This is a genomic window from Paracidovorax citrulli (assembly GCF_900100305.1).
In the GTDB taxonomy this organism is placed as follows: domain Bacteria; phylum Pseudomonadota; class Gammaproteobacteria; order Burkholderiales; family Burkholderiaceae_C; genus Paracidovorax; species Paracidovorax citrulli.
Genome location: NZ_FNEY01000027.1, coordinates 1 through 56,214 on the forward strand (window position 1 = coordinate 1; position 56,214 = coordinate 56,214).

General features: G+C 66.7%; 56 protein-coding genes (1 of these 56 only partly in view). 28 read left to right on the forward strand and 28 right to left on the reverse strand.

The features are described 5' to 3' along the window. The first annotated feature begins 176 nt into the window (after window positions 1–176). Entirely contained in the window at window positions 177–2,066 is a 1,890-nt protein-coding gene (gene abc-f / locus BLR99_RS16755; protein ID WP_011797384.1) for a ribosomal protection-like ABC-F family protein, read from the forward strand. Between the two features lie 47 nt (window positions 2,067–2,113). Here abc-f and BLR99_RS16760 read toward each other — a convergent pair whose 3' ends face one another. The 7 genes from BLR99_RS16760 to BLR99_RS16790 all read right to left on the reverse strand — a co-directional run bounded on the left by BLR99_RS16760 (window position 2,114) and on the right by BLR99_RS16790 (window position 8,631). After that, window positions 2,114–3,214 (reverse strand): protein-glutamate methylesterase/protein-glutamine glutaminase, encoded by a 1,101-nt coding sequence (locus BLR99_RS16760; protein WP_011797385.1) that lies wholly within the window; start codon window positions 3,212–3,214, stop codon window positions 2,114–2,116. A gap of 19 nt (window positions 3,215–3,233) precedes the next feature. After that, window positions 3,234–3,995 carry a chemoreceptor glutamine deamidase CheD gene (cheD, locus tag BLR99_RS16765; RefSeq protein WP_011797386.1) on the reverse strand — a complete coding sequence of 254 codons (762 nt, stop codon included), beginning with the start codon at window positions 3,993–3,995 and terminating at the stop codon, window positions 3,234–3,236. Window positions 3,996–4,021: 26 nt separating this feature from the next. Continuing rightward, window positions 4,022–4,909 carry a CheR family methyltransferase gene (locus tag BLR99_RS16770; protein ID WP_011797387.1) on the reverse strand — a complete coding sequence of 296 codons (888 nt, stop codon included), beginning with the start codon at window positions 4,907–4,909 and terminating at the stop codon, window positions 4,022–4,024. Between the two features lie 115 nt (window positions 4,910–5,024). Continuing rightward, window positions 5,025–5,525, reverse strand: a complete 501-nt coding sequence (locus BLR99_RS16775) for a chemotaxis protein CheW (protein ID WP_011797388.1) — start codon at window positions 5,523–5,525, stop codon at window positions 5,025–5,027. Window positions 5,526–5,558: 33 nt separating this feature from the next. After that, window positions 5,559–7,736 (reverse strand): chemotaxis protein CheW, encoded by a 2,178-nt coding sequence (locus BLR99_RS16780; RefSeq protein WP_011797389.1) that lies wholly within the window; start codon window positions 7,734–7,736, stop codon window positions 5,559–5,561. A gap of 36 nt (window positions 7,737–7,772) precedes the next feature. After that, complete coding sequence (locus tag BLR99_RS16785) at window positions 7,773–8,135, reverse strand: response regulator (RefSeq protein ID WP_011797390.1); 363 nt, start codon at window positions 8,133–8,135, stop codon at window positions 7,773–7,775. 49 nt (window positions 8,136–8,184) lie between these two features. Continuing rightward, window positions 8,185–8,631 carry a hypothetical protein gene (locus tag BLR99_RS16790; RefSeq protein ID WP_011797391.1) on the reverse strand — a complete coding sequence of 149 codons (447 nt, stop codon included), beginning with the start codon at window positions 8,629–8,631 and terminating at the stop codon, window positions 8,185–8,187. Between the two features lie 191 nt (window positions 8,632–8,822). Between BLR99_RS16790 and BLR99_RS16795 the strand changes: the two genes are divergently transcribed. Beyond that, window positions 8,823–9,926 carry a hybrid sensor histidine kinase/response regulator gene (locus tag BLR99_RS16795; protein WP_017438728.1) on the forward strand — a complete coding sequence of 368 codons (1,104 nt, stop codon included), beginning with the start codon at window positions 8,823–8,825 and terminating at the stop codon, window positions 9,924–9,926. Then, window positions 9,923–10,552, forward strand: coding sequence for a response regulator (locus BLR99_RS16800; RefSeq protein ID WP_011797393.1), 630 nt, complete (start codon window positions 9,923–9,925; stop codon window positions 10,550–10,552). Before BLR99_RS16795 ends, BLR99_RS16800 begins: the two co-directional genes overlap by 4 nt. 15 nt (window positions 10,553–10,567) lie before the next feature. Here BLR99_RS16800 and fliR read toward each other — a convergent pair whose 3' ends face one another. The 13 genes from fliR to fliF form a co-directional block, all read right to left on the reverse strand. Then, window positions 10,568–11,338, reverse strand: coding sequence for a flagellar biosynthetic protein FliR (gene fliR / locus BLR99_RS16805; RefSeq protein WP_017438729.1), 771 nt, complete (start codon window positions 11,336–11,338; stop codon window positions 10,568–10,570). Between the two features lie 7 nt (window positions 11,339–11,345). Further along, window positions 11,346–11,615, reverse strand: coding sequence for a flagellar biosynthesis protein FliQ (fliQ, locus tag BLR99_RS16810; protein ID WP_011797395.1), 270 nt, complete (start codon window positions 11,613–11,615; stop codon window positions 11,346–11,348). Window positions 11,616–11,637: 22 nt separating this feature from the next. Next, window positions 11,638–12,378 carry a flagellar type III secretion system pore protein FliP gene (gene fliP / locus BLR99_RS16815; protein WP_017438730.1) on the reverse strand — a complete coding sequence of 247 codons (741 nt, stop codon included), beginning with the start codon at window positions 12,376–12,378 and terminating at the stop codon, window positions 11,638–11,640. Window positions 12,379–12,418: 40 nt separating this feature from the next. Next, window positions 12,419–12,784 (reverse strand): FliO/MopB family protein, encoded by a 366-nt coding sequence (locus BLR99_RS16820; RefSeq protein ID WP_046060741.1) that lies wholly within the window; start codon window positions 12,782–12,784, stop codon window positions 12,419–12,421. A gap of 19 nt (window positions 12,785–12,803) precedes the next feature. Beyond that, window positions 12,804–13,250: a flagellar motor switch protein FliN gene (fliN, locus tag BLR99_RS16825; RefSeq protein WP_011797398.1), complete on the reverse strand. Its 447-nt coding sequence runs from the start codon at window positions 13,248–13,250 to the stop codon at window positions 12,804–12,806. Further along, window positions 13,240–14,244 (reverse strand): flagellar motor switch protein FliM, encoded by a 1,005-nt coding sequence (gene fliM / locus BLR99_RS16830; RefSeq protein ID WP_011797399.1) that lies wholly within the window; start codon window positions 14,242–14,244, stop codon window positions 13,240–13,242. The genes fliN and fliM overlap by 11 nt, the downstream gene beginning before the upstream one ends. Before the next feature lie 19 nt (window positions 14,245–14,263). Beyond that, window positions 14,264–14,851, reverse strand: coding sequence for a flagellar basal body-associated FliL family protein (locus BLR99_RS16835; protein ID WP_017439430.1), 588 nt, complete (start codon window positions 14,849–14,851; stop codon window positions 14,264–14,266). 205 nt (window positions 14,852–15,056) lie between these two features. Further along, window positions 15,057–16,490 carry a flagellar hook-length control protein FliK gene (locus BLR99_RS16840; RefSeq protein ID WP_048857349.1) on the reverse strand — a complete coding sequence of 478 codons (1,434 nt, stop codon included), beginning with the start codon at window positions 16,488–16,490 and terminating at the stop codon, window positions 15,057–15,059. Then, window positions 16,487–16,969 carry a flagellar export protein FliJ gene (gene fliJ / locus BLR99_RS16845; RefSeq protein WP_017438330.1) on the reverse strand — a complete coding sequence of 161 codons (483 nt, stop codon included), beginning with the start codon at window positions 16,967–16,969 and terminating at the stop codon, window positions 16,487–16,489. Before fliJ ends, BLR99_RS16840 begins: the two co-directional genes overlap by 4 nt. A gap of 19 nt (window positions 16,970–16,988) precedes the next feature. Beyond that, on the reverse strand, window positions 16,989–18,413 hold the full coding sequence (gene fliI / locus BLR99_RS16850) for a flagellar protein export ATPase FliI (protein ID WP_017438329.1): 1,425 nt from the start codon (window positions 18,411–18,413) through the stop codon (window positions 16,989–16,991). Further along, the gene (locus BLR99_RS16855) at window positions 18,406–19,143 is read right to left on the reverse strand and encodes a FliH/SctL family protein (protein WP_011797404.1); all 738 of its coding nucleotides are present in this window, start codon (window positions 19,141–19,143) and stop codon (window positions 18,406–18,408) included. The genes fliI and BLR99_RS16855 overlap by 8 nt, the downstream gene beginning before the upstream one ends. Further along, window positions 19,127–20,122, reverse strand: a complete 996-nt coding sequence (fliG, locus tag BLR99_RS16860; protein WP_011797405.1) for a flagellar motor switch protein FliG — start codon at window positions 20,120–20,122, stop codon at window positions 19,127–19,129. The genes BLR99_RS16855 and fliG overlap by 17 nt, the downstream gene beginning before the upstream one ends. 78 nt (window positions 20,123–20,200) lie before the next feature. After that, the gene (fliF, locus tag BLR99_RS16865) at window positions 20,201–21,901 is read right to left on the reverse strand and encodes a flagellar basal-body MS-ring/collar protein FliF (protein ID WP_074687383.1); all 1,701 of its coding nucleotides are present in this window, start codon (window positions 21,899–21,901) and stop codon (window positions 20,201–20,203) included. 174 nt (window positions 21,902–22,075) lie between these two features. On the opposite strand from fliF, the gene fliE reads away from it, so the two are divergent. Continuing rightward, complete coding sequence (gene fliE / locus BLR99_RS16870; RefSeq protein ID WP_011797407.1) at window positions 22,076–22,393, forward strand: flagellar hook-basal body complex protein FliE; 318 nt, start codon at window positions 22,076–22,078, stop codon at window positions 22,391–22,393. Window positions 22,394–22,591: 198 nt separating this feature from the next. Here the strand turns inward: fliE and BLR99_RS16875 are convergent, their stop codons facing one another. From BLR99_RS16875 to BLR99_RS16890, 4 genes are all read right to left on the reverse strand, one after another. Next, entirely contained in the window at window positions 22,592–22,891 is a 300-nt protein-coding gene (locus BLR99_RS16875; RefSeq protein WP_011797408.1) for a flagellar protein FliT, read from the reverse strand. A 3-nt stretch (window positions 22,892–22,894) separates the two neighbouring features. Then, on the reverse strand, window positions 22,895–23,341 hold the full coding sequence (gene fliS, locus BLR99_RS16880; RefSeq protein ID WP_011797409.1) for a flagellar export chaperone FliS: 447 nt from the start codon (window positions 23,339–23,341) through the stop codon (window positions 22,895–22,897). Between the two features lie 64 nt (window positions 23,342–23,405). Next, entirely contained in the window at window positions 23,406–24,842 is a 1,437-nt protein-coding gene (fliD, locus tag BLR99_RS16885; RefSeq protein WP_074687384.1) for a flagellar filament capping protein FliD, read from the reverse strand. 210 nt (window positions 24,843–25,052) lie between these two features. Further along, complete coding sequence (locus BLR99_RS16890) at window positions 25,053–26,531, reverse strand: flagellin N-terminal helical domain-containing protein (RefSeq protein WP_074687385.1); 1,479 nt, start codon at window positions 26,529–26,531, stop codon at window positions 25,053–25,055. A 334-nt stretch (window positions 26,532–26,865) separates the two neighbouring features. Between BLR99_RS16890 and BLR99_RS16895 the strand changes: the two genes are divergently transcribed. From BLR99_RS16895 to BLR99_RS16975, 16 genes are all read left to right on the forward strand, one after another. Then, on the forward strand, window positions 26,866–28,344 hold the full coding sequence (locus BLR99_RS16895; protein ID WP_011797412.1) for a flagellin N-terminal helical domain-containing protein: 1,479 nt from the start codon (window positions 26,866–26,868) through the stop codon (window positions 28,342–28,344). Between the two features lie 75 nt (window positions 28,345–28,419). Beyond that, entirely contained in the window at window positions 28,420–29,133 is a 714-nt protein-coding gene (locus BLR99_RS16900; RefSeq protein ID WP_011797413.1) for a WbqC family protein, read from the forward strand. Continuing rightward, on the forward strand, window positions 29,123–29,779 hold the full coding sequence (locus tag BLR99_RS16905) for a class I SAM-dependent methyltransferase (protein WP_011797414.1): 657 nt from the start codon (window positions 29,123–29,125) through the stop codon (window positions 29,777–29,779). The genes BLR99_RS16900 and BLR99_RS16905 overlap by 11 nt, the downstream gene beginning before the upstream one ends. Window positions 29,780–29,805: 26 nt before the next feature. After that, entirely contained in the window at window positions 29,806–30,600 is a 795-nt protein-coding gene (locus tag BLR99_RS16910) for a class I SAM-dependent methyltransferase (protein WP_074687386.1), read from the forward strand. Between the two features lie 31 nt (window positions 30,601–30,631). Then, complete coding sequence (locus BLR99_RS16915; RefSeq protein WP_074687387.1) at window positions 30,632–32,086, forward strand: NAD(P)/FAD-dependent oxidoreductase; 1,455 nt, start codon at window positions 30,632–30,634, stop codon at window positions 32,084–32,086. A 33-nt stretch (window positions 32,087–32,119) separates the two neighbouring features. Beyond that, on the forward strand, window positions 32,120–33,274 hold the full coding sequence (rffA, locus tag BLR99_RS16920; protein ID WP_011797417.1) for a dTDP-4-amino-4,6-dideoxygalactose transaminase: 1,155 nt from the start codon (window positions 32,120–32,122) through the stop codon (window positions 33,272–33,274). A 15-nt stretch (window positions 33,275–33,289) separates the two neighbouring features. Beyond that, on the forward strand, window positions 33,290–37,369 hold the full coding sequence (locus BLR99_RS22290) for a glycosyltransferase (RefSeq protein ID WP_083369988.1): 4,080 nt from the start codon (window positions 33,290–33,292) through the stop codon (window positions 37,367–37,369). A 148-nt stretch (window positions 37,370–37,517) separates the two neighbouring features. After that, the gene (motA, locus tag BLR99_RS16935) at window positions 37,518–38,378 is read left to right on the forward strand and encodes a flagellar motor stator protein MotA (RefSeq protein ID WP_011797419.1); all 861 of its coding nucleotides are present in this window, start codon (window positions 37,518–37,520) and stop codon (window positions 38,376–38,378) included. 27 nt (window positions 38,379–38,405) lie between these two features. Then, entirely contained in the window at window positions 38,406–39,344 is a 939-nt protein-coding gene (motB, locus tag BLR99_RS16940; RefSeq protein ID WP_011797420.1) for a flagellar motor protein MotB, read from the forward strand. 66 nt (window positions 39,345–39,410) lie between these two features. Continuing rightward, window positions 39,411–39,797, forward strand: coding sequence for a chemotaxis response regulator CheY (gene cheY / locus BLR99_RS16945; protein WP_011797421.1), 387 nt, complete (start codon window positions 39,411–39,413; stop codon window positions 39,795–39,797). Between the two features lie 2 nt (window positions 39,798–39,799). Beyond that, window positions 39,800–40,444, forward strand: a complete 645-nt coding sequence (locus BLR99_RS16950; RefSeq protein ID WP_011797422.1) for a protein phosphatase CheZ — start codon at window positions 39,800–39,802, stop codon at window positions 40,442–40,444. Between the two features lie 160 nt (window positions 40,445–40,604). Beyond that, window positions 40,605–41,777 (forward strand): EscU/YscU/HrcU family type III secretion system export apparatus switch protein, encoded by a 1,173-nt coding sequence (locus BLR99_RS16955; protein WP_011797423.1) that lies wholly within the window; start codon window positions 40,605–40,607, stop codon window positions 41,775–41,777. Then, window positions 41,774–43,855 (forward strand): flagellar biosynthesis protein FlhA, encoded by a 2,082-nt coding sequence (gene flhA, locus BLR99_RS16960; RefSeq protein WP_017439013.1) that lies wholly within the window; start codon window positions 41,774–41,776, stop codon window positions 43,853–43,855. Before BLR99_RS16955 ends, flhA begins: the two co-directional genes overlap by 4 nt. After that, entirely contained in the window at window positions 43,852–45,426 is a 1,575-nt protein-coding gene (flhF, locus tag BLR99_RS16965) for a flagellar biosynthesis GTPase FlhF (protein WP_046059954.1), read from the forward strand. Before flhA ends, flhF begins: the two co-directional genes overlap by 4 nt. Then, window positions 45,419–46,216, forward strand: a complete 798-nt coding sequence (locus BLR99_RS16970) for a hypothetical protein (RefSeq protein ID WP_046059953.1) — start codon at window positions 45,419–45,421, stop codon at window positions 46,214–46,216. The genes flhF and BLR99_RS16970 overlap by 8 nt, the downstream gene beginning before the upstream one ends. A 4-nt stretch (window positions 46,217–46,220) precedes the next feature. Beyond that, the gene (locus tag BLR99_RS16975) at window positions 46,221–46,937 is read left to right on the forward strand and encodes an RNA polymerase sigma factor FliA (protein ID WP_011797427.1); all 717 of its coding nucleotides are present in this window, start codon (window positions 46,221–46,223) and stop codon (window positions 46,935–46,937) included. 107 nt (window positions 46,938–47,044) lie between these two features. On the opposite strand, the gene BLR99_RS16980 is transcribed toward BLR99_RS16975, so the two are convergent. The 3 genes from BLR99_RS16980 to flgA all read right to left on the reverse strand — a co-directional run bounded on the left by BLR99_RS16980 (window position 47,045) and on the right by flgA (window position 48,744). Then, window positions 47,045–47,455: a hypothetical protein gene (locus BLR99_RS16980; protein ID WP_011797428.1), complete on the reverse strand. Its 411-nt coding sequence runs from the start codon at window positions 47,453–47,455 to the stop codon at window positions 47,045–47,047. Window positions 47,456–47,531: 76 nt separating this feature from the next. Continuing rightward, entirely contained in the window at window positions 47,532–47,873 is a 342-nt protein-coding gene (flgM, locus tag BLR99_RS16985; RefSeq protein ID WP_017440029.1) for a flagellar biosynthesis anti-sigma factor FlgM, read from the reverse strand. A 91-nt stretch (window positions 47,874–47,964) separates the two neighbouring features. Next, window positions 47,965–48,744 carry a flagellar basal body P-ring formation chaperone FlgA gene (gene flgA / locus BLR99_RS16990; protein WP_011797430.1) on the reverse strand — a complete coding sequence of 260 codons (780 nt, stop codon included), beginning with the start codon at window positions 48,742–48,744 and terminating at the stop codon, window positions 47,965–47,967. 247 nt (window positions 48,745–48,991) lie between these two features. On the opposite strand from flgA, the gene flgB reads away from it, so the two are divergent. The 7 genes from flgB (at window position 48,992) to BLR99_RS17025 (ending at window position 54,296) form a co-directional block, all read left to right on the forward strand. After that, entirely contained in the window at window positions 48,992–49,435 is a 444-nt protein-coding gene (gene flgB / locus BLR99_RS16995) for a flagellar basal body rod protein FlgB (RefSeq protein ID WP_017438773.1), read from the forward strand. Between the two features lie 50 nt (window positions 49,436–49,485). Next, on the forward strand, window positions 49,486–49,890 hold the full coding sequence (flgC, locus tag BLR99_RS17000; RefSeq protein ID WP_011797432.1) for a flagellar basal body rod protein FlgC: 405 nt from the start codon (window positions 49,486–49,488) through the stop codon (window positions 49,888–49,890). Between the two features lie 22 nt (window positions 49,891–49,912). Continuing rightward, on the forward strand, window positions 49,913–50,563 hold the full coding sequence (locus BLR99_RS17005) for a flagellar hook assembly protein FlgD (protein ID WP_011797433.1): 651 nt from the start codon (window positions 49,913–49,915) through the stop codon (window positions 50,561–50,563). A 55-nt stretch (window positions 50,564–50,618) separates the two neighbouring features. After that, window positions 50,619–51,896, forward strand: coding sequence for a flagellar hook protein FlgE (gene flgE / locus BLR99_RS17010; protein WP_046059950.1), 1,278 nt, complete (start codon window positions 50,619–50,621; stop codon window positions 51,894–51,896). 61 nt (window positions 51,897–51,957) lie between these two features. Then, window positions 51,958–52,698 (forward strand): flagellar basal-body rod protein FlgF, encoded by a 741-nt coding sequence (gene flgF, locus BLR99_RS17015; protein ID WP_011797435.1) that lies wholly within the window; start codon window positions 51,958–51,960, stop codon window positions 52,696–52,698. A gap of 60 nt (window positions 52,699–52,758) precedes the next feature. After that, on the forward strand, window positions 52,759–53,541 hold the full coding sequence (gene flgG, locus BLR99_RS17020) for a flagellar basal-body rod protein FlgG (protein WP_011797436.1): 783 nt from the start codon (window positions 52,759–52,761) through the stop codon (window positions 53,539–53,541). A 41-nt stretch (window positions 53,542–53,582) separates the two neighbouring features. Continuing rightward, on the forward strand, window positions 53,583–54,296 hold the full coding sequence (locus BLR99_RS17025; RefSeq protein ID WP_011797437.1) for a flagellar basal body L-ring protein FlgH: 714 nt from the start codon (window positions 53,583–53,585) through the stop codon (window positions 54,294–54,296). Window positions 54,297–54,345: 49 nt separating this feature from the next. On the opposite strand, the gene BLR99_RS22705 is transcribed toward BLR99_RS17025, so the two are convergent. Beyond that, entirely contained in the window at window positions 54,346–55,467 is a 1,122-nt protein-coding gene (locus tag BLR99_RS22705) for a hypothetical protein (RefSeq protein WP_133246131.1), read from the reverse strand. A 279-nt stretch (window positions 55,468–55,746) separates the two neighbouring features. On the opposite strand from BLR99_RS22705, the gene BLR99_RS17035 reads away from it, so the two are divergent. After that, window positions 55,747–56,214, forward strand: partial view of a flagellar basal body P-ring protein FlgI gene (locus BLR99_RS17035; protein WP_011797439.1) — the 5' end (the start) only. 699 nt of this gene lie beyond the right edge of the window; the window shows 468 of its 1,167 coding nt (coding positions 1–468); its start codon is at window positions 55,747–55,749; its stop codon lies beyond the right edge, outside the window.

Genomic DNA, 56,214 nt, shown 5'->3' on the forward strand with positions numbered 1-56,214 from the left:
CTTTTCTCTTCTACCGCCTTCGCCACCTACCTTCATCGCAGCCCTCTCAGGAACCGCAGCAATCTCAGTAGCGAAGCCCGCTAGTATAGCAACAATTTCACGTCGCGCAGGCATTTTTGCAAACCGCCCAACCAGAGGGCGCGACTTCCCCTGGCTACGCATTCCACTATCTATCTATGGCTCTCATCTCCCTCCTAGACGCCCAGCTGGCCTTCGGACATACCGCCCTGCTGGACCATGCCGACTTTTCCCTGGAGGCGGGCGAGCGCGTGGGGCTGATCGGCCGCAACGGTGCAGGCAAGTCATCCCTGCTCAAGATTCTCGGAGGGCTGGCACATACTGATGATGGAGCCCTGCACGTTCAGCAGGGCCTGCGGATCGCCTATGTGGCGCAGGAACCGCTGCTGGACGCGGGGCATACGGTGTTCGAATCCACGGCCGCTGGGCTGGCGCACGTGGTCGCGCTGCGGCGACGCTATGAGAGCGCCACCGGAGCCGACCTGGATACGCTGCAGACCGAGATCGAGGCCGTGGACGGCTGGAACTGGGAGCGCAGGGTGGAGGAAACGATGCAGCGGTTGCACCTGGATCCGCAAGCCCGCGTGGGAGACCTTTCCGGCGGCTTGAAGAAGCGGGTCGCCCTCGCGCAGGCGCTGGTGGCCCGGCCCGACGTATTGCTCCTCGACGAGCCGACCAACCACCTCGACGTGGACTCCATCGAATGGCTGGAGGAGTTGCTGCTGGCGTTTCCAGGCAGCGTGGTCACGATCACGCACGACCGCGCGTTCCTGGACCGCATTTCCACCCGCATCGTCGAACTCGACCGGGGGCGCCTGCTGTCTTTCCCAGGCAACTTCGGGCAATACGTGCAGCAGAAGGCCGAGCAACTGGCGCAGGAGGCGGTGATCGCTGCCAAGGCCGACAAGCTGCTGGCCCAGGAAGAGATATGGATACGCAAGGGCGTGGAAGCGCGCCGTACACGGAGCCAGAGCCGCATCAGCCGGCTGGAAGCCCTGCGGACCAGCCGCGCGGCACGCCGGGACGCGCTGGGAAGCGTCCGGATGGACATCGCGTCCGGATCCGCGTCTGGCTACCAGGGAAAGATCGTGGCCGAGCTGGCACACGTGACCAAGGCGTTCGGGGACAAAACCATCGTGCAGGACTTTTCCGCCACGATCCTCCGCGGCGACAAGGTGGGACTGGTGGGCCCCAACGGCGCCGGCAAGACGACGTTGCTGAAGCTGATCCTGGGCGAACTGGCGCCGGACAGCGGCAGGATCCGCCGGGGCGCCCACCTGGAGGTCGCCTATTTCGACCAGATGCGCCACGCGCTGGATCTCGATGCGACCCTGGAAGATTTCATCAGCCCGGGCAGCGAGTGGATCGAGATAGGGAAGCAGCGCAAACACGTCAAGAGCTACCTGTCGGACTTTCTCTTTTCGCCTGCACGGGCCCAGTCTCCCGTGAGGTCCCTCTCCGGCGGGGAGCGCAACCGCCTGCTGCTGGCACGCCTTTTCGCACGCCCGGCCAATGTCCTCGTGCTGGACGAACCCACGAACGACCTGGACATCGATACGCTGGATCTGCTGGAAGAACTGCTCCAGTCCTACGACGGTACGGTTTTCCTGGTCAGCCATGACCGGATGTTCCTGGACAACGTCGTCACCAGCACGATTGCCTACGAGGGCGATGCGCGATGGCGCGAATACGAGGGCGGCGTGCAGGATTGGCTGGTGCAGTCGCGGCGCAGCCGCGCCCTGGCCGGCACCCCGGCCCGCCCTGCGGCGCAGGAGCCGGTGGGCAAGGAAGCACCCGCGCCATCCGCCAAGCGCACCGCACCGGTGAAGAAGAAGCTCAGCTACAAGGAGCAGCGGGAACTGGAGCTGCTTCCGGAGCGCATTGCGGCCCTCGAGGCGGAGCAGAACGCAATTCGTGCGGATCTGGCGGATGGCAGTCTCTATGTCCGCGACGGCGCGCAGGCCGCGGCGCTGCATACGCGGGAAGGAGAGATCGAGGACGAACTGATGGCAGCCCTCGAGCGCTGGACGGAGTTGTCCGAGCAGTGAAGCGCAGGCGGGGCAAAGCCCCTGCGCGCCGCTCCCACTGCGATGCTTCAGATGCGGTGGTGGAGGCGGTCCGTCGCGCCGCGCAGGCGTGTGATCAGCGCTGGGGCGATCTGGGTGAGCGGCAGCACCTCGTCGGCGGCGCCGTGCGCGATGGCCTCCCGGGGCATGCCGAAGACGATGCAGCTGGCCTCGTCCTGCACGTAGTTGTAGCTGCCGGCATCCTTCATTTCGCGCATGGCGGCAGCGCCGTCGTTGCCCATGCCGGTCAGCATGACGCCGAATGCGTTCTTGCCGACCACGGCGGCCGCGGACTTGAAGAGCACCTCCACCGACGGCTTGTGGCGGTTCACCGGCGGGCCATCGTCCACCACGGCCACGTAGTTGGCGCCGCTGCGGGCGACGTGGAACTGCTTGCCGCCCGGCGCGATGTAGGCATGGCCGGGCAGGATGCGCTCGCCGTTCACCGCTTCCTTGACGGTGATCTGGCACAGGCCGTTGAGGCGGGCAGCGAAGCTCGTCGTGAACCCGGGTGGCATGTGCTGCGTGATCACGATGGCGGGGGAATCCGCCGGCATCTGCACGAGCACTTCGCGGATGGCTTCCGTCCCGCCCGTGGATGCGCCGATGCAGATGAGCTTTTCGGTGGAAAGACGCCCGAGCAGCGTCGCGGCCGGTGCGATGGGCGCAGCGGCACCGGGCTGGGCGGCTTTCTCGGCAGGGCGCGGCGCCGGCGCGCGGCGCACCTGGGCGACCGCGGCAACGCGGATCTTGTCCACGATCTGCGTCGCGAGTTCGTTGAGTCCGCTGGACAGCCCCACGCGCGGCTTGGCCACGAAATCGACCGCCCCCAGCTCGAGGGCCTTCATGGTGACTTCCGCCCCGCGTTCCGTGAGAGTGGAGATCATCACGACGGGCATGGGGCGCAAGCGCATCAGCCGGCCCAGGAAGTCGATGCCGTCCATGCGCGGCATTTCCACGTCCAGGGTGATCACGTCGGGGTTCATCTCGCGGATCATTTCCCGAGCGATGAGCGGATCGTTGGCCGTCCCGATGCACTCCATGTCGTGCTGCCGATTGATGATCTCCGACAGCAGACTGCGCACCAGCGCGGAATCATCCACAACGATCACCCGGATCTTCCTGCTCATTCCCTCTTGTCCTTCTCAATCAAAACAGGTCCACCGACCCGCCGGCCGTGGCCTTGGCCACGGTAGCCGCGTTGCCCTTGACGTCCTGGGCGACCAGGGCCTCCGGATGGGCATGTGCCAGCCGCTTGACCATGGCCTTGCCCGTCACGGGGAAAAATACCACCTTCCGCGGGTAAATATCGAGCACATCTTCGGAAACGATGGGAATTCGCTCGGTCTGCAGGTAATTCATCACGAAGGTGGTGTTGCGCTCACCCACGTTCATGGTGGTGAAGTTGTGCATGACCTGCCCGCCGCCGAAGACCTTGGCCTGCATGGTTTCCCTGCGCGCGCCCAGCTTCAGCATCTCGTTGATGAGCAGTTCCATGGCGTAGGACCCGTAGCGGCCGGAGACGTCGTTGGAGTCACCGTCGGGCAGCATGAAGTGGTTCATGCCGCCGACGCGGCTGCGGCTGTCCCACAGGCAGGCGGCGATGCAGGACCCGAGCACCGTCATGATCACGAGGTTCTCGTCCGAGACGAAATACTCGCCGGGCAGCACCTTGACGGCGTTGTGCTGGAAATGATGATCGAAGAAGAAGAAGGACGCTTCGCCGGGGCGGCGTGCGCGGGCCTTCAGTTCCTGCAGCGTCGATTGCTTGGCGGGCGCAGCCGCGGACGAATAGATGTCGGCGCTCAGGGGCGCGATGCGGGGAGCGCGGCGGCGGTCGGCCCCGTCGATCGACGAGGGAGGGGACGAAGCACCAGACGCGGGGAGGGAGCCAGGGCGGTTTGGAGTCATGGAGGGCTTCTTGCGGAATGTGGCCTTTATCGGCGCTCATAGACGGTCTTGCCGCGCAAATTGAAAAGATCACGGGATTCGCTGAAGTTCTCCGCGTGCCCCACGAACAGCATGCCCCCCGGCTTCAGCACGCGATGGATCTTCTCCAGGACCCTGCGCTGCGTGGGAGCATCGAAATAGATCATCACATTGCGGCAGAAGACCACGTCGAAAGGCTCGCGGAAGGGCCAATCGTCGCGGATCAGGTTGACGCTCATGAACTCGATGGCACGCCGCAGCTCGGGCTTGACCCGCGCCAGGCCGGCGTTCGGTCCCTTGCCGCGCAGAAAGAACTTTTGGAGGCGTTCGGGGCTCAGGCCCTTCACGCTGTCGAGCCGGTAAACGCCCTCGGATGCCGTGGCCAGGACGCGCGAATCGATATCGCTCGCCGTGAGCTTGAAGGGCGCGTTGGCTCCCAGCGATTCGATCGCGGTCATCACGATGGAGTAGGGCTCTTCCCCCGTGGACGCGGCGTTGCACCAGACGCTCCAGGGGCCCGAAGGGCGGCTGCGCAGCAGTCCCGACAGAATCTCGAAGTGGTGCTGCTCACGGAAGAATGCCGTGAGGTTCGTCGTCAATGCATTGACGAATTCCTGCCATTCCGGCCCGTCGTGGTTTTCCAGCCAGCTCAGGTAATCATGGAAACTGGTGTGCCCCGTCTCTCTGAGCCGCCGGGACAGGCGGCTGTAGACCATGGCGTGCTTGCCGTCGTGCAGGCTGATGCCTGCGCGCTGGTAGATGAGTGCCTGCACGCGGGAGAAATCCGCATTGGTCCAGACGAATTCCCGTCCCTGGGCGAGGGGACCCGAGGACGGGGCGGCGCTGGACTCCGCCATGTCGCGCGGAGGAACGGAAGAAGAAGAGGTCTGGCGCATGGTTGGATTCGTTTCAGTTCCGCATCTCTGGCAACCGGCCGGTGCACCGGGAAACGCCGCTCTTGTTCCGCGTTGACTTGGAGGGGCCTGTCTGCCTCGCCCCCCTTTCGTCAGATCATTCGTGCGTGGATATGAGGCCCATGTCCGGGTTGGACATGAGCTTCTCGATGTCGAGAAGGATGAGCATGCGCTCGCCCACGGAGCCGAGCCCCACGATGCAGTTGCTGTCGATGGAGCTTTCGATTTCCGGGGCCAGCCGGATCTGGTCGGACGTGAGTTCCATGACGTCGCTCACGGAATCGACCACGATCCCCACGACCCGGTTGCGCAGGTTCAGGATGATGACCACCGTGAAACTGTTGTATTCGGCCTTGGAGCAGTCGAACTTGAGCCGCATGTCCACGATGGGCACGATGGTGCCCCGCAGGTTCGTCACGCCCTTGATGAATTCGGGCGCATTCGCGATGCGGGTCGGCGGCTCGTAGCCCCGGATTTCCTGGACCTTGAGGATGTCGATGCCGTATTCCTCCTGGTCGAGGCGGAACGTCAGGTATTCGCGGGCACCCCCCACGGAAGCGCCAGCCGCTTCGGTCGTTTTTTCCATCACAGTCGCCATGAGTGGCTCTCCTTCAGTCTGCCCAGCGGCGTATCAATGGCGGACACGGCGGACCAGGGCCCCGGTGTCGAGGATCAGTGCCACGGTGCCGTCGCCCAGAATGGTGGCGCCCGACACGTTGGGCACCTTCCGGTAATTGGTCTCGAGGTTTTTCACCACGACCTGGTGCTGCCCCAGCAGTTCGTCCACCAGGAGCGCAACACGGCTGCCGTCCGCCTCGACGACCACCATGATGTTGCTGGACTTGCTCTTGTCCACGCGCGGCACCTGGAAGGTTCTCTCCAGGGCGATGACGGGCATGTACTCGTCGCGCACCTTGACCAGTTGCGAGCCCTGAGCAACGGTGTTGACGTCGTCGGGGTTGACCTGGAAGGACTCCACGACGGACGACAGCGGCAGGATGTAGACCTCCTCGCCGACGCCGACGGACATGCCGTCCATGATGGCGAGGGTGAGCGGCAGCCGCACCGAGACACGCATGCCGTAGCCTTCGGCGGAGTCGATCTCGACCGAACCGTTGAGCGCGGCGATGTTCTTCTTGACCACGTCCATGCCCACGCCGCGGCCGGACACGTCGGTGACCTCGTCGGCGGTGGAGAAGCCGGGCGCGAAGATGAGGCCCCAGACGTCCGCATCGCTCATCTGGTCGGAAACATCGAGGCCCCGTTCGCGCGCCTTGCGCAGGATCTTTTCGCGCGACAGGCCGCGTCCGTCGTCCCGCACCTCGATGACGATGGAGCCGCCCTGGTGCGATGCGGACAGCGTGATGGTGCCGTGCTCGGACTTGCCGGCCGCGAGGCGGTCCGCCGGCATTTCGATGCCGTGGTCGCAGCTGTTGCGCACCAGGTGGGTCAGCGGGTCGGTGATCTTCTCGACGAGGCTCTTGTCGAGTTCGGTGGCTTCGCCCAGGGTGACGAGATCGACCTTCTTGCCCAGCTTGTTGGCCAGGTCGCGCAGCATGCGCGGGAAACGGCTGAACACGATGGACATCGGAATCATGCGGATGGACATCACCGATTCCTGCAGATCCCGGGTGTTGCGGTCGAGGTCCGCCAGCCCCGCGAGCAGTTGCTGGTACACCGCGCCATCGAGGCCGCGGCTGTTTTGCGCCAGCATGGCCTGGGTGATGACGAGTTCACCCACCAGGTTGATCAGCTGGTCCACCTTGTTGACGGCCACCCGGATGGTGGTGGATTCCATCTGCGCCTGGCTGACGGCCTTGGTTTCCGAGGCACGGCCACCGGAGGCCGCCTGCCTGGATGCGGGGCCCTCGGCGGCACCCGAGGGCGTGCTGGCGGCGGCATCGGGACGGTCGCCCGGCATGCCGGGGGCCCCCGGGAAGAAACCGTAGGAAACCTCCAGCGAACCGCCGGGAGCGGACGGGGCGGCCGCCACGCCGGCGGCCTCTTCGGCAGGCTCAGCCTCGGAAGCGCCGGCTGCGGTGATCCGCACCTGCTCCTTCGAGACATGGAATGCGAACAGATCGAGCAGGTCGTCGTCCGTGGAGGTGGTTTGGACGCCGAAAACGCGCACGCCCGGCTGGTCGGAGGGCAGGTCGCGGATCGTGCCCAGGCCGACGATGTCGCGGAACAGGTCCTTGATGGCATCCGCCTGCTCGTTGCGCTCGACGGGACCGATGCGGATTTCCAGCGAACGGGCCACACCGGGGCCGGACGATGCGGGCATCGACGCAGGCGCGGCCACGGGGGCCGGGGCCGGCGCGGCCTGCACGGGAGCCGGGGCGGGCGCCGGAGCCGGGGGCGGCGGCGTGGCGGGACCGGCTGCAGGCACGACGCCCGCAGCCAGTTCGCTGATGCGGCGCACCAGGTCACCGGTGGACAGGGCTTCCCCCTGGCCGCCCGCCTGGTGGCGGGCCAGCAGGCTGCGGGACGCGTCCGCGGATTCGAGCAGGACATCCACCATCTGCGGGATGGGCTGCAGCTCGTGCCTGCGCAGGCGGTCCAGCAGGGACTCCATCTGGTGAGTGAGTTCGGCGACATCGGAGAAGCCGAACGTCGCGGCGCCCCCCTTGATGGAGTGCGCGCAGCGGAAGATGCCGTTGAGCTCTTCGTCGTTGGCCGCGCTCAGGTCCAGATCCAGCAGCATGTGCTCCATCTGGTCCAGGTTCTCGCCAGCTTCCTCGAAAAAGATCTGATAGAACTGGCTGAGGTCGAAATCGCCGCCCGCGCCTTCTTGGTAGTTTTCGGCCATGAATGGCTCCCTTGTGCTTGTGTATGACGCCGAGGCTCAGCGGATCACTTTCTGGATGACCTCGATCAGGCGGTTGGGGTCGAAGGGTTTCACCAGCCAGCCCGTGGCGCCGGCATTGCGGCCGGCCTGCTTCATCTGGTCGCTGGACTCGGTGGTGAGGATCAGGATGGGGATGGTCTTGAAGCGCGGGTGCTCGCGCAGCTTGCGCGTGAGGCCGATGCCATCCAGGCGCGGCATGTTCTGGTCGGCGAGGACCAGCTGGATGTCATGGGTTTCCGCCTTTTCCAAGGCATCCTGGCCGTCGACGGCCTCCACCACGTGGTAGCCGGCACCCGTCAAAGTGAAGGACACCATCTTGCGCATGGAGGGCGAATCATCAACGGCGAGGATCGATTGCATTTAGGGCTCCAACTCACTTGAATATATAAGGTAACCAGACGGGGCAAGGTCAGAAGAGATCAATGGAACCAGCGTCCATCTCGCTTTGGGTGACCGGATTGGGGCGGTCTGGCGCCATCTCGGCGAACGGTGCGGCCTCCTCGCCCTCTTCGGAGCCCATGGCTTCGGAGGCAAGCCGGAATGCGCAGCCCTGCAGGACCTTGGTGGTGTGCCAGATCAGCTGGGAAGCCATGTCCTGGAATTGCAGTTCCGTGACGGCACTCCTCAAGGCGGTGCGCAGGGCGAGCAGTTCTGGGGAACCCTTGATCAGCTCGTCCGACAGCGCCTGGTTGGCTTCGCCGAAACGGGCGAGCAGATTGTCGGTCGCATGGCTGAGCAGGCCTTCGAGGCGGTGCAGGTCGCGCATGACGACGAGCAGGGAATCCTGAAGTTCCGCAGCCACCATGACGGGGAGCTGGACTCCTGGCTCATCAGGGCCTGTTAGCGTAGATTGCATGGTTTCTCCATGGCAGCAGGCGGCTCAAGGCACGCTAAATCCATTCCGGCAAACACGCTGGTGGCCACACCACCGGCAACGACGCGTCGCCTGGTAGGCGATGCGCTCCCGCAGGGCGCAAACAGCGCATCTTGGCACGCTGTTTGTTCCAATATGTATCCTATGATAGCGTTCATATGGCCTCAGGAGTAATGGTTAAACCCCTGCGCATCCTGCATCTCGAAGATTCCCTTGCGGACCATGCTTTGGCATGTATTACGTTGCGCCGCGCCAACGGGATGTATGAAATTCGCCACGCAGACACGATGGAATCCTTCGTGGCCTGGCTGGATGCGGAGCGATTCGATCTCGTCCTCGCCGACTACCGGCTGCCGGGCTTCACGGCGCTGGATGCATGGCGCTGGGTGAGCGAGCGCGGCGAGCCCCCGCCCTTCGTGCTGCTGTCCGGCGCCATCGGCGAGGCCGCCGCCGTGGATGCGATGCGCCTGGGCATGGCGGACTACCTCCTGAAGGACGACATGGCCCGGCTGCCGCACGTGATCGGTCGCGCCATCGAGGTGCATGAGGCACGCAGGGCGCGGGAGCAGGCGGTGCGCGACCTCGCGGCATCGGAGAGACAGCTGGCGGAACTGACCGAGCACCTGCAGATTTCCATCGAGCGGGAGCGTGCGGCGATCGCCCGCGAGATCCACGACGACATCGGCGGTGCCCTGACGGCGGTGCGCTTCGACGTGGGGTGGATCGCACGGCACTCCACGGAACCGGCGGTGCTCGGCCATGCCGGCAGCGCGACGGAGATGCTGCAGCATGCCATCGAGGCGAGCCAGCGCATCATGATGAATCTGCGCCCGCCCATCCTCGACCAGGGGTTGGTGGCCGCGGTGCAGTGGCTGGCCGAGAGCTTCGAGCGCCGCACGGGCATTCCCACCCGGCTGCATTCCAGTCGCGATGCGATCGAGGTGCCGGGCGACGTGCAGCTGGTGGCCTACCGCACGGCGCAGGAGGCCCTGACCAACGTATCGAAATACGCACAGGCCAGCCAGGTGTCGATCGACCTCTCGGACAGCGAGCGCGTGCTGACGCTGGAGGTGACGGACAATGGCTGCGGCATGGAACCTGCCATGCGGAACAAGCCGAAGTCCTTCGGGCTCAAGGGCCTGCAGGAACGGGCGAGAACGGTCGGAGGGTGGCTGGACATCAGCAGCCAGCCGGGACGCGGCACCTCGGTCATCGTGTCGATCCCGCTGGAGCCGCAGGACAGCCAGGGCGCCGAGGACCCAGGAGAATTGCCATGATCCACGTCGTGCTGTGCGACGACCATGCCGTGCTGCGGCGCGGCATCCGCGACACGCTCACCGAAGCGCCGGACATCCAGGTGACCGGGGAGGCCGGCGGCTATTCGGAGCTGCGCGAGATCCTGCGCAAGGCACCCTGCGATGTGCTGCTGCTGGACCTGAACATGCCGGGCCGCAGCGGGCTGGAGGTGTTGAGCAGCCTGAAGGAAACGGATTCGGCCATCAAGGTACTCGTGGTGTCGATGTATCCCGAGGACCAGTACGCCCTGCGCTGCCTCCGGGCGGGGGCGCAGGGCTATGCCAACAAGGCCGGCGATCCCATGGAGCTGATCGAGGCCGTCCGCACCGTGATGAAGGGCCGCAAGTACCTGACGCCCGAGGTGGCGCAGATGCTCGCGGACAGCCTGGCGCAACCCGCGCCCGAACTTCCCCACGAGGCCCTGTCCGAGCGCGAACTCCAGACGCTGGTGAAGATCGCGTCCGGCAAGCGGCTTTCGGACATCGCGGAAGAGCTCATGCTGAGTCCGAAGACCGTGAGCGTGTACCGCTCGCGCGTGCTGGAGAAGCTCAAGCTCAGCAACAACGCCGAACTGACGGTGTACGCCATCCGCAACCAGCTGGTGTGACGCCCCGCCGTCCGGTTACCGCTGCGAGGCGAAGAGGTCGATGGATTGCTGCATGAGGGTGAGCACCGGTTGCTCGAGCATGGGCAGCGTGGCGGCGATCCCCAACAGCCCGACCGTCAGGGTCACCGGAAACCCCACCGCATAGATGTTCATCTGCGGCGCCACCCGGGAGATCACGCCGAGGGCCAGGTTGACGAACATCAGCAGCGCGATCATGGGCAGGGCGATCCAGAGCGCACTGGAGAACAGCGACGCGCCGAGTTCGTGCAGGCGCATCTGGCCGATCGACTGCAGGAAATTGCCGTCCACCGGAAAGCTGTCGAAGCTCTTCACCACGGCCATGAGCACCATGAGGTGGCCGTTGATGACCACGAAGAGCAGCATGGCCATGTGGCCGAAGAAGCGGCCCACCGCGCTGACCTGCCCGCTCGTGGAGGGATCGAAGAAGGACGCGAAGTTGAGCCCCATCTGCAGGCCGACGACCTCGCCCGCCAGCTCGACCGCGGTGAATACCAGCCGTACGGCGAAGCCGACCGACATGCCGACCGCCACCTGCTGGGCGACCGCGCCGAGCGCTTCGCGGCCGTTGACGCTGACGACGGGCTGGTCGGGCAGCACGGCCTGCGCGCACACGGCCACCAGGAAGGCCAGCCCGACCTTGGCCCGGACGGGGATGCTGCGCATGGAGAACACCGGCGCGACCATGAAGACGGCCAGGACCCGCAGGAACGGCCACAGCACCGGCGAGAGCCAGGCCATGATCTGCGCCTCGGAGAAGGTGATCACGCGGCGCTCAGGTGACGACGGAGGGAATGGATTCGATGGTGCGCCGGATGTAGTCCACCAGCGAGGTGATCATCCAGGGGCCCACGACCGCGAACACGACCATGGCGGCGATGAGCTTGGGCACGAAGGCGAGCGTGGCCTCGTGGATCTGGGTGACGGCCTGGAAGATGCTGACGAGCAGTCCGACCACCATGACCACGCCCAGCACGGGCATGGACACCATGAGGAGCAGCGTGAGCGCGTCGCGCCCCACCGTCAGGACCATTTGGGAGGTCATGGAAAACTCCTTCGCGTTCGCGTCAGGTCACGAAGCTGGCGGCCAGGGAGCCGAGCAGCAGGTTCCAGCCGTCCGCCAGCACGAACAGCATCAGCTTGAAAGGCAGCGCCACCAGCACCGGGGACAGCATCATCATGCCCAGCGACATGAGGATGCTGGAGACCACCATGTCGATGACCAGGAACGGGATGAAGATCATGAACCCGATCTGGAAGGCCGACTTGAGTTCGCTGGTGACGAACGCGGGCACGAGGACGCGCATGGGCGCGGTCTCCGCCGTGGCCCCGGACGGCAGCTTGGCGAGCCGGGCGAACAGGGCGAAGTCCGACTGGCGGGTCTGCTTGAGCATGAAGGAGCGCATGGGCGCCTCCGCGCGCTCTACGGCCTGCTCGAAGGTGATCGTGTTGTTGCTGTAGGGCAGGTAGGCGTCCGCGTAGACGCGGTCGAACGTGGGGCCCATGACGAAGAACGTCAGGAACAGCGACAGGCCGATGATGACCTGGTTGGGCGGGGCGGACTGCGTGCCGATCGCCTGGCGGATCAGCGACAGCACGATGACGATGCGGGTGAAGCCCGTCATCATGAGCAGCACGGCTGGCAGGAAGGACAGCGCCGTGAAGAACAGCAGGGTCTGGATGGGCACCGAATAGCTGGTTCCGCCCGCGCCGGAGCCGATGAGGACCGGCAGGCTGCCGCCTCCGGCGGCCTGCGCCCAGGCGGAAGGGACCAGCGCCATCCAGGCGAGCGCGACCGCCACGGCCATGCCGGCGTGCCGCGGCCGGACGGCAACGGAGCGCGCAGCCTCAGCCATGCGAAGCGGGCGCATCCTGGCGCCGGGTAGCCGCAGCCATCTCGCCGGCGAAGGATGCGGGCGGTGGCACGTGGACCTGGGACGACGCCCCCGCGGCCGACGGATGGATCACGTGCAGGCACTGGACCTGCTGGGCCGTGACGCCCAGCACCAGCCAGACGCGCTGATGGTCCGGCCCGACCTCCACCGTCACGACCCGCTGCTGGGGACCGACCGGCACGGCGGAGAGCACCTTGGCCGCCGCGCCCGGGCCCGCGCCCGGGGCGCCGGCCTGGCGTTGCTGCAGGCGGCGGATGAGCCAGGGCAGCAGCGCCACCGCAGCGATGAACAGGACGACGACGACCAGGGTCTGCGCCATGCCGGCGCCCGAGGCGGCGTTATCCACGGCTCACGCGGCGCAGCCGCTCCGAAGGCGTGACCACGTCGGTCAGCCGGATGCCGAACTTGTCGTTGACCACCACGACCTCGCCCTGGGCGATCAGGTAGCCGTTGACCAGCACGTCCATGGGTTCGCCGGCCAGGGCGTCGAGCTCGACGACGGATCCCTGCGCCAGCTGCAGGATGTACTTGATGGGCACCTTGGTACGGCCCAGTTCCACGGACAACTGGACGGGGATGTCCAGCACCATGTTGATGTCGTTGACCGGCGCCTCGTTGCTCGAGGAGAACGGGCGCACGGGCTCGCCCGCGAGGGGGCCGCCCTGGTCCACGGGCTGCGACTCGTCGGAGCTCTTCTGCTCCTCCAGCGCTTCGGCCCAGCCGGCGAACGGATCGTCCGCCGCGCTCTTGCCGTCGTTGTCGTTGCTGTCGCCTTCAGTTGACATTCTTTTCTCCCAGCCAGTTCAGATCGGGGTTGCGCAGGCACTCCTCGATGCGGATGGCGTACTTGGAATTGTGCGTGCCGTACTGGCACTCGAAGATGGGCACGCCCCCGATCGACGCCTGGATGCGTGGCTCGCGGTCGAGCTCGATGAAATCGCCGGGCTTCATGGCGAGAAGTTGCTCGACGGTGGCGTCGGCCCGGGCCAGTTCGGCCACGAGGGTCACTTCCGCGGCCTGGATCTCGCGCGTCAGCACGCGCACCCAGCGGCGATCGACTTCGATCGAATCACCCTGCGTCGAAGAATAGAGCACGTCGCGGATCGGCTCCAGGGTCGCGTAGGGCATGCAGATGTGGATGGCCCCCGACAGATCGCCGATCTCGAGCTGGAAGGCGGTGGACACCACGATCTCGCTCGGGGTGGCGATATTCGCGAACTGCGGCTGCATCTCGGAGCGCTGGTATTCCAGCTCCAGCGGGTAGATGCCGTGCCAGGCCTTCTTGTATTCGGCGCAGATCACGTCCACCAGGCGGTTGATGACGCGCTGCTCGGTGGGGGAAAAATCCCGGCCCTCGATGCGGGTCTGGAACTTGCCCACGCCGCCGTAGAGCGTGTCGATGATGCCGAACACGAGGGACGGCTCGCAGACGATCAGTCCGCTGCCGCGCAGCGGCCGGATGGCCACGATGTTGAAGTTGGTGGGCACCGCCAGCTCGCGCAGGAAGGCGCTGTAGCGCTGCACGGACACTGTTCCCACCGAGATCTCGGGGCTGCGGCGGATGAAGTTGAACAGGCCGATGCGGAAATTGCGCGCGAACCGCTCGTTGACGATTTCCATCGTCGGCATGCGGCCACGGACGATGCGCTCCTGGCTGGAGATGTCGTAGTTGCGGATGGCACCGGTGTCCGCCGCTTCCTCCACGGACTTCTGGCTCTCGCCGGTGACGCCTTCCAGCAGGGCATCGACTTCTTCCTGGGAAAGGAATGACTCGCTCATGGGGAAATCTCCTGCCGGGTCACTGGATGATGAAACTGGAGAAGAGCACTTGCCGCACCGGATTGTTGTCGCCCCTGGGGCGCGGGGCCTCTTCGCCGTCCTCTTCCTCGTCGCTGGCGGGCCGCTTGCGGGGCTTGGGCACGGTGTAGCCCAGGGGTTTGGACACCTCGCGGCGGATGTCCACGGCCAGCTTTTCCTTGCCTTCGCGGCCGAGGAGTTCCTGGGCGGTGCGCTGAGACACCAGCATCAGGATCGCGCTGCGGATGCTGGGCAGATACTGCTTGACCAGTTCGGACGTCTTGGCATCCGCCAGTTCCAGCGTGATGCCGATCTGGGCGAAGCGCTCGCCACCGGGGTCGGCGAGGTTCACGACCATGTTCTCGATGGGCAGGAAAGTGGGGGCCACCTTGGGCGCGGCAGGCGCGGCGGCCTTGGCGTGGCCTCCGCCGCCGCCCTCCTCGTCCTCGTCGCCATGGCTGCGTTTGGAGAGGAAGAACCAGGCGGCGCCACCGCCGGCCAGCACCAGCACCGCGACGATGGCGATGATGAGGACCAGCTTCTTGCTTTTCGGCTTGGCGGCGGCCGCGGCAGGAGGGTTGGCAGACACGTTGGGTTTCCTTGCGCAACGGATTCGGTGGAGAGGGGCCGGCCGGGGCCGGGCACCCTGGAAGGCTTTCCCGCACTCCATCGAGCGCAGACCTTCCGCTAGGGGCCATTATTGGATACCGGCGCGGCGGATAATAGCCAGAATAGCGGCGGAAAGGCCGTCTTTCCAGCGGTTGCGCAAGCCCTCCCCGGACTCCCGCACGTGCTCAGGCGAAGACGTCCAGGGCGCGGTCCGGACGGGATGCGGGCCGGGGGATGTCGCCAGCCCCTTGCGCGCCACCTCCGGCCGCCTGCACGCGGCCGATGCGCGCACCGCCCTCGCCACGCCCGGACGGCCGCCCCGAGGCGTCGCCCCCCGCGCCCGCCCCGGACTGCCCGATGGACACGCCCGCGAGCTCCAGGCCTTCTCCGCGCAGCAGTTCGCGCAGCTGGGCCACGCTGGTGTCCAGCATGTCCCGGGTCTGGGACTGGTCGCTGCGGAATGCGACATGGGCCTCGTTGCCCGTCAGCGACACGGACACCTCGACCGGCTGGCCGTCCCGGTCGATCGTGAGTTCGGCATTCTGCGTCTTCTGGTGCACCCAGTAGGCCACCTGTTCGGCGATCTGGTCTTCCATGGGAATCTGCGAGGGGTCCGCCACGCCGGCCGCCCCGTCCCCGGCCGCATCCGCGGCGAAGGAGCCCGACGCCTGCGAGCCATCCGGAGATGCCGGCACCACGGCACGATCCATGCCCAGAGAGGCCGACACAGCCGCATCCGCCCGCCCGCCCGCCTGCGGGGTCAGGTCCTGCAGGGCACCGCCCACGGCGGAGGCCGCCATCATGGAGGATTCGCCGCCACGCGGGGCGGCCTGCAGCCCGGCGGTGAAGCCCGCATCGCGGCGGTCCGGCTGCGCGGTCGCCCCTGCCGACGCGGAGGATGCAGAGGCCACGGCCTGGGCCAGGACATGCGCGCCGGGAAGCTCCCCGTCCTTGCCGCCCAGGACTGGGACCATCAGTCCGCCGGCGCTGGCGCCGGCCGTCTCGGATGCGGAACCGGCCGTGCCGCCCATGGCGGCGTGCCCGGACCGCGCCGTCCCGCCCCGGGAAGCGGCGAAGGCCTTGCCGGCCGCATTGGCCGCCGCCCCGGAAAGATCGGCGGCGCCATCGATGAGTGCCGTCTGGCCCACCAGGCTGCTAGCGTCCATCAGCCCCGCAGGCCGGAGCGCCTGCGCCAGGGAGCCGCCTGCCCCGCCGCCCGGGGAGCCCGCCGCGGCAGGCCAGGCCCCGGCAGTGCCGCCCGGAACCAGGCCCTGCAGCGCCATGGCCAGCGGATCCATGCCGGGCAGCCCCGATGCGCCCGCGGCATTGCCCGCCGCCGCGCCGGATGCGAGTGCATCGCCAGCCATCGCATCACCGGCCAGGGCGGCGCCCAGGCCATTGTCCGCGCCCGGCAGCGCACCGGCACCGGTAGCGTCCAGCCCGGCCCCGAGCGATGCCAGCAGCAGCGAAAAACCGCCCTGCCCACCGGCGGCGTCGGTGCCGGCATCCGCGGCGGTTGCGTTGCCGGCCTTGCCGGCGCCCCGCGCGCCCCGCGATTCGTGGGTTGCGTGGGCCGAAGACGGCGCGCGGGCCGTGCGGTTCTGGATGTCGTTGGTCATGATGATGGCTCCTCTGGCCCGCCAGGGCCCTGCCCCGTGACCGGGGCCTTTCCGAAACGCAGCGCGGCGCGCTCGTCCGTCTGTTTCTGCTCCCGCCGCGCCTCGGCCTGGGCCAGGTCGTGGCGCCGCCGCTCCACCACCTTGCGCAGCGCCGCGACGCGCAGCTCGGCCTGCAGCAATGCCTGGCCCGCGGCACGTACGCGGCCTTCCTGCTCGCCGATCACGCTGCTCTGCACGCCCATGGCATGCCCGAGGCGGTCCATGAACTGGTAGTGGTGGTACATGACCTCCGGCTTGACCGTGGCGTCGGCGCGCATGCCCCAGCGCCCTTCCGTCTCGTGCGCGTACCCTTGAAGCTGCTGCAGTTGCGCTTCGGACGCGCTCCGGGCACGCTGAAGGTCCTGCAGGGCCTGGCGCGCGGCGTCCCGCTGGCGCTCCGCCATCTCGACGGCGACCAGGAAGGCATTGAGAGAGGCCATGGCAGTACCGCTCCCCGGGTCAGGCCTGCGGGCCCAGTACGGCCGCCATGGCGTGCAGGCTGTCCTGCATGGGCGCGGCCTCGAACATGTTCTGCTGCAGGAAGGCGGCCATCGCCGGCTGCAGGCGGATGGCCTCGTCCAGCGCCGGGTCGGAGCCGCTCATGTAGGCGCCGACCTGGATCAGGTCGCGGCTCTTCTGGTAGCGCGAATACACCGCGCGGAACCGCCGCGCGAGGTCGAAATGCTCGCGCGAGGCCACGTTGTGCATGACCCGCGACGCGGACTGCTCGATGTCGATCGCCGGGAAATGCCCGGTTTCCGCCAGCGCGCGGGACAGCACGATGTGGCCGTCGAGGATGGCGCGGGCCGAGTCGGCGATGGGATCCTGCTGGTCGTCCCCTTCGGAGAGGACGGTATAGAAGGCGGTGATGGAGCCCACGCCGTGCAAGCCGTTGCCGCTGCGCTCGACCAGCGCCGGCAGCTTGGCGAAGCAGCTCGGCGGATAGCCCTTGGTGGCCGGCGGCTCGCCGATGGCGAGCGCGATCTCGCGCTGGGCCATGGCATAGCGGGTGAGCGAATCCATGAGCAGCAGCACATGCTTGCCCTTGTCCCGGAAATGCTCGGCGATGGCCGTCGCATAGGCGGCGCCCTGCATGCGCAGCAGCGGCGGCGCATCGGCCGGAGCGGCGACCACCACGGCCCGCTCGCGGTCCTGCTCGCCCAGGATGTCCTCCACGAATTCCTTGACCTCGCGGCCGCGCTCGCCGATGAGGCCCACGACGATGACGTCGGCCTGGGTATAGCGGGCCATCATGCCGAGCAGCACGCTCTTGCCGACGCCGGATCCCGCGAAAAGCCCCAGGCGCTGCCCGCGGCCCACGGTCAGCAGCGCGTTGATCGCCCGCACGCCGGTGTCCAGCATCTGGCGCACGGGATCGCGGTCCATGGCGTTGATCTGGCGCCGGTCCATGGGCTCGGATGAAACGTCCTGCACGGGCCCGCCATGGTCGAGCGGCAGGCCCTGCGAGTCCACGACGCGGCCCAGCAGGCCGTCGCCCATGGGCAGGCGCAGGATGCCCGCGGCCGTTGACGGCCGGGTGGAATCGCACAGGCGCGGCACGGGTACATAGGGCGCGGCCGGTACCACGCTCGCGCCGCTGGACAGGCCGTGGATATCGCCCGCGGGCATCAGGAAGGCCCGGTCGCCCGAGAAGCCGACGACTTCCGCCAGCACGGCCTCGTGGCCCGGCATCTGCACCAGGCATTGCGATCCCACGGGGACGCGGATGCCCGCGGCCTCCAGGACGAGCCCGGTCAGCCGGGTGAGGGTGCCGCGGGTTTCCAGCGCCGTGCCCTCGGCCAGGCGCGCGCGCGCGCCGGACAGGAACGCATCCCAGGGCGAATCCTGCAGTGGCGGATCCGACACGGCGGCACTGTCAGCCATGGCCCGGCTCCTCGATCCGCCAGGCCGACGAAAGCCCCAGGGCCGCGATGGCGCGGCGCCACCGCCTGTCGAGCGAGCCGTCCACCACGGTACCGGCCGATTCGACCAGGCAGTCGCCCTCGGCCACGGAGGCATCGGGCACCCACTGGATCTTCGCCCCGGCGTACTCCGTGGTGAGCGGCTGCTCCAGGAACGACCAGTCGGACGGATGGATGCGCACCGTGGCCGGGCGCCCCTCGGCCACCAGCATGCCCAGCGCTTCGCGCACCACGGGCAGCAGGGCCTGCGGCCCGCTGGACAGTTCCTGCCGGACGACCTGGCGGGCGATATCGCAGGCCAGTTCCAGGATCTCCTGCGCCATGCGCTGCTGCAGATCGGTAAGGCCGGCATCGGCCGCGAGCACCAGCCGCTCCAGCCGCGCGGCCGCCTCCCGGCCCTGTCCGCCGATGTAGTCGTCCATGCGCTGCTGCCACGCCAGGGCGGTTTCCTCCTCGCCCTGGGCCTTGCCCTGGGCGAAGGCTTCCTCGCGCGCGGCCTCGACCGCGGCCTGGTGGGTGGCCTCGTCGATGCCTGGAGGGGGCAGTTCGGCGGCCTCGGGCTGTTGCGCCTCCACCGGCGGAAGCTGGTCGGAGCCGTCCACCGCCCCGAAACGCCATTGCGTCACGTCCGCGATCTCTTCGCTCGGGATGAAGCGCGTGTAGGCGCCGCGGGGGCTATACGAATGCGTCATCGCCACCGCCTCCGATCACGATCTGGCCTTCGTCGGAAAGCCTGCGCACGGTCTTGAGGATTTCCTTCTGCTGCGCCTCGACTTCCGACAGGCGCATGGGACCGCGCGACTCCAGGTCTTCGCGCATGGCATCCGCGGCGCGGGAGGACATGTTGGAGAGGAACTTCTCGCGCAGTTCCGGCTGGGCGCCCTTGAGCGCGACCACCAGGGTCTCCGAGGCCACTTCGCGCAGGACGGTCTGGATGGCCCGGTCGTCCAGCTTGCTGACGTCGTCGAAGACGAACATCTTGTCCATGATCTTCTGGGCCAGGTCGGGGTCGTAGCCACGGATCGACTCCAGCACCACCGCGTCCATGTTGGAGCCCAGCAGGTTGATGATTTCGGCGGCCGCCTTGACGCCCCCCAGGGAGCTCTTGCGGATCTTGTCGCCGCCGGCGAGCACCTTGAAAAGCACCTCGTTCAGGTCCTTGAGCGCCGTGGGCTGGATGCCCTCGAGCGTGGCCACGCGCAGCAGCACTTCGCCACGCTGGCGGTCCGACAGCTGCATGAGCACCGCGGCGGACTGCTCGGGATCCAGGTGGACGAGGATGGCCGCGACGATCTGCGGATGCTCGTTGCGCAGCAGTTCCGCCACGGAGAGCGGATCCATCCACTTGAGGCTTTCGATACCCGACACGTCGCCGCCCTGCAGGATCCGGTCGATCAGCAGCGCGGCCTTGTCGTCGCCCAGGGCACGCTTGAGCACGGAGCGTACGTAATTGCTGGTGTCGGACACCAGCAGGCTCTGCGCGGCAGCGTCGTTGGAGAAGCGGTTGATGACGCCGTCCACCTTGTCCTTGGAGACGGAGCGCATGCGGGCAATGGTCTCGCCGAGCTTCTGCACTTCCTTGGGAGACAGGTGCTTGAACACCTCGGCGGCTTCCTCCTCGCCGAGGGACATCAGCAGGATCGCCGCATCGTTCAGGCCTTGCTCATCCATGGAAAGTCACCGGTCGGTAGGGGAAGGGGTGGGTGGGAGTGCTCATCGGCGCCATCATCGACGGATGGCGGCCGCGTTTCAAGATTCGCCGTTTACCCACACCTTGAGAATGTTGGCGACGGCCACGGGATTTTCCTTGGCCAGGACACGCGCTTCCTCCAGGCGCATCTGTTCGGGGGTCTGGATCAGGTCTTCGGGCTTGGCGGGGGCGGCCAGGGCCGGGCGCTCGGGCTCGTCGGCCTCGATCGCATCCACCTGGCGGCCCGATGCCGGCGCCGCGGCGGGCGCGGGCGGCTGGTTCATGCCCTTGATCGCCGGACGCACCAGCCCGAGGAGGATGAGCGCGGCGAAGAGCGACATGCCCACCGGCCAGCCCAGGCTCTTGGCCAGCTCGATCATCTCGGGCTGCTTCCAGAGCGGCAGCTCGGCCGCCGGCGTGTTGTCCACCAGGAACTGGGTGTTCATGATGTTCACCGAGTCGCCGCGATCCTTGCTGTACCCGATGGTTTCGCGAACCAGGGCCGTCATCTGCTCGATCTGCTCGGGCGTGAAGGCCTTGGCCTGGGGCGCCTTCCCCGCCGCATCCGCGATGGCCTGGTAGTTCACCACCACGGCGGCGCTGACGCGCTTGATCGCGCCGCTGCCGGCCCGGGTAACGCGCACCGTCTTGTCCACCTCGTAGTTGGTGATGGATTCACGCTTGGACCCGGCCGTCTGGCCCTGCTGGCCGTTGCCTGCCGTGGGCGCGGGATTGGCGCCGTTGATGGGGGCGGTGGACGGCTGGGGCGGCTGGTTGCTGGCGGCGCCCGGAACGCCGGCCGGAGGCTGGTTGCCCTGGGTGCCGCCGGAGCTTTCCACCACCTGCTGGCTGCGCACTGCACTGCTGTCGGGCGTCTGGTTGGGGCGGTGCTGCTCGGACGTCTGCTCCGATTGCGAGAAATCCACCTCGGCCGTCACCTGGGCCTTGACGTTGTTCTTGCCGACCACGGGCTCCAGGATGTCCAGGATGCGGCGAGTGTATTGCTGCTCGATCTGCTGCACGTAGGACAGCTGCTGGGCATCGATGGCGCTGCCGGCGGCCGTATCGGGCGACTGCGACAGCAGCTTGCCGGTGTCGTCGAGCACGCTGACGGCGGAAGGCGACATCTCGGGCACGCTGGAAGCCACCAGATGCACGATGCCGGCCAGTTGGGTGCGATCGAGGAAGCGGCCGGGGTACAGGCTCAGCAGCACGGAAGCGGAAGGCTTCTGCTGTTCGCGGAAAAATCCGTTCTGGTTGGGCAGCGCCAGATGGACGCGTGCGCTCTGCACGGACGACAGCGCCTGGATGGAGCGCGTCAGTTCGCCCTCGAGCCCGCGCTGGAAGTTCAGGCGCTCCTGGAATTGCGTCACGCCGAAGCGGTTGGTCTCCATGAGCTCGAACCCGGTCACCGAGCCCTTGGGCAGGCCCTGGGTGGCCAGGCGCAGGCGGACGTCGTGCACGCGCTCGGCCGGCACCAGGATGGCGCCCCCGCCCTCCGAATACTTGTAGGGGACATTCATCGTGGACAACTGGGCCACGATGGCGCCGCCATCCTTGTCGCTCAGATTGGAGAACAGCACCTTGTAGTCCGGCTGGCGGTTGAGCACCACCGCGGCGACCACCGCGGCCACCAGCAGCGCGATGCCCGCGCCGAAGCGCAGCCGCTTGGAACGGTCCAGCGCGGAAAAACGCTGAAGCACGGACGGCGCGCTGGAGCTGGCAGGGGGAGCGACGGGGATTTCGGCGACTGCGGACATGGTGCTTTCCAAGGGGACCGCCACGGCACACGGGATCTGGCGTGCCGCGATTATTGGCCGCCGCCCCCCTGCCCGGCGGCCGGATAAGGCGCCCGTTTTCCCAGCTATTCCCCAGGATGCGCCCGGCGCGCGGCCCTAGGATTGCACCATCCCGCAACCTCTACTGTGCCCGCCATGGACCTCCGCATCTCCAGCTCCACCGCTCCCCTGACGGGCGCCGGCCTGGCGCGCCGTGCCACGGCCGCGCAGGACGCCGCAGGCGGCCAGGAAGTCGGCTTCTCCACGGCGCTCAAGGGCGCGCTGCAGTCCGTCAGCGCCGCCCAGAACCGGGCGAGCGGGCTGCAGCAGGAAGTGCAGATGGAAAACCCGGCCGTGAGCCTGGAAGAAACCATGATCGCCATCCAGAAGGCCCAGGTGGGTTTCCAGGCGACGCTGCACGTGCGCAACCGGATGGTACAGGCCTACACGGACATCATGAACATGCAGGTCTGAGCCCCCTGCCCCCTGCGCCACCGGGCGCGGCCTGCCTGTCGGTCAACGGGTCCTCGCGAAGGACCCTTTCGTCGTTCTGGCCTTCATCCTCCCCCAAAAAGAAAATGCCTCGCTTCCCTGCGCAGGGAACGAGGCATTTGCGCATCCGGCGCGGCCGGAAGGCGCCGGGCGCGGCCCGCCGCACGGCGGGTGCACCGGTCAGTGCACGATCATCGGCTGGCGCTCGAACAGATGCTCGAACTGCGCGAGCCAGGGCTCGGCCAGGCAGCGGATCTCGGCATCGTTGCGCAGGATGCGCTGCATGATGCGCGTCTTTTCGCGGCGGTGCTCCGGCAGCAGTTGCTGGTCCTGGGACTTGAAGCGCAGCTGCTCGATCAGGACGGCGCAGGCGCCTTCGCAACGCACGACCTCGTCCCAGTCCTTGAGCTTGGCGGCTTCGAGCATCCGCGCACTGCTGTCTTCGATGGCCTTGTAGTAGTCAATCAGCATGTCGTTCATATTTCAGGCCTCCGCCACCACGGGGTGGGCCACGTCGTTGGCAGCCGCCGTGGCTATGGCCACCTTCTTGATATCGTTCCACCCTTGGGCTATCGGCTCGATCAGGCGCGCGACTTCTTCCAGCATTGCGTCGTCGTTCTTGGCATTCGCCTGGATCAGGCGACGCAGGCTGTAGTCGTACACCGCCTCCAGGTTGCTCGCCAGCGCGCCGCCCTCATCGCGATCGAGGGCCGTGCTCAACCCTTCCTCCAGAATGCGCACCGCCTTGGAGATGGCTGCGCACTTGGTCGCCACGTCGCCCCGGGCCAATGCACCACGCGCCGTGGCGATGGAGTTCAGCACACCTGCATACAAAAGGCTGACCAGCTGGTGCTGGTCGATGGTGTGCATGCTCGTCTCGACGTTGATGCGCTGATAGGCATTGGCACGGGATTGGTAAGCGGTGAACATGGCGGTCGCTCCTCGGAATCTGTTGTTCAATTTATCGGCGTCCCGCCAAAAAACTGAAGCCCCTTCACAGGGTTTTATTCCAGGCCACCACCTGCTGCTGGATGTAGCTGTTGAGCGCGTTCATGTTGGACATCTTGGTGTCCAGCGCCGTGTAGCGTGCCGTGAGGTTCTTCTCCACTTCGCTGGCCCGTTCGTTGATGCGCTCGATATCGGCGGCATTGCGCTTGAGCATCTCCTTGTACGACTGGTCCTTGCCGGCGAAGAAGCCGTCGGACGCCAGCAGCCTCGAGGTGACGGCCTTGAACTTGCCGGCGAAGCCGTCCGTCACGCTGCCGCCGTCCGCGCCGCGGAAGAACGCCTTCACGTCATCGGGGTTCTGCATCGCCTTGTCGAACTTGGTGGCGTCAAGGGTCAGGCTGCCGTCGGGCGACAGGTTGCCGCTTCCGCCGGCCGACACCACGCCCACTTCGGACAGCGAGCGGAGCGCGCCGGACTGGTTGACCGACTGCAGTGCCATCCGCAGCGTGTTCTGCAGCGTCACGGCGCCCGAGTCGCCCTGCAGCAGCCCGGCCGTCTTCGTGTCCTTGTCGTATTTGGTGGACTCGTTCAGCGCGCTGTTGACGGCGTTGTAGGCCGTGACGAAGGCCTGGATGTTGGCCTTGACGGCCGAGTTGTCCTTGGTGACCGTGATGGACACGTCCGTCGTGGTGGGCTTGACGGCCGTGAACGTCACGCCCGCCACGGTATTGGCGAAGACATTGGTGCCCGACGTCACGGCCACCCCGTTGACCGTGGCGTTGGCGTTCTGCGCATATTCAGTCGAGCCGGACAGCAGGCGGGACAGGCCGGCGGCGTCGCTGTTGTTGCCGTCCGCGTCCGAGACGCTGAGCTGGTAGCCGGCGCTCTCGCCGGTGGTCTTGCTGCGCAGCATCAGGCGCTGGCCCGAGGCATCGGTCAGGACCGTGGCCGTGACGCCGGCCTTGGAGCCGTTGATCTTGCTGGCGACGTCCTCCAGCGTATCGGTCGCGGTGACGTCGATCTTCACCCCCTCGTCCGCGCCCGCGGCAAAACTCTTGGGGCTGCCGCTCCAGGTACCCGTGGTGAGGGTGAGCGTGCCGGCGCCCACGGCGCTCTTGGCAGGCGTCAGCGAATCGGAAATGGAGGACTGGGCCTTGGCCAGGTTCTGCACCTGCACGTTGAAAGACGTCGCCGCCGCACCACCCACCGCCGACACGGTCACGAAATCGGTGCTGGACGACGTCGCCGCCACACCGTTCCATCCGGTGACGCTGGTCAGCTTGTTGGCGGCATCGGATAGCGTGGACACCAGCGACTTGAGCTGGCCGAAGGCGGACACCTTCGAATTGGTCACGGCCGCCTGCTGGCTCAGGCCGTTGGTCCGGGTGATGGGCAGCTTGACGGCATCCACGGACGCCTTGATGAGGTCATTGACATTGACGCCTCCACCCAGGCCGATGCCCAAAGAAGAAAAGCTCGCCATATACCACCTCCATTCAGTCGATGCGATGCGTTGTATCGACGGAGATTATCCTGCCCCGGCAGCGTCGCATCTCGCTGATAAGCACAGGATAACCCACCCAATCCGCCGCTTGCGGCCGGCCTTCGCCACCAGCGGCAAAGCGGCAGCGGCCGAAGCCGTTGCCGCTGGAGTCCGGCGGGGCCGCGGGGCCCCGCCTTCAGCGCTGCGCGATCAACGCAGCAGGGACAGCACGCCCTGGGGCAGCTGGTTGGCCTGGGCCACCATCGCCGTGCCGGCCTGCTGCAGGATCTGCGAGCGCGACAGGTTGGCGGTTTCGGCCGCGAAGTCCGCGTCCTGGATGCGGCTGCGCGAGGCGGACATGTTCTCGGACGTGCTCTGCAGGTTGTTCACCGTGGTTTCGAACCGGGACTGGAGTGCACCGAAGCTCGCACGCTGGCCGTTGACGGCCGCGAGCGCGGCATCGATGATCTTCAGGGCCTTGGTCGAGCCGTCCACGGTGGACACATCGATGTCGCTCACCTTGGTCAGCGTGGAGGCGGTGGCCGCGGTGGTCGTCATCGTGTCGCCCGTGCCGTTGACGGTGTAGCCCTTGTCGGACTTGTATTCCACCGTGCCGCGCGAGGCGACGGTCACGCCGGTGGCTGCTGCCGTGGCGGTAGTGAACGTCAGCGTGCCCGAAGACTGCGTGGTCGTGGCGTCCTGCGAGGCCAGCGTGATGCCCGCGGCGCTGCTGGCGCCGTTGGCGAGGTTGATGTCCTTGCCCGACTCGTTGGTCAGGATCAGGCCGGACGAGTCGCTGTTGAGCTTGGCGGTGATGCCGGTCTGCGAGGACACGTCGTTGAAGGCCTTCACGGCTTCGGCCAGGCCGGCGGCCGTGCTGGTGGCCGAGACGTTGAACGTCACGTTGGCCGCGGTGCTGTTGTCGCCCTTGACCGCCAGGGTGAAGGAGCCGGTGCCGGAGAACTTCAGTTCCGAGACGTTGCGGGCAGCGGCCGTCACGCCGGTGGAGTCGGCCACCGCGTTGACGGCGGAGGCGATGTCGGCGGCCGTACCGGCAGCCGCGACGTTGACGGTCTTGGTCTGCAGGCCGGAGATCACGACCGTGCCGGCGGCCGCGCCCGCCGAGCCGGCGGTGGCGCCGGTGGTGGCCGCACCGGAGGCCGAAGCCGTCAGCTGGGCGCCATAATTGTTGGTGCGGAAGTTACCGGTGGTGGCCGTGATGGTCTGGTTGGCGTTGGCGCCGACCTGGAAGGTGGCCGAGCCGAAGGAGCCGTCCAGCAGCTTCTGGCCGTTGAATTCGGTATTGCCGGCGATGCGGTCCATTTCCGACAGCAGCTGGCCGACTTCGGCCTGGATGGCCTTGCGGTCACCTGCCGAATTGGTGGCGTTGGCCGACTGCACTGCCAGTTCACGCACGCGCTGCAGGATGTCGCCGGTGGACTTCAGGGCGCCTTCCGCCGTCTGCGCCAGCGAAATGCCGTCGTTGGCGTTGCGCACTGCCTGGTTCAGGCCGCGGATCTGCGAGGTGAAGCGCTCCGAGATGGCCAGGCCGGCGGCATCGTCCTTGGCGCTGTTGATGCGCAGGCCCGAGGACAGGCGCTGGATGGAGGTGTTGAGCGAGGATTGGCTCAGGCTCAGGTTGCGCTGGGCGGTGAGCGAGCTGACGTTGGTGTTGATGGTGGAAGCCATTGCAAATCTCCTGAAAAGAACTGACTGGATATGGCGTTGCCGCCAACTGGGCCCAGAACGCCTGGCCACAGGGTTCACAGGGCCTTTCGGGCCATCTGTTGAACGGCGGGCCGCCTCGAGTGCTGCTCATACGTCCCGTTGGAGATGTTTTCGGGTGCCCGGCGGAAAACTTTAGGCACGAACACATGGATTGAGCGGTTTTTGTGTGTCTTATCCCGCCAATGCCCCGGGGCAGGCTCCCCAACAATCCTTCCATCGTTCCCACAAAGTCCGCCGGAGGGGTAGCGCTTGAACCGGCAGTAATGTTCGTTCCCAGCCTCGCAGGAGTTCCGCCATGGCGTCCACCATCAACACCAACATCAGCTCGCTCACCGCCCAGCGCAACCTGAGCCTGAGCCAGTCGTCGCTCAACACCTCCATCCAGCGCCTGTCCTCCGGCCTGCGCATCAACAGCGCCAAGGACGATGCCGCCGGCCTGGCCATCTCGGAGCGGTTCACCTCGCAGATCCGCGGGATGAACCAGGCGGCGCGCAATGCCAACGACGGCATTTCGCTGTCCCAGGTGGCGGAAAGTGCGCTGGCGGGCGCAGGGAACATCCTGCAGCGGGTGCGCGAACTGTCGGTGCAATCGGCCAACGCCACCAATTCGGCAGGTGACCGCAAGGCCATCCAGGCCGAAGTCGGCCAGCTGCTGTCCGAACTCGACCGCATCGCCGGCACCACGGAATTCAACGGCCAGAAACTGCTGGACGGCTCCTTCGGCTCGGCCACCTTCCAGGTCGGCGCCAACGCCAACCAGACCATCACGGCCACCACGGGCAACTTCCGCACCATGAACTATGGTGCCCAGCTGACGGCCTCCGCCACCGGCGCGGCCACCACCGGCGCCACCGCCGGCTCGGCAGGCGCCGCCGCCGGCACGGTGGTCATCGGCGGGCTGCAGACCAAGACCGTCAACGTCGCGGCTGCCAGCACGGCCGCCGACATCGCCGCCGCCGTCAACGCGGTGGCCGACTCCACCGGCGTGACGGCCGCGGCCCGCAACGTCTCGGAACTCAAGCTCACCGGCAATGGTTCTTATTCTCTGGCGGTCAAGGGCGAGAACAGCACCGCGGCCAACGTGACGTTCAACGTCTCGTCGAACAGTTCGGCCGCAGGGCTGGCCGAAGCCGTGAAGGCCTTCAACGACGTGTCCTCGCAGACCGGCATCACCGCCAAGCTCAACAGCGACAACACCGGCCTGATCCTGACCAACGAGTCGGGCAAGGACATCAACATCGCCAACGGCGCCAGCAGCGCCGCGGGCATCACGCTGGCCTCGCAGGACGCCGTCCAGACGTTGTCCTCGGGCAACCTGACCTTCACGGCCGCCACGACGGCCGCCACCGGCGTCACCGTGGCTGCGCGCGGCACGGTGGAATACAACTCCGACAAGGGCTACACCGTGAGCGGCACGGGCGACACCATGACGAACGCCGCGGCCACCAGTTCCAACATGAAGTCCGTGAGCACCATCGACGTGTCGACGGTGGACGGTTCCACGCGCGCCTTGAAGATCATCGATGCCGCGCTCGCGGCCGTCAACGGCCAGCGTGCGAACTTCGGCGCGTTGCAATCACGGTTCGAAACCGCCATCGCCAACCTGAATACCTCGTCCGAGAACATGTCCGCCTCGCGCAGCCGCATCCAGGACGCGGACTTCGCGGCCGAAACCGCCAACCTGTCGCGCTCGCAGATCCTGCAGCAGGCCGGCACGGCGATGGTGGCCCAGGCCAACCAGCTGCCCCAGGGCGTGCTGTCCCTGCTGAAGTAAGCGGGTGAAGCGCAGCGCCCCATAATGCCGTGAGCGCAAGGAAGACACGCGGCCCGCACCCTTGCCGACCATTGCATGCACACCACCGCCGTCATCGTTCAGTCGAACTACCTGCCCTGGAAGGGGTACTTCGACCTGATGCGCCAGGCAGACGTCTTCGTTCTGTACGACGACGTGCAATATACGCGGCGAGACTGGCGCAATCGCAATGTCATCAAGACGCCTCAAGGGTTGCATTGGCTCACGGTGCCGGTTCAAAGCAAGGGGCAGTACCACCAGGACATCGACAAAATCACTGTTTCATCGTCCAGGTGGATCGAGAAGCACTGGAATACCATCGCGATGAGCTACGGAAAATCCCCCGGATTTTCCGAATACGGACCGGCCGTGCGGTCCATGATGCATGCGTGCGCCGACCATACGCTGTTATCGGAAATCAATGGCCGGCTAATCCGGGGCGTGGCGGAACTCCTTGGCATCCGCACGCCCATCGTCCAGTCATCCGCCTATGGGAAGGTTTCCGGAAAAACGGAAAACCTCATCCATCTTTGCAAGGCCGTCGGCGCGACCCGATATCTGTCGGGGCCTGCGGCAAGGAGTTATCTCGACGCCGGACTCTTCTCCCACGCCGGCATCGAGCTGAGCTATATGGATTACTCCGGATATCCGGAGTATGGACAGCCCCACGGTCCCTTCACCCATTTCGTGAGCATCGTCGACCTATTGATGAGCACGGGAGAGAAAGCGGCCAGCTATCTCATCCAGCAGGAATCTTCGCGTGTCTCGTGACGAAAACGCTTTGCACGAAGGGATCGCGCTCTACTATGAGCGTCGACTGCATGAGCACGGGCCGACCCCCCGAGGTGTGGACTGGAACGGAGCGGAATCCCAGCAGCTTCGCTTCGCCCAGCTGACGCAGATACTGCAAGCCGGCCCCGGTCCGGACAGTGATCGTCCGACGACCCTGAACGATCTGGGCTGCGGTTATGGAGCCCTGCTCGACTTCCTTGTGGAGACAGGCTGGAACATCGACTACGAGGGTATCGACCTGTCCGCCTCGATGGTGCAGGCAGCCCAGGCACGCCACGCAGGCGTCGCGAACGCCCGCTTCCGGGTCGGTGCAGCCTGTACCCGCATGGCCGACTACAGCGTGGCCAGCGGACTGTTCAATGTCCGTCAGGAGGTGCCTGTTCCGTTGTGGGAGAAATTCATCCATGACACGCTGGACGATCTGGACCGCAGCAGCCGCCGTGGATTTGCGTTCAATTGCCTCACCTCATACTCGGACGCAGAGAAGATGAAGCCCCATCTGCACTATTGCGTACCCGAAGAGATCTTTCGTCACTGCAAAACCCGATTCTCACGCCATGTCGCACTGCTGCACGACTATGGGCTCTACGAATTCACCATCCTGGTACGCAAGCAGGTCGGGTGATGCCGCCGCCAACCGATACACACAGCATGAACACCGCTCCATCCCCTGAAAAAAACCAGAAGCACGAGTCTTCGGTACTGACGCACTCCGCGATCGACGGCATTCAGGCCCGGGATGAACTCTTCGCCCTGATGAATGGCTACGCGAGCACACCCGAGGAAAAAGAACGGTCGCTAGGGCTGTTCCTTCGGGGCTCCCTTCTGGCCCGCATTCTTGCGGTGGCGCACATCTATCAGCAAATCGTGGATATTCCCGGCATCATTTTCGATATCGGCACCTGGCGCGGGCAGACCGCGGTGCTGTGCGAAAACTTTCGTGCCATCTACGAGCCATTGCACTTCAATCGCCGGATCGTCTGTTTCGATACTTTCGAGGGGTACGCCGGTTTTGGCGACCAAGACCGCGCGACTGCGCTGCACAAGGAGGGCACTTACTCGGTGGGTGGAACCGCCTATGCCGACTACCTGGCTCACCTGCTACAGGTCCATGAGCGCGCCAATGCCATGGGGCACAACAACGGCAAGCACCAGGTCATCGCCGGAGACTGCCGGGAAACCATTCCCGCATTTTTCGGAGACCATCCCAACGAGATCCTGAGTCTGGCGTTTTTCGACGTCAATGCGCTCGCACCCACACGCGAGGCGCTGGACCAAGTCTGGAAGCGGCTGGCCCCCGGGGGCATCGTGGCGTTCTGGCAATTGACCCGGGCAGGCATGCGCGCCGAAGGGCAGGCCTATGCCGCGGACCTCCTCAACCAGCATCGACACACATTGCATCGTGCGCCCACGTATCCCAGCCTTTGCTATGCCCGCAAGATGTGAGCGTGCTTTTCCATTTTCGTAGAGCAGCCATATGCATACCGTCGTCATAGGAAACGGCATCGTCGCCCTCTCCACGGCTTTCAGGCTCATGCAACGGCTGGGGCCCCATGACCAGATCACCTTGATAGGTCCGCGGGCCCGGCCCGGCTCCGCTACCCAGGCGGCTGCGGCAATGCTCAATTCATTCGCGGAAATCGAAGCGGGAGGTCTGGAACACCCCGTCGATCTCTTCCGCTTCGAGCTCAGCCATCTGGCCACCCGCATGTGGCCCCGGTTCGAGCGCGAGATCATCGATCAGGCGGGAGGGTGCCTGCCCGCCGACTGCGGGCACTGTACCGGCTTTGGCGGAGGCGGCTGCATCGATACGGGCACATTCGTCATCAATAACAATGCAGCAGACGATCTGGACGATGAAAATTTCGATGCCATCGCCAAGGCCCTGGACGATTTCAGCGAACCCTACGAATACGTCTCGCCTCGCAGCATTCCCAATTACCGGCCACACCAGGGGCAACGCGCCGTGCGAGCCCTATTCATACCGGGCGAAGGCTGGGTCAATCCGCGGCTGATGCTGGAAAAGCTCGACATGGTGGTCGGGCGCCATCCGCGGGTGAGATTCCTGGAGGCCAGTGCACAACGTCTCCAGCACGGCCATGGATCCATCACCGGCGTGGTCCTGAACAATGCGCAGGTGGTGGAGGCGGACAAGTTCGTGCTGGCGACAGGGGCATCTGCCTGGGACCTGCTGCAGCGCAGCGACCTGGACATCGGCATGCAGCGGGTGTTCTATGGCGTCGGCGTATCTCTGGAAATCGAGAGCCCCGACAATCCCCATACCCACTGCATTCGCACACCGAACCGAGGGCTGGCGTGCGGCGTCTACAGCGCCCCCTACTTCACAGGCCCCCGTCGGCCGACCGACCACATTCTCATAGGGGCCAGCAGTTTCACATCGGCGACCCCCGTGGAGCACGCCCGCATCGGCAGCGTGGAGTCCCTGTTGAAATCCGCCATGGAGCAGATCAACCGCGATTTCTACCGGGCCTCCCTGGTCCGTGTGAACGTGGGCTGGCGGCCCAGCAGCCAGGACGGATATCCCATGGTAGGGCCGACGGCGCTTCACAATCTCATCGTCGCCACGGGGACCAAGCGCGACGGCTTCCACATGGCACCGGTCCTCTCCCAGTATCTGGCGGGACTCGTTCATGGCGATCCCCTCCCCGACGAGCGCTGGAACTGGCTGGCCCCCGATCGCGCGCCGCTGCGGTTGCTGACACGCGAGCAGGCGATCGCCAAAGCGGTGCGGCACCAGATCAGCGCGGCCTATCAACATGGTTTCGTGCCTGCGAAGAGCCGCATGCCGGACCAACTGGCCGACACCTACCGCAGCCAGCTGGAACAATTGCATGACCAGGTGGGCGCCATCGACTGGGGGATTCCGCCCGATATGCTCGACATGTACCGGTACGGCCACGCAAAGGCCTGAACCGGGTCCCGCCCCTCACGGAAGAGCCCAGCCATGGACAACTCCAGCATCCCTTTCGGCCAGCCGTTCATCGTCGGCAAGGAGCTTTTCTACATCGCCCAGGCAGTCATGAACGGCTCCATCGCCGGCGACGGGGATTTCACGCGCAAATGCCAGGAGTGGCTAGAGGTCCATCTGTCGTGCAAGAAGGCCCTTCTGACCACGTCCTGCACCACGGCGCTCGAAATGGCGGCCATCCTGACAGATGTGCAACCGGGCGACGAAATCATCATGCCGTCGTTCACGTTCGTCTCGACGGCGAATGCCTTCGTGCTGCGCGGCGGCGTTCCGGTCTTCGTCGATATCCGCGCCGACACGCTGAATCTGGATGAGCGTCTGGTGGAGGCGCTCATCACGCCGCGCACCAAGGCGGTCGTGGCCGTGCATTACGCAGGGTTTCCCTGCGCCATGGACAAGCTCAAGGCCCTGTGCCGCCAGCACGGCCTGCGGCTCATCGAAGACGCCGCACAAGCCATCCTGACGCACGACGAAGGCCAAGCGTTGGGCACGATCGGCGACATGGGTTGCCTCAGCTTCCATGAAACCAAGAACGTCATCTGCGGCGAGGGCGGGGCCCTGCTCATCAACGACCCGGCGCTGATCGAGCGCGCCGAAATCATCTGGCAGAAAGGAACCAACCGCAAAGCCTTCTTCAGAGGCGAAGTGGACAGGTATTCCTGGGTCGACATAGGCTCGTCGTTCCTGCCGAATGAACTCACGGCCGCGTTCCTCTACGCACAACTGGAACACGCCAAGCGAATCAACACCCACAGGCGCGTGTTGTATGAGAAGTACCTCCAGTTGCTCGGACCGCTGGAGCAGGAAGGTTTTCTCCAACTGCCGAAGACCGCTGCGCAAGTGGCCAACGGCCATATCTTCTACATCCTGTGCACCTCTCTGAAGGAGCGCACCGCCTTGACCGGATTTCTGCGCGCACAGGGTATCGGCGCAGTGTTCCATTATGTTCCGCTGCATGATTCGCCGGCCGGCCTGCGTCATGGCCGTGGCGGGCACCTGCCGGTCACCACCGATATTTCACGGAGGTTGCTGCGCCTGCCCATATATTCCAGCATGACCAGCGACGATGTCCGGCGCGTCGCTGGCGCCGTGAAAAGCTTCTATCAGCCACACTCCCGCACCGGGGCGTGAAGCCCTCCCAGCCCCATGAAACCAGTGCAGTTCATCCGGGATAACCACGCCCGCTTTCTCCACCTGCTGGAACACGTCCGTCAACTCGTCCAAGCACGGCGGTGGCAAGATGCCCTGGATGCCGCCGCAGAGTGCGCCTCCCACGCCTGGCTGCAGCACAGCGGGATCTTCGCCTCTGCGGAACTCGAATCGCTGGTCGCGCAGGCTGGAGCGCATCTTTCCGAACGCGCGCCGGGCCGTCCACCCGCGTCCGGCGGCGGAGGCCGCCGCCGGCTGCTCACCATCATGACCAGCGCCCACTCGGTGGGTGGACACAGCCGCATCGCCTGGCGCTGGTGCCAACTGGACGCCGGGTCGGAGCACACGCTCGTATTGACCCGACAGGCAGGAGCGGCGATTCCCGAGCAGTTGCTCGAACTGCAGGCTGCCGGCCGGCTCACGATCGTCCTGCTGGAGCAATCTGGCTGGAACGAACGCATCCAGGCCCTGCAAGCGCTTCTGGCACAGGCCGACTACGCGATATTGCTGACCCATCCCCACGACGTGCTGCCCTGCGCGGCGGTACCGGCCATGGAAAACCCGCCGCCGGTCATCGCCGTCGATCACGCCTCGCACGTGTTCTGGCTGGGCGTTTCCATCACGCAGGTGGCCCTCAACACGGCGACCTACCTGCTGGAAGGGCGCCGCGGCATAGGCAGGCAGCACATCGGGGGCGCCTTGCTGCCGATGAATTTCGAGCACCTGGACCGCGGGCACGCGGCAGCCTCGGCGGTGAAATCCGCCTACGGGATCCCGCAGGAAGCAACGCTGCTGCTGTCCGCAGCGTCGGGCTACAAATTCTGGCCCATCGAAGGCGTCAGCCTCGCGGCCATGATCGGGCCCGTACTCGCCCGCCATCCACACGTCCATCTCCTGGCAGTGGGCGTGGGCACCACACGCCCATGGGAAGAGTTGCAGGCGCGGTTCCCGGCGCAAGTCCACCTGCAGGGCTACCTGTCGGAATCGGAACTGGTGGCCTGCTACCACGCGTGCGACATCTACGTGGATTCGCTGCCGCTGTCCTCGCCCACGACGCTGCTCGAAGCGGCCGCATGCGGCAAACCCATCGTGCGTTTCGCGCCACAGGACTGGAGGGGTACCGGTTTCTCGCTGGAGTTCGACTGCATTCCACCAGCGCTCTACCTGTGGACCACACCACCGGCCTACGAAGCCGACCTGCACCGCTTGATCACCGACCCGGATTTCCGCCAATGGCGCGGAGAATTCGGCCGCACAGCCGTCCGCCTGCACTATTCAGATGCCACCTTCCTCTACAGCATGGAGGCGATCTACGAACAGGCCGACCGACTGGAGCCCATCCAGCCCGCCCCCACGGCACTGGACTGGAGATGCGATCGCGTCGATCTGCTGCTGGCCCAGCTCGCCCACAACATGGCGCTGGACCGTCAGCCACCTGCTGTGGCGCAAGCGACGTCGAGCTACACGCTGCAAGACTGGTTGGCCCAGCGAACACCCAACGCTGCGCAGCAGCGATTGATCGATAGCCACTTGGCTGCGGATGCACCGCCCAGCCCGCAAGTAGCGATTGCAGTGCTCTGCGACGGCTTGAACACTGCAGCGCGCGAGGCCACCCTTCAAAGCCTGGCCGACCAGCCCTACCGGCACATCACGGTATCCGTCATCGCAACGCCGCCGGGCGAGCGCGTGGCGGCGCTGAATGAATGGGCTGCGCATAGCGATGCGCAGTGGCTCTGCACGGTGGAGGCGGGCGCACATTTCATGCACACCGGCCTGCAGGCACTGGCCCTGGAATTGCAGCATGCTTCCGACTGCCGGTGTGTCTATGCCGACGAAATCGTGCACGCTGGAGAAGGCCAGTGGGGAACCCTGTTCCGGCCCGACATCAACCTGGATCTGCTGCTCTCGTGTCCCGAGGGCATGGCACGGCACTGGCTGTACAGGCGGGACGTGTTCCTGGAGGCAGGAGGTTTCGATCCGGATTTTGCAGAGGCGCCGGAATTCGATCTGGCACTGCGATTGATCGCAGCCGACGGCATCGGAGCCATCGGCCACGTGAGCGAACCACTGCTCACGTCCGCCCTGCCCCGGTTGGCCAATCGCCAGCACGAGATCGCGGCCATCGAGAGACATCTGCGTTCCAGGGGCTATGGGCATGCGTCGGTGGATGCCAGCCTGCCTGGACGCTATCGCATCCATTACGGCCACGAAGCCAAGCCTCTCGTGTCGATCATCATTCCCACCAAGGATCAGTTCGCCATGGTGGAGCGATGCGTCAGTTCCCTGCTGGAGAAGACCTCCTACCAGAACTACGAAATCATCCTGGTGGACAACGGTAGCACGGATCCGTCGGCCTGCGCCTGGATCGGCGGGCTGGAAGCGATGGACGATCCGCGCATCCGTGTGCTGCGCTATCCGCATCCGTTCAACTATTCCGCGATCAACAACGCGGCGGCGCGCATGGCGCGAGGCGAGTACCTCATCCTGCTGAACAACGACACGGCCACGCTGCGCGGCGACTGGCTGGACGCCATGCTCAACCATGCGCAGCGGCCCGAGGTCGGCATCGTGGGAGCCAAGCTGCTGCACGCCGATGGCACCATCCAGCACGGCGGCGTCGTGCTGGGCCTGCGCGGCCCGGCAGACCACCCCTTCATAGGCCTGCCGGCCGATGCGCCCGGCTATATGAATCGCCTGGAAGTGGACCAGAACTACAGCGCGGTCACCGCCGCCTGCCTGATGATCCGCCGCTCGGTCTACGAAGAGGTCGGCGGGCTGGACGAAGAAGCCTTCAAGGTGTCGTACAACGATGTGGACCTGTGCCTCAAGGTACGGCAGGCCGGCTACCTCATCGTCTGGACGCCCCACGCCGTCGTGCTGCACGAAGGCAGCGTGAGCCAGAAGTCCGTGGACGCGGCCACGCAGGAGGCCAAGCGGGCACGCTTCATGGGCGAGCAGGACGCCATGTACCGGAAGTGGCTGCCCGTCGTGGCACGTGACCCGGCCTACAACCCCAACCTCTCGCTGCACGGCACCGGCTTCGACGTGGAGACCGACGCTGCCATCAACCGCCGGCCCCTGCCATGGCGTCCCCAGCCCGTCGTGCTGGCGCTGGCCGCCGACCATTCCGGCTGCGGCCACTACCGGGTGATCGAGCCGGTGCGTGCCATGCACGGCAGCGGCATCGCCGATGCACGGTTCGCCGGGCGCTACTTCACGCCCGAGGAGCTGCATCGGCTGCAACCCGACACCCTGGTGCTGCAGCGCCAGGTGAATGAAGAGCAGCTCCAGCTCATCCAGCGCATCAAGCGCCTGTGCCCGGTGTTCATGGTGGCCGAACTGGACGACTATCTGCCCAATCTGCCTCTCAAGAATACGCACCGCCAGGAGATGCCCAGGGACGTGCTGCGGCAGCTGCGCCGCTCCGTCGGCATGATGGACCGCTTCGTCGTCTCGACCGACGCCCTGGCCGAAGCCCTCAAGGGTACCCACCCGGACATGCGGGTGGTGCAGAACCGCCTGCCGCCGCGCTGGTGGCGCGGACTGCAGAGCAGCCGCCAGACGGGCGGGCGGCCGCGCGTGGGCTGGGCGGGCGGCATCAGCCACCAGGGAGACCTGGAACTGATCACCGATGTCGTGAAGGAGCTGCACCGCGAGGTGGACTGGATCTTCTTCGGGATGTGCCCGGACCGCATCAAGCCCTACGTGCGGGAATACCACGGCCCGGTGCCGATCGAGCGCTACCCGGCCATGCTCGCCAGCCTGAACCTGGACCTGGCGCTCGCCCCGCTGGAACAGAACCTCTTCAATGAATGCAAGAGCAACCTGCGGCTGCTGGAGTACGGAGCGTGCGGCTATCCCGTGATCGCCAGCGATGCGCGGCCCTACCAATGCGGGCTGCCGGTCACCTTGGTCAAGAACCGGTTCAAGGACTGGGTGGATGCCATCCGCGCCCACGTGCAGGACCCGGATGCCGCCGCGCGCTCAGGCGATGCGCTGAAGGCAGCGGTCGAGCGCGACTGGATGCTCGAGGGAGCCCATCTGGAGAATTGGCTGCGGGCCTGGATGCCGGAGTGACCGGCGACGGTGACGATTCCATTCAAGTGTGGAGAATGCTGTCCGATACCATTGACACGATGGATACGTTTCGTATCCGCCCCGCTGCCCCCACCGCTTCCAGAGGCGGTGGCCCTCTCCCACGCCCGGCTCATCCGCACGCACCAGCATGTTCGTCATCATCGGTTACCTCGTCTGCCTGGGGTGCATCTTCGGGGTCTTCATCGCGCACGGCGGCAATATCTCCGTGGTGCTGCACGCCCTGCCGTTCGAGATCGTCACGATTCTGGGCGGTGCCCTGGGCGCCTTCGTAGTGAACAACCAGCCCAAGGTGCTGAAGGCCACGCTCAAGGCGCTGCCCATGGCGTTCAAGGGCTCCAAGTACACCAAGGCGCGTTACATGGAGCTGATGGCGATGCTCTACGAGATCCTGCAGAAGGCCCGCAAGGAAGGCCTGATGGCGATCGAGAAGGACGTGGAAGCGCCCCACGAGTCGGAAATCTTCAAGAAATACCCCACGGTGGGCACGGACCACCACGTGATCGAGTTCACCACCGACTACCTGCGCATGATGGTGTCGGGCAACCTGAACGCGCACGAGATCGAATCGCTCATGGACAGCGAGATCGAAACCCACCACCAGGAAGCCCATGCCCCCGTGGCGGCCCTGGCCCGGCTGGCCGGCGCCCTGCCCGCCTTCGGCATCGTGGCCGCCGTGCTCGGGGTGGTGAACACCATGGGCTCGGTGGGCCAGCCGCCCTCGGTGCTGGGCGGGATGATCGGCTCGGCCCTGGTGGGCACGTTCCTCGGCATTCTGCTCGCCTACGGTGTGGTGGAGCCGCTGGGCGGCCTCGTGGAGCAGAAGCTCGAGGACGCCGCCAAGGAACTCCAGTGCATCAAGACCACTCTGCTGGCCAGCATGCAGGGCTACAACCCCGCCACGGCCATCGAATTCGGCCGCAAGGTGCTCTTCTCGGGCGACCGGCCCAGCTTCTCCGAACTGGAAAGCCACGTGAAGGGCAAGAAGTAACCCGGGCATCCGCCGGAGGTACACGCCATGGCCGACAAGAAGCTCCAGCCCATCATCATCAAGCGCGTCAAGAAGGGCGGCCACGCCGCCCATGGCGGCGCCTGGAAGATCGCCTATGCCGACTTCGTGACGGCCATGATGGCGTTCTTCCTGCTCATGTGGCTGCTGGGCTCGACCGCCAAGGGCGAGCTGCAGGGCATCGCCGCGTATTTCGCGTCGCCGCTCAAGGTGGCCATGCAGGGCGGCGACGGCTCGGGCAACAGCTCCAGCATCATTCCCGGCGGGGGCAACGACCTCTCCAAGGTGCACGGCCAGGTCCGGCGCTCGGACTCCGACACCGCCACCAGCCGCCGGACCAACATCGAGAACGCGCGCGCCGAGCAGGCCCGGCAGGACCAGATGCGGATCAAGGCCCTGCAGGCCAAGATCGACGCGCTGATCTCGGAAAACCCGCGCCTGAAGGAGTTCAAGTCGCAGATCCGCATCGACGTGACACCCGACGGCCTGCAGATCCAGATCGTGGACGACCAGAACCGCCCGATGTTCGACAGCGGCAGTGCGTTGGTAAAACCCTACATGCGCGACATTCTTCGGGAAATCGGTTCCGCGCTCGGCGGGGTCGAAAACCGCATCAGCCTGGCCGGCCACACCGACGCCGCACCCTACGGCAACGGGGACCGGGGATACAGCAACTGGGAGCTGTCGGCCGACCGCGCCAACGCCTCCCGGCGGGAGCTGGTGGCCGCGGGCATGCCCGATGCCAAGCTGGGCCGCGTGGTCGGCCTGGCCGCGAGCGATCTGCTGGAACCTGACAACCCGCGCGCGCCCGTGAACCGGCGCATCACCATCACGATTCTGACCAAGGAAGCCGAGGAGCGGCTGCTGGGCAAAAAGGTCCCGCAGATCCCCATATCGGAACTGGCCGCGGAAAAGCGTGAAAATCCTGCATCGACGCAGCAGCCGTAACGTCTTGTCACCAAAGCGGCTGCCCCTGACAATAGCTCCTGCAATTTCCGACCGAAAGGGTCCCACGTGACCACTGCCCTTCGCTTTTTGATCGTTGACGACTTCTCCACCATGCGGCGCATCGTGCGCAATCTGCTCAAGGAAAGCGGGTTCACAGACGCCGACGAGGCCGAAGACGGCGTCGTGGCACTGAACAAGCTGCGCAACAGCAAGTTCGATTTCGTGGTCACCGACATCAACATGCCCAACATGAACGGGTTCCAATTGCTGGCCGAGATCAAGAAGGACGACAAGCTCAAGCACCTGCCCGTCCTCATGGTCACCGCCGAGGCCCGCAAGGAAGACATCGTCGCGGCCGCCCAGGGCGGCGCGGCCGGCTACATCGTCAAGCCTTTCACCAAGGCGACGCTGGAAGAGAAAGTCACGCTCATCCTCAAGAAGCTGGGACTCTGACCATGGACACGCCGGACCACAACGCCCCGGACTCCGCGGATGTCCACAACAAGATCGGCCAGCTCACCCGCCAGCTGCACGATGCGTTGCGGGAACTGGGCTATGCCGAGCAGTTGAAGGGCTCCATGGGCGAACTGCCCGATGCCCAGAGCCGCCTCTCCTACATCGCCCGGCTCACGGGCGAGGCTGCGGAGAAGGTGCTCAACCGCGTCGAGCAGGCCAAGGCCCAGCACGATTTCATCGCCGAAGAGACGCGCCGCGTGGTGGCGTCGCTGGTGAAAGACCCGGTGGCCGCCGTGGCCAAGGGCGAGATCATGAACTTCCTGCACGACGTCGAGCGCGTGACCAAGGAAGCCGACGTGCATCTCACGGAGATCATGATGGCGCAGGATTTCCATGACCTCACAGGGCAGGTGATCGCGCGCGTGGTGAGCCTGGCCGGCACGATCGAGCAGCAGCTGGTGCAACTGCTCATCCAGACGGCGCCGCCCCAGGCCCAGCCGGTCATGCCCGCGCCAGCCCCGGCCGCCGCCCCCGAGCCCCGCCGCGAACACCTCGCCGGCCCGGTGGTGGACCCGGAAAACACCCCCAACGTCGTCTCCAGCCAGTCGGAAGTGGACGACCTGCTGGCCAGCCTGGGCTTCTGAACCGCTCCCCGGCCGGCCGTGTGCGCGCCGGCCTGCCCCGGGCCCCGGCCCTGCAGGCCCGGACGGCACGGAGGAATAAGCGGCTTCCCGGCCGTCTATTCGCACTTTAGATTCCGGCACCCCTCACGACAATCGGCATGACCCCCTCCGTCATGCCACCATGGACTCCTCCAGCCAAGACAAACAGCTACCCGCGACCGAGCGCAAGCTCCAGAAAGCGCGCGAGGAAGGCCAGGCTGCGCGGTCCCGCGATCTTTCCCACATCGCCATCCTCGGCATGGGCGCGGTCAGCATCTATGCGCTGGCCCCCTCCCTGATCGAGCACCTGCAGCAGGCCATCGCGCACCACCTCTCGTTCAACGCAGAGACGGTGCATGCCACCGGCTCCATGCTGCAGCGGCTGCAGGACATGACCTTCGTCGGCCTGGCCGCGAGCTTCGCCTTCGCCCTGCTGACCACCGTGGCCACCGTGGCGAGCGCCATCGGCTCGGGCGGCTGGATCTTCACCTTCAAGCCGGTGATGCCCAATTTCACGCGGCTCAACCCGATTTCCGGCTTCGCGAACCTGTTCTCGAAGCAGCAGATGGTCACCGTGCTCAAGATGGTGCTGATGACCGGCATCCTGGCCGCCGTGGCCTGGAGCTTCATGAGCACCAGTATCGAGAAGATCGCGATGCTGGTGCTGCAACCCTCCCCGGTGGCCCTGCGCTACGTGGCCGAGTGGATCACCGGCGGCATGGCGCTGCTGCTGCTGGTCGTGTTCCTCGCCGCCATCATCGACGTTCCGCTGCAGGCCTTCTTCTTCAAGTCGCGGCAGAAGATGTCGCACGAGGAAGTGAAGCAGGAGCACAAGCAGTCCGAGGGCAGTCCCGAGGTGAAGGGCCGCCAGCGCCAGCGGGCGCGCGACATCGCCAGCCGCGCCAGCCTGGCCAACGTGCCCAAGGCCGACTTCGTGGTGATGAACCCGACCCACTATGCCGTGGCCCTGCGCTACGACGAGGCCACCATGGGCGCGCCGCAGGTGGTGTCCAAGGGCACGGACCTGCTGGCGTTCAAGATCCGCGAACTGGCCAACCAGCACTCCGTGCCCGTCCTGCAGTCGCCCATGCTGGCCCGCGCCCTCTACGCCAATGCCGAGCTGGAGCAGCCCATTCCCGCCCAGCTCTACGCGGCCGTGGCGCAGATCCTGGCCTATGTGTACCGGCTCAAGGCCGCGCTGCGCGGCGAAGGCCGCATGCCCGACGCCCAACCCGATCCCTACGTGCCGCCGGAGCTCGATCCGCTCACGAAGGCCGCCCCATCCGACGCTTCCGCTGCAGGTGACGCGCCATGAAGACCCCCACGATCGCCTCCGCCCGCCAATGGGCCGGCACCAATGTCTCCGCGCTGCAGGGCCTGTCGGCCCCGCTGCTGGTGGTGGCCATCCTGGCGCTGATGGTGCTGCCCATCCCTGCCTGGCTGCTGGACACCTTCTTCACGCTCAACATCGCCGTGGCGCTGATGGTGATGATGGTGGCGGCCTACATGCTGCGGCCTCTGGACTTCGCGGCATTCCCCTCCGTGCTGCTGCTCACCACCCTGATGCGGCTGTCGCTGAACGTGGCCTCCACCCGCGTGGTGCTGCTGGAGGGCCACACCGGCCCCGGCGCCGCCGGCGCGGTGATCGAGGCCTTCGGCCACTTCCTGATCGGCGGGAACTTCGCGGTGGGCCTGATCGTGTTCGCCATCCTGGTGGTGATCAACTTCGTGGTGGTGACCAAGGGCGCCGAGCGCATCGCCGAAGTTTCCGCACGCTTCACGCTGGACGCCATGCCCGGCAAGCAGATGGCGGTGGACGCCGACCTGAACGCCGGCCTGATCGACGAGAAGGAGGCCAAGCGCCGCCGCGCCGAGGTGCAGGAGGAAGCGAACTTCTTCGGCTCGATGGACGGCGCCTCGAAGTTCGTGCGCGGCGATGCCATCGCCGGCATCCTGATCCTGCTCATCAACATCGTGGGCGGCTTCGCCATCGGCATGCTGCAGCACGACCTGTCCGCAGGGCAGGCCGCCAACAGCTACATCCTGCTGGCCGTCGGCGACGCGCTGGTGGCGCAGATTCCCGGCCTGCTGATCTCGGTGGCCGCCGCCATGGTGGTCTCGCGCGTGGGCAAGGACCAGGACATGGGCCGCCAGATCGTGCAGCAGCTCTTCATGTCGCCGCGCGTGCTGGGCGTGGCCGCCGCGATCCTGATCATGCTCGGCCTGATTCCCGGCATGCCGCACGCCGTGTTCCTGGTGATGGGCAGCGGCCTCGGCTATGCCGCCTGGCTGCTGCACCAGCGCGCGAACGCGCCCAAGCCGGTGGAAGCGCCGCCCGCCCCCGCGGGCGACGGGGAGGCGAGCTGGGACGACCTGCAGCCGGTGGACCTGCTGGGCCTGGAGCTGGGCTACCGGCTGATCTCCCTGGTGGACAAGAGCCGCCAGGGCGACCTGCTGACCCGCATCAAGGGGGTGCGCCGCAAGTTCGCCCAGGAAGTGGGCTTCCTTCCCCCGGCGGTGCACGTGCGCGACAACCTCGAGCTCAAGCCCAGCGCCTACCGCATCACGCTGCGCGGCGTGGTGGTGGGCGAGGGCGAGGCGTTCCCGGGCATGTTCCTGGCGATCAACCCCGGCGGCATCAGCACGCCGCTCATCGGCACGCCCACCACCGACCCGGCATTCGGCCTGCCCGCCCACTGGATCGACGATCACCAGAAGGAAGCCGCACAAATGGCGGGTTTTACGGTCGTTGATTCCGAAACCGTGATGGCCACCCATTTGTCACACTTGATGCAAGTCCAGGCCGCCAAGCTCCTGAGCCGCACCGAAACGCAGCAGCTCGTGGAACACGTCGGCAAATTGGCCCCCAAGCTCATCGAGGAAGTGGTTCCGAAAATGGTGTCGATCGCAACGTTCCAGAAGGTGCTCCAGCTGCTGCTGGAAGAGTCCGTGCACATCCGGGACATCCGCACCATCATCGAAACCCTCGCCGAGCATGCGGGCGCCATCGGCGATCCGGTGGAGCTGGCGCGCCGCGTGCGCATCGCCCTCTCGCCGGCCATCGTGCAGCAGATCTACGGCCCGACCCGCGAGCTCAACGTGATCGCGATCGAGCCGGGCCTGGAGCGCCTGCTGGTGCAGGCCCTGGGCAACGCCGCCGGCCCCTCGCTCGACCCGGGCGTGGCCGACATCCTCACGCAGAAGGCCGCGGAAGTGGCCATGCGGCAGGAAGAGATGGGCATGCCCGCCTGCCTGCTGGTGCCCGACGCCATCCGCAACGCCGTCTCGCGCCTCGTGCGCCGGGTCGCCCCGCGCCTGCAGGTGCTCGCCCACAGCGAGATCCCTGAAACCCACACCATCCGCATTGGCCCGATCCTCAAAGGTGCAGCATGAATATCAAACGCTTTACCGCTCCCACCTCCCGTGAGGCCCTGGCCAAGGCACGCATGGCCTTCGGAGACGGCACGCTGATCCTCTCGAACCGCCAGATCGCCGGCGGCGTCGAGGTGATGGCCACCGCGGAAGACACGCTGTCCTCGCTGGAGAGCGCCGCCGCCGAGCCCGCGCCCGTCGCCTCGAGGCTGCAGGAACGCGCCCCGGCCGCCTCCCGGCTGCAGGAGCGCGCCGCCGACATGGCCGCCAACCCGGCGCAGTCGAGCCGGCCTCTGCGCGCGGCGCAGCGGTCCGAGGCGCGCAACCCGGTGGCGCAGGACACGGAGCAACTGGCGATGAGCACGCTCTCCTTCCAGGACTATGTGCGCGAGCGCATGCTGCGCCGCCGCCACGAGGCCATGCACGGCACGGCACCGGCCTCCGATGCCGCGCCGCAGCCCGAGCGCGCGCCGCTGTCGCGCCCCGAAGCCCCCCGCATGGCCGAACGTGCCATGGCGCCCGCCAGCGCCCCGCTGCCGCGGCACAACCCGATGCACGCCATCCCCCTGGGCCTGCCGCCCGAGCAGCCCGTGCGCGAACGCCGCGTGCAGGCCCCCGTGCCCTCGCTCGCCCAGGAGTCGGGCCAGCAGAACCTGATGAGCGAACTGCAGTCCATGAAGGACCTCATCGAGGACCGCTTCAACACGCTGGCCTGGCTGGGTCAGGCCCGGCAGAACCCGATCCAGTCCAACCTGATGCTCAAGCTCATCCGGGCAGGCTATTCACCCTCGCTGGCGCGCGCCGTGCTGGAGCGCCTGCCCGAGGAGCTGGGTGCCGCCCATGCCGTGCGCTGGCTCATGGAAGTGCTGGAACGCAACCTCAGGACCGATGCGCACCAGCGCCCGCTGTACGAAGAAGGCGGCGTGTACGCGATGGTGGGCGCCACCGGCGTGGGCAAGACGACCACGACCGCCAAGCTCGCCGCCCTGTGCGCCCGCATCCACGGCCCGGCCAGCGTCGGCCTGATCACCCTGGACACCTACCGCGTGGGCGCCCACGAGCAGCTGCGCTCGTATGGCCGCATGCTCGGCGTGGTGGCGCACCTCGCCCACGACCGTGCCGCCCTGCAGGACCTGCTCGGCCTGCTGGCCGGCAAGAAGATGGTGCTGATCGACACCACCGGCATCGCCCCGCGCGATCCGCGCAAGCGCGACATGCTCGACGTGCTCGACCTGCCCGGCGTGAACCGCCTGCTGGTGCTCAACGCGGGCTGCCATGGCGATACGCTGGACGACGTGCTCACCGGGTTCCGGACCGCCGGCTCGCAGCAGGCCATCCTCTCCAAGGTGGACGAGGCCGTGAAGCTCGGCCCGGCCGTGGATGCGCTGATCCGCCACCAGATGGTGCTGCGCGGCGTGACCAACGGCCAGCGCGTGCCCGAGGACTGGGAAGCGGCCGATGCCCAGAAGCTCATCGCCACCTCCATGCGTTCGCCCGCGAAGTCGGCGTTCGACCCGAAAGCCTCGGATCTGAACTTCTTCTTCTCGCACTCCCCCGAACTCGCCACGGAAAGGGCCCTGGTCGATGCTTGACACTGCCTTCCACCAGGGCGCGAGCCTGCTGCGCCTGATGCCCGAGTCGCCCCTGCGCCTGCTGGCCATCCTGGCGCAGCCGGATGCGGCCTACGGGCTCGAAACCTTCTTCCAGGTGTGCTCGGCGCTGCAGCGCATGGGCTATCCCGTGGCCGTTCTCGACGGCACCGCGCGCGAGACCGATGCCTCCCCCGGCCTGGCCCACCTGCTGGCCGAGCCGTCCTGGCAGGACGGCGCGCCGCTGGACACGGGAGGCGCCGCCGCGGCCTCTCTGGCCGTGCTGCCGGCCGCCTACGGACTGCGCCGGCTGGCCCGCCAGAGCACCGATGCGGTGGCGGCCCAGCAGACCCTGCAGCCCTTCTTCCGCTCCTACGCGGTGCTGGCGATCTATGCCCCCGCGGAGGCGCTGGCGCCCCTGGTGCGCGATACGGCCGCGGTGCCGCTGCTGATCGCCGAGGGCGGCGACCATGCGATGCGCAGCTACCGCCAGCTCAAGCACATGGCGCTGCACGCCGGCGTGCCCTGCACGGTGGCCTCGGTGCTGCCCACCGACCGGCCCGCGGGCCTCCACCGGGTCCACGCCACGCTCGCCACCCTGCAGCGCTGCGCCGAGCGGCACCTGGGCAGCGAATTGCGCACCACGACCCTGCGGGCCAATCACCCGCAGGACTTGCAGCGCCTGGCCTTGCAACTGCTGGAAAACGCGGGCACCATTGGCGCCGCGCCGGCCGCAGCCGCCCCGCCCTTCGGTACGCAGCGGTCCGCCCAGCCCTTCGCACGGAGCCACTGATCCGATGTACACCGCCAAAGGACAGCTCAACCGCGATGCATTGATCCGCCAGCACGCGCCGCTGGTCCGCCGGATCGCGCACCACATGATCGCGAAGCTTCCGCCCAACGTGGAGCTGGACGATCTGATCCAGGTCGGCATGATCGGGCTCAACGAGGCGCTGTCGCGCTACGAGGTGACGCAGGGCGTGCAGTTCGAGACTTTCGCCTCCCAGCGCATCCGCGGCGCCATGCTCGACGAGCTGCGCGAGGGCGACTGGATGTCGCGCAGTTCGCGCAAGAGCCAGAAGGAGATCGAGCACGCCGTGACCCGGCTGGAGCAGAAGCTCGGCCGCAGCCCGCACGAATCCGAGATCGCCACGGAGCTCGAACTCAGCCTGGCGGAGTACCAGTCCCTGCTGAGCAAGGTGCGCGGTACCCAGCTGGTTTACCTCGAAGACATGACGCGCGGCGACGACGACGATGACGGTTTCCTCGACCGCCACGTGGCCGACAGCGCGGCCGATCCCATGGCCATGCTGCGCGACCAGCGCCTGCGCGCCTCCCTGGTGGCGGCGATCAAGGCGCTGCCCGAACGGGAGCAGCAGATCATGGGCATGTACTACGAGCACGACATGAACCTGAAGGAGATCGCCGCGGTGCTGGGCGTGACCGAATCGCGCATCTGCCAGCTGCACAGCCAGTCGATCGCCCGGCTGCGCGCGAAGATGCGCAGCCATTGACGCTGCCAGCGCCCGGCATGCCGGTCGTCCGGGAAAGCAATAAGAAAGGGCCCCTCGGGGCCCTTGGTTTTTTGCGGCACAGCCCGGCAGGGCCGCACGGATAGCGCTCAGCTCTGCGAGCGGTAGATGCGCGCGGCGCTGCCGCGCATGCCGGAGCCGGCAGGACCGCGGCTGCCGTAGGTCGCCCCATTCTGGTCCGGCGGCAGGAAAGTCGCCACCTGGCGGTTCGTGAGCGCGGCGAGCCGGGCGAGTTGCTCTCGCTGCAGGGACAGCTGGCTGCGCACGGCCTGGACGCGGCGGGCCCAGTCGGCCGGCAGGGGCGGTGCGGAGGCGGGACGGTTTTCCAGGCAACGGGACAGCTCGAGCGCCGCCTGCTGCAGCAGCGGGGCGCTGCGCTCCAGCGCGGGAGCATCCGCCTTCAGCAGCAGGGCCCCGACATCGGCCAGGATCGACTCGACAGTACCGAGCAGGGTTTCCGGGGAGCGGGAGGAAGATGGGGAAGCGGGGGAAGGGTGCATGGGTCGGTCCTGTGCCGACCGGCCCATGCGCGACGCAGGCCGTGTGCGCTACGGCCGCGCCGGGGCAAGGGGCGGGTCAGTGGCTCTTGGGAGAATGGGCGATGGTTTCCTGGGCGTTGGAGAGCAGCTTGTCGGCGATGGCTTCGGCATCGACCGTGAAAGTGCCCTTCTCGATGGCCGCGCGCACGGCCTTGACCTTGTTGGCATCGAAATCCGCGCTGCTGCGCAGCGACGGGTCCAGGGCCTTGGCGGCGCTGGAGAACGTCACGGGCGTGCCGCCCGTGGTGGCGACCGTGGTCGCGGTCTTGGTGGCCTCTTCGGCGGCGGGCGCCGGGGCGGCCGCCTTGGCCTGTTGCTTGGCAGCCTGGACCTGCTGCGTCAGCGAAGTCGGCAATTCCGGGTTCTGTCCTATTTTCATCGCACACTCCCACCCCGTTCGATGTGGGGCACAGTAGCAATGTTTTCGACCATCGGAGCGCGGACTTTAGGCTTTTATCGGAAACAGAAGGTCACAGGCCGACTTCGACCGTTCCATCATTGGAAACAATGCCCGCGATGATCCGGCCATTGTCCATGCGGACGCGCACAGTCTCTCCGATCGAGCCTGCCGTGACGGCCTGCCCCGCGGATGTTACCGAATAGCCGCGCCCCTGGGCGACGACCCGCACCGGGGAGCCGGCGCGGAAGGCCATCGGCGCCTTCACCATGTGCTGGCGCAGCGCCTGCCCGGCCATGAGCGGGCGGGACGCCACCTGCCCCACCCAGTTTTCCGGGTTGGCCACGATGGCGGTCGTCTCGGCGGCCCAGTCCACTTCGGCCTGGGTGGCATCGGCCTCGGTCAGCACTGCGCCGGAGGCGACATTGCCGGTGAGCACCCAGGCGGGCCCGTAGGCCTTGACGGTGACGGGCAGGAAGACATTCCACGCCGTGGCACCTTCGACGCAGCGCAGGCCCAGCCGCGTGCGGCCCCAGAGCCGGGATCCGGCGGGAAGGTAGGGCTCCACCCGGGCGCAGGGCGCGAGGCGCAGGCGCGAATCGAGCTGGCCCACGCTGACTTCCATGCGCAGCGGCATGGAGCCGCCCGACACCTGGCTGCGCTGCAGGGCGTCGTCGAGCCAGCGCTGGGTGATGGAGCCCAGGTCGGCCGCGGCGTCCGCGGCGGGAGCGCCCTGGGCGTGCACGGCCGCGGCGGCGCTCCAGGCCAGCAGCGCGGCGCCGGCCATGCGGGCCAGCGCACGGGCGCGGCGCGGAGCGGGGCGGGAAGACGGCAGAGGGGAACGGGGGGACATGGGGGCCTCCTGGGCAGCGGGACTGCGGCGATGGACGGGGCCGGCCGGACGGGGCGGTCCGGGGGCCATTGCACAACCTGGACTGTAGGGCGTGGGGCCGACGGCGATGGACCGAACTGCGCGCCAATCCCCGCGTTCTTCGCGCTTTAGGAAAAAGGGCCCGTTTCCATAATCGGACCACGCCGAAAACCCGTGGCCCCGTGCCGCGCGACGGCCCCCGATTCCCCTGTTTTCCGCAAGGTGCCCCATGCTCGACAAGTTGACCGAAAGGCTGGATTTCCACGGCAACGCACTCATGCTGCGTGCCGAGCGCCAGCGCGCGATCGCGAGCAACATCGCCAATGCCGACACCCCTGGCTACGTGGCGCGCGACTTCAATTTCGCCGATGCGCTGCGCGATGCCACGGGTCAGGGCGCGGGCGCCTCGTTCAACGCGGTGGAGCGCGCCCTCCAGCGCCAGCAGAGCGCGACCGATCCGCGCCACATCCCCCTGCCCGGCGCCACCACCGGCAGCGGCGCGCCCGGTTCCCTGGGCTACACGGTGCAGACCCAGCCGAGCCTGGACAACAACACGGTGGACCTGGACCGCGAGCGGGCCGCGTTCGCCGACAACGCCGTGCGCTACGAAGCCACGCTGCGCTTCATCAACGGCAACGCGCGCACCATGCTGAGCGCGATCCAGGGCCAGTGAGGACGCACACGTCCCGCCGCCCGCAACGCACCAGGAAAGCGATCACCGCCATGTCCATGTTCTCGATCTTCGGCGTCTCCGGAAGCGCGATCAGCGCGCAGGCGCAGCGCCTCAACGTCGTGGCCAGCAACCTCGCCAACGTCGATGCCGTGGCCGGCCCCGACGGCCAGGCCTACAAGGCGCGGCAGGTGGTGTTCCAGACGGCGCCCATGGGCGGCGAAGGCGCGGCCGGCGTGCGCGTGAGCGCCATCAGCGAGAGCCAGGCGCCCGGCAAGCGCGTGCTCGATCCCACCCATCCGCAGGCCGACGCGGAGGGCTACGTCACGCACTCCAACGTGAATCCGGTGGAAGAGATGGTCAACATGATCTCGGCCTCGCGCTCCTACCAGAACAACGTCGAGGTCCTCAACACCACCAAGTCGCTGCTGCTCAAGACGCTGCAGATGGGCCAGTAATCCCTTCCTGAAGGACCGCACCATGATCCTCAACCCCATCGGCTCCACGGCCACCGTGAACACGGGCTCCAGCTCGAACTCCGCCACCGATCCGGCCGCTGCGCAGGACCGCTTCCTGAAACTGCTGGTGGCGCAGCTCAACAACCAGGATCCGATGAATCCGCTGGACAACGCCCAGATGACCTCGCAGATGGCGCAGATCAACACGGTGACGGGCATCCAGCAGCTCAACCTGAGCATGCAGACCATGGCCGAACAGTTCTCGACCATGCAGACCCTGCAGGGCACGATGATGATCGGCCGCAGCGTGCTGACCGAGGGCTCCAAGATGACCTTCAAGGACAGCGCCGGCACCGGATCCTTCGACCTCAAGGGCGCCGCCACCGACGTCAAGGTGGAGGTCGTCACGGCGGGCGGCCAGGTGGTCGATACGGTGGACGTGGGCGCGAGCGCGGCAGGACGCCACGACTTCACCTGGGACGGCAGCAAGTACAGCGGCACCCACAGCGACCTGAAGTTCCGCGTGGTGGCGTCCACCAAGGACGGCGCCGTCGAGGCGACGCCGCTCATGCAGGCCAAGGTGGTGGGCACCGGCTCCAACGCGGGCGCCCTCACGCTGAACCTGGACACGGGCGGCACCGTGAACTACAGCAACATCCGCGCGGTGCTCTGACGGCCTCGCGCATTCCGCAAGACAACACCCCTTTTCGTCCCCCGAGGAGAGCACCATGAGCTTCCAGCAAGGCCTGTCAGGCCTCAACGCGGCCAGCAAGAACCTGGACGTGATCGGCCACAACGTGGCCAACTCCGGCACCGTCGGCTTCAAGGCTTCGCGCGCCGAGTTCGCCGAAATGGTGGCCAATGCCATCGGCTCCGCGGGCGGAACCAATGCCGGCATCGGGGTGGAACTGTCGGCGGTGGCGCAGCAGTTCAACCAGGGCAACATCTCCGTCACGGGCAACAGCCTGGACGTGGCGATCAACGGCGACGGCTTCTTCACGCTGCAGCAGCCCGACGGCTCGCGCGCCTACACCCGTGCCGGCAACTTCAAGCTCGACAGCAACGGCCAGCTGGTGACCAACACCAAGGCGCAGGTCATGGGCTATGCGCTGGACCCGATCACCGGCAAGCGTACGGCCAGCAACGCCGCGCCGCTCACCTTCCCGACCTCCAAGCCGATTCCCGCCAAGCAGACCACGACGATCACGGCGGAATTCAACCTCGACGCACGCGCCCCCGATGCCGCCGGCGACGCCACGGCCACGCCGCCCGTGCCCGCCACGCCGCGCTCCACCTACGGCACGTCCATCAACGTGTACGACAGCCAGGGCGTGGCCAAGCCGGTGAGCCTGTACTTCCAGAAGAACGGCGCCAACACCTGGGACGTGTACGACAGGCTCGACGACGCCACCGCCAATCCGCCGGTGGTGGCCACGCCCATCGGCCAGATCAAGTTCGACAACAGCGGCAAGATCGTCTCGCCGGCCGCCACCGCACCGGAAACCGGCTTCCAGATGCCGCTCACCGTGAAGCCCACTCCGCCCAACCCGAACGGGCTGGCCGACTACACGGTGAACATCAAGCTCGACGGCGTGTCGCAATACGGCAAGGCGTTCGCAGTGTCCAACCTGTCGCAGGACGGCTACACGGCCGGCGAACTCACGGGCATCAGCATCGAGAACAACGGCACGGTGATGACGCGCTACTCCAACGGCGTGACACGCGCCGAGGGGCAGGTGGCGCTGGCCAGCTTCCGCAATACGCAGGGCCTGGCCTCGGTGGGCAACAACAACTGGGTGGAAACCTTCCAGTCGGGCCAGCCGGTGCTGGGCACGCCCACCGAAGGCAAGTTCGGCGGCCTGCGCTCCGGCGCGCTGGAGGATTCCAACGTGGACCTCACGGCCGAGCTGGTGAACATGATGACCGCCCAGCGTGCCTACCAGGCCAACGCGCAGACCATCAAGACGCAGGACCAGGTGATGTCCACGCTGGTGAACCTGCGCTGACGGCCCGACCCCGCTGATCCGCCACTGAGCTCCGAACCCCTTCCTTCATCCAGGCCGAGCGATGGACCACATCATCTACACCTCCATGACGGGCGCCAGCGCCGCCGCGCAACGGCAGGCGGTGCTGGCCAACAACCTCGCGAACGCCTCCACCAACGGCTTCCGCGCGGAAATGTCCACCTTCCGCTCGGTGCCCGTGCAGGGCGACGGCTCCAAGACCCGCGTGTTCGCGCTGGAGGCGACCTCCGGCCACGTGGAAACGCCCGGCCCCGTGCAGCGCACCGGCCGCAACCTGGATGCGATGGCGGTGGGCAACGCGTGGTTCGCGGTGCAGGGGCTGGACGGCACCGAGGCCTACACCCGCAACGGCAGCTTCGAGGTGAATGCGGAGGGCCAGCTGCGCACTTCCAACGGGCTCACCGTGCTGTCGGACGGCGGCGGCCCGATCGACGTGCCGCCCGGCGCCGACGTGACGCTGGGCTCGGACGGCACCCTCACCGCGCGCGTGGCGGGCCAGCAGGCCACGCCGATCGGAAGGCTCAAGCTCGCCACCCCGACGCCGGAAGACCCGCTCAAGCGGGGCGACGACGCGCTCTTTCGCACCGCATCGGGCGACCCGATACCCAACGACCCGAACGCGCGGCTGCTGTCCGGCGCGCTGGAGGGCTCCAACGTGAACGCCGTGGAAAGCATGGTCGGCATGATCGCCGCCTCCCGGCAGTTCGAGGCCCAGATGCGGCTGCTGCAGACGGCCGAGACCAACGACAAGACAGCCGCCCAGCTGCTCAGCCTGAACGGCTGACGACCGCGCCGACGACACCCCGCACGCCAAGCCCAAGCACGCATTCCCCGAGGAACCGCCATGATCAACTCGCTCTGGATCGCCAAGACCGGCATGTCCGCCCAGCAAACGCAGCTGGACGTGATCTCCCACAACCTCGCCAACGTCTCCACCACCGGCTACAAGCGCAACAACGCGGTGTTCGAGGACCTGATCTACCAGAACCTGCGCCAGGTGGGCGCGCAGACCACCGAGCAGAACCAGTTGCCCACCGGCCTGCACCTGGGCCTGGGCGTGCGCACGGTGGCCACCAGCCGCAACTTCACGCAGGGCAGCCTGGCGCAGTCCAACAACAACCTGGACGTGGCCATCAACGGCAACGGCTTCTTCCAGGTGACGATGCCGGACGGCACCACGGGTTACACGCGCGACGGCTCGTTCCAGCTCGACTCGCAGGGGCGTCTGGTCACCTCCAGCGGCCTGCCGGTGGCCAATGGCATCACGGTGCCGGCCAACGCCACGGGCATCAGCATCAGCACGGACGGCATCGTCTCGGCCACCGTACCGGGCACGACCGCGCCGCAGCAGATCGGCACCCTGGGCATGGCGAGCTTCATCAACTCGGCCGGCCTGGAGCCGATCGGGCAGAACCTGTTCAAGGAATCCGCCGCCTCGGGCCAGCCCCAGCAGGGCACGCCCGGCACCAACGGCCTGGGCATCATCCGCCAGGGCTTCCTGGAGACCTCCAACGTGAACGTGGTGGAAGAGCTGGTGTCCATGATCCAGACACAGCGCGCCTACGAGATGAATTCCAAGGCCATCCAGACATCCGACCAGATGCTGGCCAAGCTCGCGCAGCTGTGATTCGCGCCCTCCCCTTGCTGACGACCGCCGGGACACCGACCATGCCGCACACCGCCTCCTCCGCCTTCCTCCGCGCCGCCCCGCTGCGCCTCGCCGCCGTGGCCGCCCTGCTGGCCGCCACGGGCTGCGCCTCCGTCAATCCGCCGCCGCCCATCGACATGCCGCCCACCCAGCCGCCGATCGCCGTGCAGACGGTACCCCGCGCGACCGGGCCGGCCACCGGCAGCCTGTTCCACGCGGCCAGCTACCGGCCCGCGTTCGAGGACCGCCGCGCGCGGCTCGTGGGCGACATCGTCACCATCCAGATCGTGGAGACGATCTCCGCATCGCAGAAGTCCAGTTCCAAGGTGGACCGCACGGCCGCCAACACGGCCGGCGTGAGCGCCTTCCCCTTCATCGGCGCGGGCGATCTCGGCAAGCTGAAGCTGGGCGGCAACAGCACCAACAACTTCGAGGGCAAGGGCGACCTGCAGAGCTCCAACACCTTCACCGGCACCATCACCACCACGGTGGTGGAGGTGCTGCCCAACGGCCACCTCGTGATCGCGGGAGAGAAGCAGATCGGCGTGGCCGAGAACGTGGACGTGCTGCGCTTCTCGGGCACCGTGGACCCGCGCTCGCTGCAGCCGGGCAGCGTGGTCAGCTCCACCCTGGTGGCGAATGCCCGCGTGCAGTCGCGCGGGCGGGGCTCACCGGCCGAAGCGCAGGCCATGGGGTGGCTGGCGCGGGCGTTCAATTCGGTGGCGCCGTTCTGAGCCGGCACTTTCGATGGCCCGGCGACCGGCGTTCAGGGTGATGCTGACGTCACGCCGCGCCTGATATCCTGATTTTTCCTATCTGCTCGAAGGCCTGTCCCTGCTGCAGGAGGCTGTGCAGGTTCAGGGGGGTCGTCCGGCTCGCATTCACGTGGAATTCGACGTGCTGCCCCAGCGTGGCCTCGATGGAACTCCGTTCCTGGCCGCTTTCCTCATCTCTGGCATTCTGTATGTTCAGCAATGCCGCCTGGTATGCGGCAAGCACGAGGTGGGAGCAGAACGCGCCTTCCTTTTTCCAAAGCGGATCACTTTCAAAGGCTTGTTGCATGTATGCGCTGGCGCGATCGTGCGCGGCTTCGTCGAACTGCGGACCTTTTGCGGTCATGCTTTTGGTACCGGCTTTCACCACCTTGCCGAAACTGTAGGGAATCTTGCGTTCGCTGCTCCAGACCATCGCGATCTGCGAGGCCCAATCGCCCAGATTCACGTCTTTCGGCCGATATACCAGGTAGTCGCCCTTGGTGAGCACGTTGCCGATCACCGCATGGTTTTTCTTTGAAAGACCCACATGCGCTTCGACCACTTCCGGTTCCTGATTTTCCTGCTCGTTTCCTTCTCCCGCATGCTTCGGGCTCATCGTCCACAGCGCCGCATGGATGATGTTGTGATTTCCGCGATTCTTTTCCGGCTGGAGCTTCTTTCCCATGTAATGCCCCAGAGCAATTCCCGCATCGAGTGGAAGAGGAATTCTTGGATTGACGTAGAGCAGGATGTCTCCAGGACGCATATCCGATTTTTTCAGCAATCTGTCAGACACCGGATTCAGGGCGACCTCCTGCACGCCGCCCGAGCCGACGCTCCCCGGCGTTTCCAGGGCAATATTTCCAGGGGGCTGCAAACACGATAATGGCTGCCGGGGGGCCGAAGATGGGGTCTGTCCGAACGACGGTGTTCTACCCCTCGGGAATAAAGGATTCGCGTTGGCGGGAGAGGCCTGGAGCTGGCTTGACGAAGGCACAGGTTCATGCTCAGGCGCGCGATGACTGGCCAGAGGCCGGATGGCCGCGGAATCGATTCTCGTCATGTGATTTTCAAATAGACTTTTGCGCAGGTGCAGGACATTTTCCGCCGGTGCGGTCGGTGCGAAACGCGGCAATTTATCGGCTATCACCAGACGTCACCGGGTCGCATTGCCAGCGGAAACGCTGCGTCGGAAAGCATTTGCTGGGAAGCGAATGGCAGCGAAGGACTCGGCAGTTCATCGGCAACAGGTGATGGACAACGGGGCGATGGACGGCGGCGGTTGTGCAGGCCACCGCGGTCGCGTGAGCCCTGACGTGTTCCAGGGGTGAAGCGACACGCAGGCCGGCCGGCGTGCGGACAAGAAAGCGGGTGATCCGGCGCCTTTTCCCTCCATTCCCCAACACGCTCCGATCCCACAATCGGTGCCATGACGTTTCCTGCCCCCACCTCCTTCCTCGCACGCGCGCACCGGGCCGCCCTGCGGCTGGGAATCGCGCATGGCCTCGCCGCGCTCGCCCTGCTGGGGGCGGTGGCTCCCGCGCATGCGCTGCGCATCAAGGAAGTGGCGGCCGTGCAGGGGGTGCGCAGCAACCAGTTGACGGGCTACGGCCTCGTCGTGGGGCTGGACGGCACGGGCGACCAGACCACGCAGATGCCGATCACCACGCAGGCGCTCACCAACTACCTGCAGCAGATGGGCATCAGCCTTCCGCCGGGCACGGCCGCGCCGCAGCTCAAGAACGTGGCCACCGTGATCGTGACGGCGCAATTGCCGGCGTTCGCGCAGCCGGGGCAGTTCATCGACGTGAGCGTGTCCTCGATGGGCAATGCCAAGTCGCTCAAGGGCGGCACGCTGATCGCCACGCCGCTGCGCGGCGCCGACGGCGAAATCTAC

Bases quoted from the DNA above. Each gene is read 5' to 3' on its own strand.
- abc-f (WP_011797384.1), top strand. From the start codon at position 177: ATGGCTCTCATCTCCCTCCTAGACGCCCAGCTGGCCTTCGGACATACC.
- BLR99_RS16760 (WP_011797385.1), bottom strand. From the start codon at position 3,214: ATGAGCAGGAAGATCCGGGTGATCGTTGTGGATGATTCCGCGCTGGTG.
- cheD (WP_011797386.1), bottom strand. From the start codon at position 3,995: ATGACTCCAAACCGCCCTGGCTCCCTCCCCGCGTCTGGTGCTTCGTCC.
- BLR99_RS16770 (WP_011797387.1), bottom strand. From the start codon at position 4,909: ATGCGCCAGACCTCTTCTTCTTCCGTTCCTCCGCGCGACATGGCGGAG.
- BLR99_RS16775 (WP_011797388.1), bottom strand. From the start codon at position 5,525: ATGGCGACTGTGATGGAAAAAACGACCGAAGCGGCTGGCGCTTCCGTG.
- BLR99_RS16780 (WP_011797389.1), bottom strand. From the start codon at position 7,736: ATGGCCGAAAACTACCAAGAAGGCGCGGGCGGCGATTTCGACCTCAGC.
- BLR99_RS16785 (WP_011797390.1), bottom strand. From the start codon at position 8,135: ATGCAATCGATCCTCGCCGTTGATGATTCGCCCTCCATGCGCAAGATG.
- BLR99_RS16790 (WP_011797391.1), bottom strand. From the start codon at position 8,631: ATGCAATCTACGCTAACAGGCCCTGATGAGCCAGGAGTCCAGCTCCCC.
- BLR99_RS16795 (WP_017438728.1), top strand. From the start codon at position 8,823: ATGGTTAAACCCCTGCGCATCCTGCATCTCGAAGATTCCCTTGCGGAC.
- BLR99_RS16800 (WP_011797393.1), top strand. From the start codon at position 9,923: ATGATCCACGTCGTGCTGTGCGACGACCATGCCGTGCTGCGGCGCGGC.
- fliQ (WP_011797395.1), bottom strand. From the start codon at position 11,615: ATGACCTCCCAAATGGTCCTGACGGTGGGGCGCGACGCGCTCACGCTG.
- fliP (WP_017438730.1), bottom strand. From the start codon at position 12,378: ATGGCCGTGGCGGTCGCGCTCGCCTGGATGGCGCTGGTCCCTTCCGCC.
- BLR99_RS16820 (WP_046060741.1), bottom strand. From the start codon at position 12,784: ATGGCGCAGACCCTGGTCGTCGTCGTCCTGTTCATCGCTGCGGTGGCG.
- fliN (WP_011797398.1), bottom strand. From the start codon at position 13,250: ATGTCAACTGAAGGCGACAGCAACGACAACGACGGCAAGAGCGCGGCG.
- fliM (WP_011797399.1), bottom strand. From the start codon at position 14,244: ATGAGCGAGTCATTCCTTTCCCAGGAAGAAGTCGATGCCCTGCTGGAA.
- BLR99_RS16840 (WP_048857349.1), bottom strand. From the start codon at position 16,490: ATGACCAACGACATCCAGAACCGCACGGCCCGCGCGCCGTCTTCGGCC.
- fliJ (WP_017438330.1), bottom strand. From the start codon at position 16,969: ATGGCCTCTCTCAATGCCTTCCTGGTCGCCGTCGAGATGGCGGAGCGC.
- fliI (WP_017438329.1), bottom strand. From the start codon at position 18,413: ATGGCTGACAGTGCCGCCGTGTCGGATCCGCCACTGCAGGATTCGCCC.
- BLR99_RS16855 (WP_011797404.1), bottom strand. From the start codon at position 19,143: ATGACGCATTCGTATAGCCCCCGCGGCGCCTACACGCGCTTCATCCCG.
- fliG (WP_011797405.1), bottom strand. From the start codon at position 20,122: ATGGATGAGCAAGGCCTGAACGATGCGGCGATCCTGCTGATGTCCCTC.
- fliF (WP_074687383.1), bottom strand. From the start codon at position 21,901: ATGTCCGCAGTCGCCGAAATCCCCGTCGCTCCCCCTGCCAGCTCCAGC.
- fliE (WP_011797407.1), top strand. From the start codon at position 22,076: ATGGACCTCCGCATCTCCAGCTCCACCGCTCCCCTGACGGGCGCCGGC.
- BLR99_RS16875 (WP_011797408.1), bottom strand. From the start codon at position 22,891: ATGAACGACATGCTGATTGACTACTACAAGGCCATCGAAGACAGCAGT.
- fliS (WP_011797409.1), bottom strand. From the start codon at position 23,341: ATGTTCACCGCTTACCAATCCCGTGCCAATGCCTATCAGCGCATCAAC.
- fliD (WP_074687384.1), bottom strand. From the start codon at position 24,842: ATGGCGAGCTTTTCTTCTTTGGGCATCGGCCTGGGTGGAGGCGTCAAT.
- BLR99_RS16890 (WP_074687385.1), bottom strand. From the start codon at position 26,531: ATGGCTTCCACCATCAACACCAACGTCAGCTCGCTCACCGCCCAGCGC.
- BLR99_RS16895 (WP_011797412.1), top strand. From the start codon at position 26,866: ATGGCGTCCACCATCAACACCAACATCAGCTCGCTCACCGCCCAGCGC.
- BLR99_RS16900 (WP_011797413.1), top strand. From the start codon at position 28,420: ATGCACACCACCGCCGTCATCGTTCAGTCGAACTACCTGCCCTGGAAG.
- BLR99_RS16910 (WP_074687386.1), top strand. From the start codon at position 29,806: ATGAACACCGCTCCATCCCCTGAAAAAAACCAGAAGCACGAGTCTTCG.
- BLR99_RS16915 (WP_074687387.1), top strand. From the start codon at position 30,632: ATGCATACCGTCGTCATAGGAAACGGCATCGTCGCCCTCTCCACGGCT.
- rffA (WP_011797417.1), top strand. From the start codon at position 32,120: ATGGACAACTCCAGCATCCCTTTCGGCCAGCCGTTCATCGTCGGCAAG.
- BLR99_RS22290 (WP_083369988.1), top strand. From the start codon at position 33,290: ATGAAACCAGTGCAGTTCATCCGGGATAACCACGCCCGCTTTCTCCAC.
- motA (WP_011797419.1), top strand. From the start codon at position 37,518: ATGTTCGTCATCATCGGTTACCTCGTCTGCCTGGGGTGCATCTTCGGG.
- motB (WP_011797420.1), top strand. From the start codon at position 38,406: ATGGCCGACAAGAAGCTCCAGCCCATCATCATCAAGCGCGTCAAGAAG.
- BLR99_RS16950 (WP_011797422.1), top strand. From the start codon at position 39,800: ATGGACACGCCGGACCACAACGCCCCGGACTCCGCGGATGTCCACAAC.
- BLR99_RS16955 (WP_011797423.1), top strand. From the start codon at position 40,605: ATGGACTCCTCCAGCCAAGACAAACAGCTACCCGCGACCGAGCGCAAG.
- flhA (WP_017439013.1), top strand. From the start codon at position 41,774: ATGAAGACCCCCACGATCGCCTCCGCCCGCCAATGGGCCGGCACCAAT.
- flhF (WP_046059954.1), top strand. From the start codon at position 43,852: ATGAATATCAAACGCTTTACCGCTCCCACCTCCCGTGAGGCCCTGGCC.
- BLR99_RS16970 (WP_046059953.1), top strand. From the start codon at position 45,419: ATGCTTGACACTGCCTTCCACCAGGGCGCGAGCCTGCTGCGCCTGATG.
- BLR99_RS16975 (WP_011797427.1), top strand. From the start codon at position 46,221: ATGTACACCGCCAAAGGACAGCTCAACCGCGATGCATTGATCCGCCAG.
- BLR99_RS16980 (WP_011797428.1), bottom strand. From the start codon at position 47,455: ATGCACCCTTCCCCCGCTTCCCCATCTTCCTCCCGCTCCCCGGAAACC.
- flgM (WP_017440029.1), bottom strand. From the start codon at position 47,873: ATGAAAATAGGACAGAACCCGGAATTGCCGACTTCGCTGACGCAGCAG.
- flgA (WP_011797430.1), bottom strand. From the start codon at position 48,744: ATGTCCCCCCGTTCCCCTCTGCCGTCTTCCCGCCCCGCTCCGCGCCGC.
- flgB (WP_017438773.1), top strand. From the start codon at position 48,992: ATGCTCGACAAGTTGACCGAAAGGCTGGATTTCCACGGCAACGCACTC.
- flgC (WP_011797432.1), top strand. From the start codon at position 49,486: ATGTCCATGTTCTCGATCTTCGGCGTCTCCGGAAGCGCGATCAGCGCG.
- BLR99_RS17005 (WP_011797433.1), top strand. From the start codon at position 49,913: ATGATCCTCAACCCCATCGGCTCCACGGCCACCGTGAACACGGGCTCC.
- flgE (WP_046059950.1), top strand. From the start codon at position 50,619: ATGAGCTTCCAGCAAGGCCTGTCAGGCCTCAACGCGGCCAGCAAGAAC.
- flgF (WP_011797435.1), top strand. From the start codon at position 51,958: ATGGACCACATCATCTACACCTCCATGACGGGCGCCAGCGCCGCCGCG.
- flgG (WP_011797436.1), top strand. From the start codon at position 52,759: ATGATCAACTCGCTCTGGATCGCCAAGACCGGCATGTCCGCCCAGCAA.
- BLR99_RS17025 (WP_011797437.1), top strand. From the start codon at position 53,583: ATGCCGCACACCGCCTCCTCCGCCTTCCTCCGCGCCGCCCCGCTGCGC.